Consider the following 57,671-nt stretch of genomic DNA (forward strand, 5'->3'; position numbering starts at 1 on the left):
TCCATGCTGTAACTTTTACGTTCTCTTGCTTTGTTTGACATCTTACACACGTTCTTTTAATTGTTAATTGCGTGTGAAGTAAATCTGTATCATGTCAGGGTATGACAGGGATCGTCTTTGTCCTGAACAGGTCGTTTTTTATATCGTCTATCGTGATATTATAACGGAGTTCCTCGGGCGTTCGGTATTTACCTAGATCGAGGACGGCATAAGGAGTTAGCTTCATGTCGTTGGAAACTTTAAATATCGTATCGCAGAACAACTCCTTAAATGCGGCAATCTTATTTCCGTCGAAAGGACGGAACTCATAGGTAAATGTCATGACGAAAGGAGGTTCTGTATAAGATTTATAGTAAGGTATGCTATCCGATATGACTGTATCTTGGCAAAAATAGAACCGAATGGGTGCGTTGCCAGAGAGGTTGGGTACGTGACCTAGGATAACGTTCGTCTTAGGGAGTGGATAAAATCCCCGGATGTTCTTATCCGGAATTTGAATGGTTTGGTGGAATTTCCCTTGCCAATCGTATACCTTTATTCGGATGGGGCTATCTTTTATATAAATAAGATGATCATGAGGTTCTAGTCCGGATATACGACTAAACTCATCCGGACCTCCTCCTTGTTTGCCGATATCGTATAAATATTTTCCTGCCAAGTCGAAAACAGAAGCTCTGTTATCATGCTGCACCAATAGCTTATCGCCGTGTTTAATAATGCGGGAGATGTATTTGATCAAGATTGAGTCATTCGTTTGCAGAGGGATGAATTGGATGGATTTCGCCCATTTCTTTAAGGCTACTTCTTGAGGTTGATGGTCAAAAACAGTTGCTAGGTCAATTGTTATACATTCCTCTGATTTCTCGCTTGTGCCGGTACAAGCGGTTAGTAATATCGCAAATATAATAAGCCATTTATTCATAAAAATATCTTTGTCCTAAAGTTAATAGGACAAAGATATTTAATTTATTTCGAAATATTCGTAATATTATGAAGATTTTGTACTGTTATTTCCAATCCACTAAGGATGATTTAAAATAGTTCCAATCGGCCTTTTCCCATAAGGGGGCTTGCGCACCAAGTCTTACTTTATATTCGTCCCAATGTGTGTTCTCTACTTTGGACCAACCTTTTTCGGCGACACCAGCCAAACGGGGCATTAACAGGAATTGCAGATCTCTGAAATTGGTGATCGTCTCGCACCAGATAGCGGCTTCTATACCCGCTACATCTTTTTGAGGATTCTCTACAGTTGGGTTGAAGGTCATTGGGTCCCAGTCGTACATTTCTTGGATCGTTTGTTTCTCGTAGGCGGCCATACCCAGACGTTCTTGCTCCGCGTTTTGGGTGGAGTCCGCACTTGGTTCCAGATATTTATGGTCCAGATAAACGTAACCGCTCGGCGAGAGAATCACTTTCGCTTTTTTGGATATACCAAGTCCCGGATCTTTTGGTGCCTCTTTCATGAATTCGGCGAATAAGGCCATGATCTCTTTATATTCGGCAGGTATATTATCTTTTTTCTTAGAAGAGTTCTCGCTTTTTTGCTTCAGATAAATCCAGTGCTGGATGACATCGCCTTCCGAGATATCCGCACGGGCGGTTTCTTGCCAGCCGACCATTTTCTTTCCATTCTTCAGTACGATTTCCCGTGTCTTATTTATAAAACGGACGAACTTATCATGGGGTAAGCCGATCGCCTCGTCGCCTCCGATATGAATGTAGTTTCCGGGTGTTAAAGCGGCTAGCTCCGCGATAACATCCTCCGTAAATTGCATCGCTTTCGGATCGTCTACGTCGAGGGCATTGAAGGCCTGCCCCGGGATGTTAACCTTGGTCTTGAATTTGACAGCGTTCTTGAAGTCCGGATAAGCGGCGAATACGGCAGCTGTATGCCCCGGGATATCTACTTCCGGGATGATCGTGATGAAGCGTTCGTTCGCATAATTCACGAGATCCTTGAATTCCTCTTGCGTATAATAGCCTCCTTTTCTGCCGTTGTTGGGAAGTTGACCTCCTATTTCCGCTAGCTCGGGATATTTCTTGATCTCGATACGCCAACCTTGGTTATCGGAAAGATGCATATGCAGTACGTTCATTTTATATAAGGCGACCATATCGATCACTTGTTTCACTTCCTCGGGATCGAAGAAGCAACGAGATACATCGAAAGAGAGTCCGCGCCAAGCGAAACGAGGTGCGTCCTTCACTTCCAGTAGCGGTAGATAAATCTTCTCGCCTCCGGGCTGTAGGTTACCACCCACGATTTGTTTCAAGGTAGTGATACCTCGATAGATACCTTCTAGGGTAGTGGCCTTGATGTAGATGTTTCTCTTTTGGATGGAGAGGGAGTAAGACTCATCTACGGGGACACTATCTTTCGGACTCAATCCATAAGCTTTTGGCAGGTCGGCGAACTCTTTCGGATCTGTCAACTCGAGGAAGATGATGCAATTCGATTCTTTGTCTGAGGCGGAAGCCAGCTTGATGCCGGACAACTTTTCTATCTCGTTGGATAGCAACTCGCCCATACCCTTTAAGGATTCGTCCGCATAACCGATCTCGATGCCGGGATGGATCGTGAATGTACCTTCGCCTACTGTCATTTGGGCCGGAGCGGGGATAATGCTTACGTTTCTTTCTCCAACATCTGGGGATGAACAGGCGATAAATGTAATAAAACTACAGAGGGTCAATGCCCATGCGAGAGTGATTCTTTTCATTCTTATTTTAAATTTATAGGTTATATCATGGCAAAAGTAAGGATTTGTTTTTACTTTTACGCGAATTTCACAAAAGTGTGCTATGATCAAAGAGAATTTCATTAAGATTTACGAGGAGAGTTTCAAGGAAAACTGGGCCTTGCCGGCATTAACGGATTACGGGAAAAGTAAAACCTTTACTTTCGGTGATGTAGCAACGGAGATCGCACGTATTCATCTTTTATTCCATGAGTGCCAAGTCCGTCGTGGAGACAAGATCGCGTTGATCGGTAAAGACAGCTCCCGTTGGTGCATCGCTTATATGGCGGTTGTTACTTATGGGGCGATTATCGTGCCTATTCTTCAGGACTTTAATCCGAATGATGTACATCATATTATTAACCACTCGGAATCTGTCTTTTTGTTTGTTAGCGACCGGATTTGGGATTCTTTGGAGGAAGATAAGATCGAAGAGGTTCGCGGTGTATTCTCTCTTTCTGATTATCGTTGCTTGCATCAACGGGATGGGGAGAATATCCAGAAGTTGATGAAATCGCTGGATGAGAAGATGACCGAGAAATATCCGGATGGTTTCACCCAAGAGGATATCAAATACGCTGAGCTGGATAATGACAAGGTGGTAGAGATCAACTATACATCGGGTACGACCGGATTTAGCAAAGGGGTTATGTTGACGGGGAATAATTTAGCCGGAAACGTGACGTATGCCCGGACACTGGATCTATTGTTCCGGGGTGAACGTGAGTTATGTTTCCTGCCTCTGGCCCATGCCTATAGTTGCGCTTTCAATTTATTGGTACCCATGGCATTCGGTGTGCATGTCTATTTATTAGGTAAGGTGCCGTCTCCTAAAATCTTATTAAAGGCATTCGAAGAGGTGAAGCCGAACTTGATCTTGATGGTTCCCCTGATTTTGGAGAAGATCTATAAGAAGATGATCCTTCCTCAGTTGAATAAGCGAACCTTGAAGTTGGCCTTGAATATCCCACTGTTGGATTCACGTATCTATGCGCAGATCCGCAAACATTTGGTGGATGCCTTGGGAGGACGTTTCCGTGAAGTGATCGTGGGGGGCGCCGCCATGAATCAAGAAGTAACGGATTTCTTGTATAAGATCAAATTCCCGTTCACGATCGGTTATGGTATGACGGAATGTGGCCCGTTGATCAGTTATGACCATAATAATGAGTATGTGCCCGGTTCTTGCGGACAGATCTTGAAAGGGATCATGAAAGTCCGTATCGATTCGGAAGACCCTTATAATAAGGTAGGCGAGATTCAAGTATCGGGCGAGAACGTAATGAAAGGCTATTATAAGAATGATGAGGCAACCCAAAATGTCTTCACGGAAGATGGCTGGCTAAGGACGGGTGATTTGGGTACGATCGATCATGACAACCGTATTTTTATACGTGGACGTAGCAAGACGATGATCTTGGGCGCTAGCGGACAAAATATTTATCCGGAAGAGATTGAATCCAAATTGAACAATTTGCCATTCGTGATGGAGAGTTTGGTCGTGGAGAAAAACGGGAAATTGATCGGGATGGTGTATCCGGATTACGATACGGTGGATAGTACGGGTATCTCGCATACGGATCTTCCAGTTATCATGGAACAAAATAGGATAGAGTTGAACAAGCTCCTGGCTCCTTACGAAACGATCTCGGAGATACAATTGTATCCGACAGAATTTGAGAAAACACCGAAGAAAAGCATTAAGCGTTACCTATACAGTAATTATTGATAAATAAATAGAAAGCAAACGCAGCTAATATTCAGCATATTGTAAAAGCGGTAGAAAATAATTCAAAAAAAAACGTCTTATGTTGTACAACATATATGATTAATACATACATTTGCATCGTTTTACAACAACAAGATATTATAGACCGTTTAAATTAAGAACAAAATGAAAAAGTTAGTTGCATTTGCTGCTGTTATCGCAGCTGTATCATTCGCATCTTGTGGCAACAAATCTGCTGAAACTACCGAATCTGTTGCTGAAACAGAAGAGGCTACTGTAGTTGAGGAAGCTCCTGTAGTAGAAGAGGATGCTGCCGCTACTGATTCTGTAGCTGTTGAGGTTACTGACTCTGTTGCCGTAGAAGCTGCTCCTGCTGAATAATAATCAGTAAACGAGTTTTGAGGACAGTCTGTATGCGTTGAACATACAGACTTTTTTTGTTTATAAACCATAGATAATGATATGAGACAAATTTTACTTCTTCCATTGGCCGCTCTATTGGCTATGCCGGTATTCTCGCAGACTCCTGCCGATACGACGCTTACGATCCGGAATATAGAGATTCAGGGTACCCGTTTCGCCGGGTTGAGCGAGAGGGGCGGGATGAAAATCTTGCGGGTAGATAATAACTTGAGTAGCGTTACCAATACGGCGGCGGATGCTTTTCGCCAATTGCCTTCTGTCATAACCGATATGGAAGGAGCCGTTACATACAGGGGCTCCGGTAATGTCGGGATGCTTGTCGATGGAGTTCCTTACGGTTTGCTGGAAGAATATAGCGGTGACGTGCTGATCCAACTTCCCGCCCTGTTCTTTAACCAGATCTCATTAGGGGCATTTCCTCCGATTAATGCGGTGCCGGATGGTGATGTGGGCATACTCAATCTGGTGCCTCGTATGTATGGAACGGGAGATTCCCCTCTATATGTTACGCTTGGGGCGGGATGGAATGAGCGATATAACGCAGGAGCGGTATTGAATTTGCATCCCGGAAAATTCCATATCAACGCGAAATACAATTATAGGAGGGAATACCGGGAACGATCTTTCAGCAAATCGACCGCGACCGCTAAAAACCGGACGGAGATGAATAATAATGCCACGGCTCGTCCGGACGTACATGTGGCGGATATGAAAGTAGACTATGATCTTTCCGCGAAAGACCGGATCACCGTGCATGGCCTGTATCATTTGATGGATTATAGCCGGTATGGACGCATTAACAACCGGGTATTCAACCCGAAAGGGGAGCAAATGAAGTACGTGATCCGTAACCGGTATAACGACCAGCGTCAGGAAGCTTATGCCGCCGAAGCGTATTGGAACCATGAGATTTCGGAGAATCAAGGTTTTTATACCGTATTCAACTATAATAATTTCTCGTATGATGAGGATAATGATTTCAAGAATGAGAATCCTCAAAACGGGAATATCGTCTCGGAGGATAACCAATCTATCGACCATACGAAACATAATTATTTCTGGGGATTTGGATATGGGCAGGAGATCGATGGTTGGGATTTCAAGCTTGGTTATATAGGTCGTGCGCGAAACGAGGATTATCTGACGGCTGCTTTTGATAAGGTGGACGGTAGTTTTGAGCTAAGTCCGGCGAAATCGTATAATTACGATTTCAAACGTTATCTGAATTTGATCTATGCGGACGTGGTTAAGAATTGGGGCGCTTTTAACGCGGAGATAGGGATACAGGCGGAATTTAGTCATTTTAAGATGAATGAGTTTAGCCCTTCTTGGATCAACGACCCTTATTGGCAGGGGATAAAAGGCAAAGAGAACAAGAGCTCTCGTTTTCATTTGTATCCTCGTGCCCGTTTTACTTATGAGGTGAATAAGAGCAATCGTTTAAGCTTGAGTTATCAGCAACGGGTGATTCGTCCGAATGGCAGCTATTTGTGCTCTTTCTTGAATAACAGTGATCCTACCCATATCATACAGGGGAATCCGGGCTTGAAGGATGAGTTTATCCATAACGTAGAGCTAGGATATCTGTTTTCGGCTCCCCGTTTTCGTTTGACTCCGGCTATTTATTACCGGAATCGTACGAATCGTATCATGGAAACCGCTAGCCAAGTAAATGACGAGACGGTTTGGAAGAAAGAGAATATCGGACATAGCCAAGCAGTCGGAGCCGACTTGTCCGGTAGCTGGAATCCGGTACGTATCTTGACGGTCGGTTTCTCCGGGGATATCTATCGGGACGAGATCGATGGGCGTACGATAGGCTATGGCGAGAAGAAATCCTTGGTTTGCTGGGATGTGAAGGGGAATGTGAACGTAAGTATTACGCCGACTACGGATTTTCAGGTAGACGGCTTCTACGTTTCCGACCAGCTTACGCCTCAAGGTAAGATCAAAGGCCGTTATAGCGTAAATGCCGGTCTCTCTCAATATTTCCTCAATCGTAAATTATGCGCGAACTTAAGTATCAACAATATATTCGATAGTTTAGAAGAAACAACGATTATTGATGCCCCGAACTTAGAAATGACGCAAAAGCGCAATCGTGATGCCCGGGTAGCTTGGCTTACGTTGACTTATCGTTTATAAAGTAGGTTCCGTGCCCTGTGTTCCATCTTGTTTGTGCTTTTGGATGAACAAGATGAAACGCATGGAACGGTCGTACGTGAAATAATTCCAGATCCAGTCGATCAGTACAATTAGCTTATTCTTGATTCCTAAGATGGAACGTAAATGTACGAGCATCCAAACCAACCATGCCGTAAATCCATGTAATTTCACCTTATTTAAATCGGCAACCGCTTTATTCCTGCCGACAGTAGCTAAAGTTCCCAAATTCTTATAATGGAAAGGTCTCGGTTTTTTTAGAGCCTCGATCCGTTGTAGATTTTCGGCTAATAACTCACCTTGCTGAATCGCTACCTGAGCGACTTGCGGATGTCCGTTTGGGTAATCCGGTTCTGCCATCCAGCAGACATCTCCTATGGCGAATATATTGGATAAGCCTTTTACTTGATTACATTCATTGACGATAATCCGTTCCCCCCGGGTCAAGAGTTCTCCTTCGATATGATCGAAATGCACCGCTTTCACACCACTTACCCAAAGTAAGGTTCTAGTGGGTATGGTTTGTCCGTCATCTAAGAAAACGTTCCCATCCTTATAGTCCACGACACGCTTCTGAAGAATGATGTTAACGCCCATATCCACAAGGAAGCGTTTAGCGTTGGAGGAGGCTTCCGGAGACATGGCCCCTAGTAATTTAGGGGACCCTTCTATCAGATAGATATTCATATGAAAGTTTCCTAGATCCGGATAGTCTTTCGGCAAAACAAACCGTTTCATCTCGGATAAAGCGCCGGATACTTCTACACCTGTAGCCCCTCCACCTACAACTACTATATTTAGCAAAGCTTGCTTCTCGTCTGGGTCCGTACAAGTAGTCGCTTTCTCTAAATTAATTAATAAGGTGTCTCGTAAAGCTAACGCCTCTTCTACCGTTTTCATGGGTAGAGACTGTTCCTCGATCGTTTTGTTTCCAAAGAAGTTGGTGATAGTTCCAGCGGCGATTACAAGATAATCATATTCCAATTCGCCGATGGAGGTTTGAATGGTATGCCCTTTCGGATTGACGCCATATACCTCTGCCAACCGGAAGTAAAAGTTCTTTCTCTTCTGGAATATCTTTCGATATGGAAAGGATATTTCATTATATTCTAAGCCGGAGGACGCTACTTGATAAAGCAAGGGAGGAAACTGGTGATAGTTGTTCTTGTCGATTAAGACTACTTGAAACTTGCTCTTTTTCAATTTCTCAGCTAGTTTTAACCCTCCAAATCCGCCCCCGATAATTACGACCCGCTTTTTGTCTGTGTAAGGAATGTTGAAGCCCATGATCTAAACGCTTTTTTTATATAAACATAGAAAGAAGCGAATTGGTTCTTCCGTTAATTATTAATGAATGTAAGCGGGTAGAGGCTTTATTTACAGGAAGGTTTATCGTGTTTCGGGGAAATACGTTTCTTTACCTTCCGCTTCAATCGCAAAAACTGCAATATGGAAAGTATACGCATCAAGATTATGAATAAGATAACCCCTAGCAAAATATAGCAAATTATCGGCGATGTCATTTTACCCTCTTCTTCACAAATTTTATCCCAGTCTTTAATTTGGAATAGTAAAACATAAAAAAATATGGTGGTCATTATACACTATCTTTTATTAGATCATCCATACGGATAGGTGTCTAAAATCAATGAGGCAAAGATAAATGAGTATAACTTATTAGGAGTTATACAACTTGACAATTTAAATGTATATTCTGATAGGGGGTGTTTTTTACAATGATTTAAGTTTTTTCCTTAGCTCCGTGGGACTATATCCAAAGCGTGCCTTGCAAAATTTGTAGAAATGCGAATGCGAGGAGAAATCGAATTCATCTATTATATTCTTAAAATCATCCTCGCTGTTAGCTATGGCGACCAATAGTCGTTTGGATTTCTCTTGCATCAGCCATTCGTAGGCTGGAATACCGAAAACTTTTTTAAACTTCATCCGAAAGGAATTTACTCCGTAACCTATCATTTGAGCTAGATCTGTTACTGTTTTAGCTTTTATATAATTCTCGGCGATGAGTCTCTCAAACTCTGCTGAATGCGTACTTGATAAATAGAAAAAGTAGTCTAATTCCTCTTTTCTATAAAGCTTTTTCAGTAAGTAGAATAATTCCGTTCTCTTTAATTCATACAAAGGGTAGTTCAGGAAATTATTTTCAAGATATTGTCCGACAAGTTCTAGAAAACCGTATAAAGGTTCCACTATTTTCAGTTCTATCCACTTAGAGATAGGTTGAGGTAATATTCCGTACGGATGTTGGTAATACGGTAACTCATTCATCGTTAAACTGTCAAAAAAGAAAATGATGATTTTTGAACCTAGGGTGATATCATATGTATAATTTTCAAATGATCTTAGAAAGATCATATACTGTTCACCGATTGTTTTCTTTTCTTCTTTAGTGGAATATATAGTTATGGATCCGCTTAAGATAAAAATAATCATATCGCTGGATAAACCAGATAAGGTTTGTGTTATTTCCTCTGACATCAATATGATACTAAAGCCAGCGTGTAAGATTCGGTTTTCAGATGTTTCCGGAGAAATTCTGTTAATAAGCTTGTTCATGAAATTATTGTTATTTAGTTTGTTATACAAATATTTCCCCCTTCAGTAAATCTAGATGCAAAAAAAGCGCAATGTATTAGTATGGTCTGTATACAAACTATCATTTTTTGTATACATTATGATATGAATGAAAAATAAATAGGAATCAGAGGAGGTCTCTGATTCCTTGTAAAATAAGATCTCCCATTTTTTTATGGGAAGAATTAAGTTTACTAATACTTTAGGAGGGTAATTTCTATTATCACAATAGAATGAAATAAAAACTAAATACGTCTTACAAATGAAAATAAGACATTACGTATGAACAAGCTTGAATATTATAACGTATTGTGTTTTATTTTCTAAGTCGTTTTATTTATCCGTGCGGAATGGAAGCACCGGTAATCCTTGTATGTTTTGCAAGTTGCCAATTTGGAAATTCCGGAAACCATAACGAGCGGCTATTGGGGCTTTTACGCCCGGAGCTGAGATAATAACGGTTTTCTTGTTAGCGTCTATAGTTGCGTTTGCCTTGTGGAAACGCATGTCTTTTCCGGCTATCTCGAAGCCTATGATCCCGTTATCTCGATTGAAGCCATCTTCCGCATTCTTGAAAAAAAGAATGATTTTATCTTTATCTATTTCCATATGATCGTATTGGGGGCCCTCACAAGCGATGGTTGTATAACCATAGGTTTTGTTTAGAGCCATATAACAAAGACGCTCACCGATCTTTTGTTTCTCTTTGGGGTGTATTTGCCGTTTCTCGTAATCCTGTACCAGATCGTTCGTGGAAACAATACCGCTATTGGGGATCAACCGGATGGCTTTGTATTGCTCTTCACGAAGGTATGCGGCTTGGTCTCCTTCTCCATATTCGTAAGGGGCGATTTCTACCAGATAGAAAGGTAATTCTCCTTGTCCCCATAATCCTCTCCAATGTTCTACCATTGTCGCTAGGCGTTTAGCGTAGTCCGGGTGTCCGACATTTGACTCTCCTTGATACCATAGGAAACCTCTGACCGTATATTTGCTGGCTGGTTTCAGCATTCCGTTATACATGATCATGGGTTGTAGCATCGGATGGATTTTCTCATCGTTACCCGCTAAGGATAGATCGATATCGCTATAATTTAGCAGGATGTCTTTAGGCAACCAACCTTCCACTGTGGAGCCGCCCCAGCTACAATTGATGATACCTACCGGCACGTTCAACACCTCGGTCAACAGGGTTGCGAAGAAATAGGCGGTAGCTCCGAACTCCGGGGCGTTTCGCGGATCACATACTTTCCATTCGCCACCTACCGGATAATCTTTCGGTTCCAAAGCTCCGACCCGTTGGATCGTAGCGTAACGGATCGAGTTCTTATATTTCCCGGATGTAGCGATAGCGTGGTTACCTCCCTCGATAGGGCAGTGCCAGAAACCTCTTAATGGCATTTCCATATTGGATTGGCCGGAACCGAACCATACCTCGCCGATCAGAAGATCATGCAAGACAATCTTGTCTTGTCCATTCTCTAATGTTAACTGTTGCTTTTCGAAACTGGCCGAGGGCGTCTGAACCCAGATTTCCCATCTGCCTTGATCGTTTACTTGGGCCGTGTATTCCGTATTGTCCCAAGAACTACGGACTTTCAGGCTTGAATTTGGGGTTGCATTTCCCCAGAGCCGTACTTTAGTGGCTTGTTGGAGTACCATGTTGTCACCTACCAAAGCTGGCAGCTTGATCTCGGCCCGGAGGTTCACCAAACCGAGAAGGAGGCCGATCGCCATCCAATAGAATTTGTTCATATCGCTTGTTTTTTTGATGTCGGAAACTTCCGACGGTTGTTAATCTGATAAAAAAGAGCCGGCAGGCGGTCTTTCGGACGGCTATTCGCCGGCAAGTCGTTCGATAATCTCCATACACATCCGTCCGTTGTGATAGGGACATTTCCAGAAACCGGCCTTGTCATCCTCGCGATTGATCTCGTGATCGAGCGATACGCTCCAATGCCATTCCCCTTGTTCCTTGTCGATCAAATAACGCTGAATGAATTTCCAGCATGTATAGGCTGTGCCTAAGGCAGGCTCATCTCCGAAATGTTGATACAAGTTGAAATGACCCACTACATTCTCGGCTTGCACCCACCAATGCAGGTCCGTGTCGGCTTTCTTCTCATCCGGGTGATACTCGTAAATGAGGCTACCGTTCGCTAATAACCCGTCTTCGGCCGCTATCGCTATCTTTTGAACCAAAGGCTCTACTTTCTGAAGGATCTCGTTGTCTCCCAATTCGATAGCGGCCTCATGCAGTAACCAAGATACCTCTATATCATGACCGTAGGAGATGATACGGTATTTGCTTTCCCAATCCTCGTTGAAAAAGAGGTTTAAATGATAGGTACGGTGATCCAAAATCTTGTCGGTGAAAATCAGGATCAAGTTTCGGAGTTGTTTTTTGAGGTGCTCGTCTTTCCATACCCGATACAAGTTAGTATAAGGTTCGAGGATATGCAGATGGGTGTTCATAGTTTTTTTCTCATTCTCATCCTTGTCGCTTAGTCGCATATCCTCTATCAGTTTCCAGTCTTTCGTAAAGGCTTCCATATAACCGTTCTTTTCCGGGTCGAAACTATATTGTTCGATCGCCTTGAAGAGACGGATCGCATAATCCAACGCTTCTTTATCTCCGGTAGCCCGGTTGTACTCGCTTAATCCGTAGATAGCGAATCCTAAGGCGTAGATTTGCTTTTTGGTTTGCACGGGTTGACCGGTATAGTCTAATTCCCAGTAAATACCCTCGAATTCTTGGTCGTAGAATTTATCGATAAGGTAACGTTTGGCACGGGTCGCCGTTTCCAGATATTCCGGCTTTCGTAATAAACGGTATGCGGCGGAGAATGTCCATAGGATACGGGCGTTCAAGATGGCGCCTTTAGGGGCATGTACGACTCGTTGATTGTTTCCCGTGATTTGCCCATGGAAACCGCCATACTCACTATCTATCATTCGGTTCATCCAGAAAGGGAGGATATTGTTCTCTAGCTCCCATTGAACCTCGTTTTGTAAATCTTCGGTGATTTTATTCATTTGTTTCTTTTCTTTTGGTTTCTAACGTAGCGGTGATTTCCTTCATCTTTGTCTCGCTAAGCGGGTAGAAGGCGATAAATACAACGGACAGGATTGTACCTACGGCCGGTAAGAAACTGAGGAACATCTTGATTCCGCTAATCGTTTCCTCGCTTTGTACGGTATTGGCCTGAAACCCGAAGAAAGCGAGTAGCCAGCCTGTGATAGCCGTGCCGATCGCCCATCCGAATTTCTGGCTCATGGACGAAGAACTGAAGATCAATCCTGTGGCACGGTTCCCGGTTTTTAGTTCCGAGTAATCCGTGCAATCAGCGTACATGGACCAAAGTAAGGGGAAAATACTACCGGCGCAAATACTGATGAACACTTGGATCGTGAATATCAGGGCTATATCCGTCTTGTCGAGCCAGAAAAAGAGGATGCTTAAGACCGAGGCGATCAGCATGGAGCCCATATAGGTTCTTTTCTTTCCGATCCGGTTGCTTAATGGGGCGGCCAAGATTACTCCGATAATGTTTGCCGCCTGTCCTACCGCCAGATATAATCCGCTTAAGACGAAGGAGACTCCGAAAAGAGATACATTGGCATAGGCTTCCTCAACGATAAAGTATTTGAAATAATATACGGTAGCCCCGTCGCGGATGGAATTGAAAACCAGAGCGGAGACACCTGCTCCCAATAGTATCCACCAAGGCTTGTTGCGCAATAGGTCTCTCAAGTCATCTTTTAACGAGCCTTGTTGCTCTTTAATCGGTTTTACCCGTTCTTTTGTCCATGCGAAACATCCATAAAAGAGAATGGCGCACAGGATAGCGATAACTACGACCGCTAGGGTCCATCCATGTTGTTGATCCGCCAATTCATCGCTATTTCCGCTAAAGAAACGCACCATCGGCATGAATAGCAACAGGGCTATAAAACTGCCGATATAGGCGAATACCATGCGGTACGTAGAAAGGGTATTACGGTCTTGCGGCAATGGACTCATTACTCCAAGCAAGGATGCGTAAGGCACGTTTATGGCGGAGTACACCATCATCATCAAGGAATAGGTGATATAGGCATAGATCAAATTACCTGTTTGTCCGAAAGAAGGAGTCGTGAAAGTGAGCACTCCGATAGCGGCGAACGGGATCGCCAGCCAAAGCAAATAAGGGCGAAATTTTCCCCAGCGTGTTTGCGTACGATCCGCCGCGACGCCGACAATCGGGTCAAAGACCGAGTCCCATATACGAGTTATCAAGAACATCGTACCTACGGCTGCTGCCGGTAATCCGAATACGTCCGTATAGAAAATCATCAAGTAAGCGCCAAACAGTTTCCAGAACATGGACGATGCCATGTCCCCGAAACCGTAGCCTATCTTCTCTGTTAGTTTAATCATATGAGTGGTTTTTGTAGGTTATTTCAGGAGTGGAAGATTTCGATCGATCAGCTTTTTCAGCGTCTCGACAGATGCGGTCGTAGTCAGCCCGTCGGCCGGAGTGTTCATGCAGTAATCTACCAATTTATCGATTGTGGATACAGCCACGTGCATACGGGTATCGGAGGATGCGTAGTAAATATATACGGTTCCATCCTCATCCGCGATCCATCCGTTAGAGAATAAAACGTTGGATACATCGCCGATCCGTTCCTCATTTTCCGGAGCCATGAAATAGCCGGCGGGTGTGGCGATAGGTCTCGTGGGATCTTCCAACGCGGTCATATACATATAAAGCACGTAACGTAATCCGGCGGCGCATCCCCGTACGCCATGGGCGAGATGTAACCAGCCTCTCGGTGTTTTGATCGGGTGGGGGCCTTCGCCATTTTTCACTTCCTTGATCGTATGGTAGTAACGTTGGTCGATGATGGTTTCTTCCTTGACTTCGGCGTGCGTGATATCATCAATCAAGGCCCATCCGATACCACCGCCACTTCCCGCGTCGATAAATCCGTCTTGGGGGCGGGTGTAAAGGGCATATTTACCATTTACGAATTCTGGGTGTAATACGACGTTACGTTGTTGGCTCTTGGTCTTTAAATCCGGGAGACGTTCCCAGTTTCTCAAGTCTTTTGTCCGGGCGATAGCTGCCGTGGCGGTTGCCGAGGATAGATCTCCGGGAGCTGCGTTCGGGTCATGGCGCTCGGCGCAAAAGATTCCGTAAACCCAGCCGCCTTCATGAGCGGTTAGGCGCATGTCGTAAATATTCGTGGCCGGGACAAGATCGTCCGGCATGGTTACCGGGTAATCCCAAAAACGGAAATTGTCTACTCCGTTCGGGCTTTCGGCTACGGCGAAGAAGGATTTACGGTCGCTTCCTTCTACACGTACCATTAATATATATTTACCATTCCATTTGATCGCGCCGGAGTTCATGGTTGCGTTCATGCCGATGCGTTCCATCAAGTAGGGGTTTGTCTTTTCATTTAAGTCATATCTCCAGAAGATCGGGGTATGCGCGGCTGTCAGTACAGGGTGTTGATAACGGGTGAAGATTCCGTTTCCGTCTTCTAAAGGGATATTTTTCCGGCTTAACAAGGTTTCGTGTTTAGCGAAGAGTTCGTTTACTTTTTCTTGAAATTGTTCCATGATGTTTTTGCTTTAAATGATATTATCAGATGGTGGGAGACGGGGCACGCCCCGTCTCTACAACTGGATATGACGTGATTTATCTGGTTATGTATGATGTTATTTATATAGGTTGATATCGGAGGCGAACAATGTTTTCGGATTTTCAAAGAACTTCTTGAAATCCTCGGCAGAGGCTTGTCCGGGATAAGGGCCAAAGAAGTGAGTGACTTTTTCACGGGCGTTTCTCCATACCAATACATAAGCGACCGGATATTTCTCCATGGCAGGCAGCAGGGTTCCCGTCCACCATGTGGAGTCTGGTATCCCTTCGTAGCCGGTCTCCGTGACCGCTATGATCTTATGGTTGGCTTTGCCTATGCTGTCTATTACGGAAAGACTGGTATCCATGCTTTTCAAGAAGAAATCCTTATCTTCCCGTTGGTAAGCGTCGAAGCCTAGGACGTCGATCAAGTCATGTCCGGGGTAACGTTCCAGATAAGACGCTTGATCCTGCGGCTCTGTACCTGTGGAATAAGCGTATACGATCTGGTCTGTTGCTCCGTGAGCGTTTAGATAATCGGCGGTCATTCGCCATAGCGTCTTGTATTCATCCGTGGTACATAAATTCTGTCCCCACCAGAACCAACTTCCGGTGTGTTCGTGCCAAGGACGGAATAGGACGGGAATCTTGGTGCCATCGCTTGTTTTCAAGGAAAGGATGAAATCATTCACTTTGCCTAGCCAACTTTGGAATTTCTCATAGTTCTCCCCTTCCGGAAGGATCGATTTCACGACAGCATGGTCTGATACGTCCCAAGCGTCCCCTCCGGTTTTAGGGTTACGGGGATGCCAACTTAAAGATACCAAGCCTCCCCGGTTATATTGGTTGATGATTTCCTTGCGTATTTTCTCGAAAGGTACTTTATCAAGGCTTTTATCTCCCCCGAGTTCGATCTCTCCAAGGTCAAAGCTGATAACGGCCGGATAATCGCCGCATACTTTTTGCACGTCTGAGCCTCCTTCGTCAAATTCCCATCCGATCCCATAAACCGTATCATCGTGATGTCCGAACATGATTCCTTTTTGTGGAATCGCACGTAGGTTCTCTATTAAACGTTCTCTCGGCGAAACCTGTTCGCTTGTCGGCTCTAGTCCTTTCTTCGATGGTGAACAGGCGATTAATGCCCCTAGGCATAACATGGTAATTAATTTCGTGTTCTTCATGATAATTGTCTTTCTTTATGAACGCGAATGTAAGAGGTATCGGGCAGACAATCTAGTATTATTTTATCGGATAGTGGTATTATTTTTATTTCTTAGCTTGTACCTGTATACGTTCTTTCGAGGTTATCTTCTTCTCAAATACCCTTGTGTCGATCTTGATAGGCTCGCTCGTGAAATCCGGGACATTATAGGAATAGACAGAGCGATCGTAATAGGTTTCCGGATCTTCTTGGGGAAGGAGAAAGGGCTTGCTTATCTTGCCATTCTCATCCATGCTAGCCAGATAAAGGCGGGTATAAAGGCCGTCACCCCGGCGGCTACTGAAGACAAACCAGCGGGAGTTGCTACTCCAGTTGTGAAAGCTTTCGGTGTCATCGCTATTTACTTCGGATAGCTTGCGGAGGTCTCCGCTTGTCAAGTCCAGTAACCATAGATCCGCCTCTTTATGCCAGATCGAAAAGTTTCCGTAATCGGATAAGGTGAACATAATATATTTGCCGTCATAGGAAGGACGGGGGAAAGATACGCTTTTCCCTAAAGCCTCAGCGTTCACCAATGTATCGATACGGCTCCCGAATGTACCGGCAGAGGGATCAAAATCTATACTACATAAATTATATCTTATCTCTTTATATTCTTCGGGAATCTTTTTAGCCTCGGCGGAACAAAAGTAAAGCGTACGACCATCCGGGGAGAATGCGGGGAAGGTCTCGAACCTGTCTTTCTTTTGCAAAGAATCGCAAAGAAGTAGACGATGATCTGCCGGATGGTAAACGACTACATCAGATTCCAAATCCAAGACTTCTACCCGCTCGTCCTTAACCGTATGGAACGATTGCCGGGTGTTGTTCGTGGAATACGCTATATATTCGCCTCCGGGATGCCAGTAGGGATAGACGCAAGCGGCGATTGTCTGATCTGTTTTCGTGTTGAGGTATTCATCCTTATTGCCGGTTCTCATAAAAGTGGCTCCATGCGTTCCTCGGATGTGAAGACTGAAATGGCTCGGGTCCGTACGATTGAAGGCATGGCAGTTTACGCACATACCTTTGACCAGCGTGTTTTCCACCAAAGGTCTTTCTTTATGAGACGATAGATCACGCTCATAAATACCCATACGGCTATAGACTTCATAACCGGGAGCGATCTTTCGGTATACTAGGCCGTAATCGATCGGGTGGGGGCTGATGTACATGGGGAAAGGTTTGTAAGTACTCCATTTACCCTTTTGCTTGATACTGACAGTAAAGAGTAAACTATCGCCTTGATTGGAGTTGAGCAGTTGCTTCCACTCTTTTTCCGGGAAATTGACATGCTTCGCGTTTATATGTACCTCTTTGCCTTGGTGCCCTTTTACGATAACATCTATCCGCTCATAGGAGGTATCCGTATAAGAGAAATTCATTGGAGCTATCGTGGCGGGAACTGTTACCCCGATATAATCCGGATAGATGGACGGGTATTTCTCTATTTGTTCGGGGGATACCACCGAATCCCCACAAGCGGTAAATAACGCTATACATATACTATATAATAAGATAAGCTTTCTCATGGCCGTTTATTTTCTGAATAATAAGTAATACCAAAATGTCTTCTCGTATTTCGGGCGAAGGATAGGCTCGGAGTCTTTCTGCGTCATATAGACACGGGCGAACTCGCTTACCCCTTCCAATACGTTGCGGGAGATGCTCCAAGGAAGGCCTTGGAAATTAGGATGCTGCTGTGTCCAAATGAAAATCAATGCCTCTTGATAAGAGATGGGTATGTGGTTATAGCCCAGATCTTTTCCCAGCGGATAATATTTCATGAAACGTTCCAGATCCTTCTTTTGCAAGACATAGGCTAACATATACTCGAAAGCCATCCGGTTACTTTTGTTATGTTGCAGCAATAAGCCTAGCATGACATCCATTTCCGTGTCGCTAAACAAGAAATCTTCCGTATATCGGGCTTTTCTCAACCATCCCCATTCGGGATGCTTCTCTATCTTTTCATCGTTATTTAGGTAGCTCATGGCATGGGTCGCCCATTTCTTATAGAACAAGGTATGCTGCAAAGCCCGCAGGTATTTGGCGGCGACAGCGTATTGTCCATTGATCAAGTTGGTCTCGGCCAGACGCATATAGGCACGTCCGCTTTTCTTATAGTCGGGGATAGCCTCCATCGCCTCGAACATATAGCGCTGTGAGGAGTTGATCATTCCCAGATGATAGAATATCTCGCTGGTTGGGAGCGGTGAGGTAAAATCTCTTTGGAAGGTCGGGATCAATCCTTCCGTTCCATTCTGGTAGAAATGGAACATGCGATCCCCTAATTGTCCGGTCTTGGCGAGAGCCAGATTTAAGCAGGTCACGGAGAAGGGGGAATTAGGCTCTTTGTTTTCTGCCGCCTTGATGATCTGGTTCCATTGTTTCATGCGGGTGAGGTAGTCGTATTTCATAGCCTCCTCCTTATCCGAATTGCTGGCGGCGTGAATCCATGTGCCACCACCGATAAGGAGCAGGGTGGAGATAATACCCATCCATGCCTTAGTGCTCTTTACGGGTGGGGGAAGTAAAGCAAGTGCCCCGGGGGTTATGGCAACGGTAGCAATAACAACTAACAGGGTGTTGGGAACGATCATGGGGAAACGATAATAATCGATGCCGGTCATGAGGCTAAGCAATGGATATTGCGTAAGGCTTTGTGCCAATAGGGGGCATAGGATTCCAAGCAAGATGTAGATAGGAATCCAAATATAGGATTTGTTGTATGTGGCTGGCACGGATTTGATGCAATGCCCGATTATTACTCCGATCACGAAGATGAAATAGGCCCCACCACCTACCACCCAGTAGAGCACCGGCATCATTAGGAGCGTATAGATAATTCGTCCCCATGAATGAGCGGTTTTTCGCTGGATGACTAGAGCGAAGAGGGCGAGAGTTATGGAGACGGGGAATGCCAGCAGGGCATTCTCATCACATAAAAATACCCAGAGCAGGATGGAAGGGAGAAAGCTGAGCGGATACCAAAAGTCGGAAGCCCCCATTTGTTTGGCCAGCCAGTTTATTTGCCGTTGGATAAGCACGAGAACGATCGCCAAGATCGTAGCCCCTGCCCAAGCGAAATAATAGAACTGCGTCAGGAACTCCGCTATATATTCAGCGATGCCTCCGGGATGGAGACATTTGTCGATTCCATATTCCGGCGTGAATAGGAATAACTGGAATTGCTCGTGGTAATGTAAATGATGAGGATAATAAAGTCCCCAAAACAGGCAAATCGCACAGCCGAATAATAAGGAGGCGATTCCTCTTATGTATCTATATTTACGTGTATTTTCCATGATTCTATTATTTAAAAGTCTCAGCTTCCTCGTCGTAGTAGATCTCTTGTACATCTTCAGCGTCGAAAGGAAGCTCGCTAGTGGATAATTCAGGTATATTATAAGATTTCAACGTGATATCGTAATGTTCCGGATCCTCTTGCGGGAGTACGAACGGTTTATAGGCTTTTCCCGTACTATCCACGTAAGAGAAATAAGGCTTTCCGTATAGTCCGTCATCCCGCTTACTGGCAAAGACAAACCAATGGCTGTTAGAGGACCAGCTATGGTAGGTATCCGATTTATCGGAGTTGACGGCAGGTAAGGTATCTATCTTCCCGGTCTGGAGGTTCATCATATGCAGGTCTGTTTCTCGGTGCCAGATCGGGAAGGTTCCATAATCGGCTACCGTGAAAAGCAGGTATTTACCGTCGGGCGATATCTTGGGATGGCAGGCGGAGCCATTATGCTTCTGGGCATCCCATACGGTCTCGATCCGTTGTCCCCATTCCTTGGTATCTTTATGGAAAGATATGCGGCATAGGGAATATTTTAGGTTATGGATACTATCGGGCAACGGCTGGAGAGGAGCGGAACAATAATAGATCCAGTTCCCATCGGGCGAGAAAGTTGGGAAAGTCTCTAACTCATCCTTCCGGCTAGTCAATGGGGAGGTGATGAGTTGTTTCTTTCTGAAATCTGCGACCATTAGGTCGGAGGTCGTATCATAGACTTCCAACCGCTTACTTCCTAACGAATGAAAAGCAGGGATGATAATATTCGTGGAAAAAACGGCGAACTGCCCCGATGGATGGAAATCGCCATAGACAGCCCCATTCGGCAGACTGTCGTTGCTCAGTTTCAACTTCCTCAAATGTCCGTTACGGTTCAGCAGGGTGCCTCCTTGCTTTCCCCGTAAATGGAACATGGATAAACTTCCTTTCTTATTTCCGTAAATATGGCAGTTCATGCAAGAACCGTCGGTATCATTGTTGTCGGCGATAATCCGTTCTTCAAAAGAATTAATTTCCCGTTCGCATAATTGGATTTTGTTCCATACCTCGTAGCCGGGTTCTATAAGCCGGTAGCTTATATAACTATCCAGTTTCTCCGGAACTACTTGCCAGTAGAAAGAGGGGTAACGAAACCATTTACCCTTGATACGGGCGACTACGGTTATTTGCAGGCGGTTGCCCACTTCCTGCTCTAAAAGGCTTTCCCATAGGCTTAAAGGGAAAATAGCTTTCTTTCCGAAAGATAATCGTATTTCTTTCGATTCCCCTTTTAAGGTTACTTGCATCGCGTCCGCTTCATTTCTCAACAAGAAGTTGAGAGGGGCGATATTCGTGGGAATCATGATATCCGTATAATCGGGATACATGGGGATCGGGTCTGTGGTATCCTCTATTTGCTTCGGTGTAGGGGTACATCCTGCCAGCAAGCAGATAATCCAAACGAGGTAATAGGTTATGTTTCCTTTCATGATTCTTGTTTCTTTCATGGTTTACTCTCCTTTCCGGGTTCTGTGGTCGCAAAATGGTAATAGAACCAATAGGTCTTGCCGTATTTCTCCTTCAAGCTCGTGTCCTTTGCTTCATAAAGCCGGGTATAATCGGCGAATTCCTTCGCTATCTCTACCGGGATTTGGTATTTTATAAGCTCTTCCGCACGGATATTGCCTTGGCGGGCGAGATTGATCAACATGGCCTCGGCGAAAATGGGACTAGATACCTTGCCCGGCACATAATCTTCCCCAAAAGAACGGAGATCTTTGGAGAGTAAATGATAGCAGAGTAAGTATTCGTAAGCGCGGAGGTTTCCGGCGTTCGAGGCTACTAAGTTCCGTAAGGAAGTCACGGCATCGTCTCCGAGGCGCAGTTGGTCTTGGGTAGGGATGTATCTGCGTTTCTTCTCCAGCCAATCCTTTACTTGCGGGGTTTGCTGACCGGGCATCCTCTTTTCGGCCCAGCTTTTATGAAGGAGTGTCTTGTCTAATATACGCAGATATTTAAGAGCCGCCCCATCATCCCCATTGACCAGATTGATTTCAGCCAGCCGTTTTATCATACGGCTACCTGAATTGCGGGGAGAGAAGATCATACTTAGCATGGCGCAGTGCTCGGCCATGGTCATATCTCCTAACGTGAACCATATCTCGTTGGCGAACAAGATGGAGAGAAAAGAAGAGGATGGGCCCACGGGGAGGATCAGTCCTTTCGTTCCCGGTTGGTTCCACGCTAGGAGGTTCCGGGAGAGAGATACGGGTGAGTTGATCTCGGAGGAATGCGTTGCATTGTACAGGTTCCGGTAATAGGTCGCCCAAAGGATTTTCCGGTCTGTCCCAAGCTGTTTATTCATCTTTTGTACATTTCCGAAATAATGCTCCGCATCGAGGCCGAGTACATACTCCCGGTCGAGATCCGGTTTACTCCACCAAGTGGTAGCTGGATATTGGGTCGCTGGAAGAAGCAATATACCTGCCGCAAGCAGGACACTTAGTTTTTGATGGTGCGCTATGATTCCGGCGGCCAGCATAAGGGCCAGACAGAGCCATGCCCCGTACCCAAAACACCAATAGCAAAGGAGCATGGCGGGAATACAGGTAAGAAGACGTTGCCCCTCGGTTTGGCTCCGGCTATATAAAAGGAAAACACCTTCTGCCCCGACCAAGGAGAGAGTCGCGGATAACGGATACGCAAGTCCGCAAGACCTTCCGGTCTCCCATAATACAAGCAGTATCATAAGAGGAAGGGCGTATCTCTTGCTGACGAATTGCCGGAATGTCCGATAGGTAAGCAGGGCGAATAAAGTTAAGACAGCGCTTAGGATGAACGGGCCTCCCCCGATATAATAAAAGAATTGCGTGAGGAAATCGCCGGCGAGACAAGCCAGCCACGCTTCCTCTTGAAAATATCCACGGAGAAACTCTCCGCTATACAAGAACAGCATCATTTGCTCTTTGTGGAACAAATGATAGGGGTACATCCAGAAGAAGAAAGCAAAGATCGCTATCGCCAATACCGCCAGCGTGATCGATAGATCCTGTTTAATGATTCGCTTCATCCAGTTCCTTTCGTTGTTCTTCGGTTAAGGAGGGTTTTATCATCTTATAGAGGAATTTCCCGACCGTTTGGTTGATATGTTCTCTCATGAACGCATAATTAAAAGCTTGCGTCTCTACCTGCAAGGAATCCCGTGTCTGCTTGATGCGGATGGAATCTTCCGGCGAACAAGTCTTAAGTGCTGTCCATAGGGCATAGGATTCGCCATCGCTCTTTTGCTTCCGGTCTTTCCAATGTTGCAAGGCATCGTTTTGCGGTGTACCGGATGCCGAGCTGATGGAGTCTATCCGTACCGAGGTCACGCCCGGTTCCGTTACGACCAGTAGCTCTTGGAACTTGAGGCGCAAAAGGATGCGCATACGGAGGACTTTCATCTCTTCTCCTGTTCCTTGGAAGGTAAACCGTGCGTTCTCTATTCTCGTGGAATCTATATTCTCTATCGAGGCGTTTTCCATGGGAGCCAGATAAATCCATTCCCCATCCTGCTGCGTGGTGGGTAGGGTGCCTTCTATTATGTATTTGGAATCGTTAGATTGACAGGCAAATAGGCACAACAAAGTGAATACTCCTATAAATAGATATTTCATCGATCGTGTTCATTAGTAATTAGAGACTCAAAGTTTAGACTGCGTAAAGTTAGTGTTTTTTCGGAAAAGGGAATGATGTTTTTTTGACAAAGGGTGATACTTAATTTACTTAGTTGTAGAGGAGGTATGAAAAAAGGAGGATGCTGATTAAGACATCCTCCCTTTTTATGAAATAAAGAACAATTAAGCGTTTAGGACTTTCTTGAAGCGACGGATAAATTCCTTGGCCTCATCCATCGTCAAGCAAAGCGGAGGAAGCAGACGGATCGTATTGGTTCCGGCTACACCCGTGAATACTTTCTCCTCGAAGAGAAGTTTGCTACGCACTTCCTTGATAGATTCCTCGAACTCGATACCGATCATCAAGCCACGACCCCGGATTTCCTTGATACCCGGAAGTTTATGCAACTCCTCCAATAAATAGGCACCCACTTTCGCCGCGTTATCGATCAAACGCTCGTCTTCCATAATATCAAGAACGGCGATAGCGGCCGCACAAGCCAGATGGTTACCGCCGAAAGTAGTGCCGAGCATACCATAAACCGGCTTGAATTTCGGGCTGATCAATAACCCACCCATCGGGAAGCCATTGGCGATACCTTTCGCTACCGCGATTAGATCCGGCTTGATACCGGCGTATTGGTGCGCGAAGAATTTACCGCTTCTTCCATATCCGGATTGAATCTCATCCAAGATCAGACAAGCGTCATAAGTCGTACACAGGTCGCGTAACTCACGCATGAAATCATCTGTTGGCAATTGGATGCCACCTACACCTTGGATACCTTCGATGATCACGGAAGATACATCCCCCTTCTTCAATTCTTCCCGGACGGCGGAAGCGTCGTTCAAAGGAAGATAAGTAACCGCCAGATCCTCGTTTACCGGAGCGATGATTTTCGGGTTATCCGTGACACGGACGGCGGCGGAGGTGCGGCCATGAAAGGCGTGCTTGAAAGCGATCACCCGCTTCTTGCCGTTATGGAAAGAGGCCAGCTTTAACGCATTCTCGTTCGCCTCCGCTCCGGAGTTGATCAAGAACAACGAATAATCATCGTAGCCGGAAGCCTTCCCTAGCTTGTCCGCTAATTTTTGTTGCAAGCTATTGATAACCGAGTTCGAATAAAAGCCTAATTTATTTACCTGCTCGGTAATCGCCTTTACGTAAGTAGGGTGGCTGTGACCCACCGAGATTACGGCATGCCCGCCATATAAGTCGAGGTACTCATTTCCCTCGGTATCCCATACATGACATCCTTTGCCTTGTATGATCTCTATATTAAATAATGGATATACGTCAAATAAATTCATCTTTATAGTATTTTTTAAAACGCGGAGGGTTTTAAGTGCAAGCCAACCGTCTCCTCCAACCCGAACAATAAATTCATGTTGTGGACCGCTTGGCCGCTAGCGCCCTTCAATAAGTTATCGATCATAGAGATGATAAGAAGCTTATCATCTATTCTCTGTAAGTGGATCAAGCATTTATTCGTATTTACCACTTGTTTCAAATCCGGGTTCTTATCGGTGATAAACGTGAAGCTGTGATCATCATAGTATTCCTCATAAATACGTCGGATCTCCACCAAGTCGATCTTGCAATCGATGTATGTCGTGGCGAATATGCCACGGGAGAAATTACCGCGTACGGGGATGAAGTTGATACGGCTCGAATAGCTCTTCTGCAACTGGCTCAAGCTCTGGTTGATCTCGGCCAAGTGCTGATGCGTAAAAGGCTTATAGATCGATATGTTGTCGTTGCGCCAGCTAAAGTGAGAGGTGGAAGAAGGCTTCACGCCCGCTCCCGTCGATCCCGTGATGGCATTGACATGCAAATCGGAATTCAGCATCAAGTGCTTCGCCAACGGCAATACGCCCAATTGGATACAGGTCGCGAAACAACCGGGATTCGCTATATGCCGGGCATTGCAAATCCGGCGGCGGTTCAATTCCGGCAAGCCGTACACGAAATCGTGCTCCGGGCCTTCGAGCCGGTAGTCCATGCTCAGGTCGATAATCTTCACGTTCTCGGGAACCGTGTGGCTCTCCATGAACTTCTTCGTATCGCCATGAGCGGTACAGAAGAACAGAAGGTCGATGCTATCTAATGGCAACTCGCTGGTGAACACCAAATCCGTCTCGCCATAAAGACCGCTATGCACGTCCGTTATCTTATTGCCGGCGTTACTGCTACTGTTTATAAATGTAATCTCGGCATCCGGGTGGTTTAGGAGCAGGCGGATCAATTCACCCGCCGTGTAACCCGCTCCGCCTATAATTCCGCATTTAATCATATCTCCTCGTCTTTATGGTTCGTATAATAAACACGTAGCGGAGTGGAAAGAACCTTGATGAAGCCCTTGGCATCCTCGGCGGTCCAACCTTTCTGCATCTCTCCGTACTCGCCGAATTTCGTCTTCACCAAGTCATCCTCAGACTCTACGCCAACGGTAGAGAAGGACAACGGACGAAGCTCCAGAATAGCCGTACCGTTCACGTTACGCTGAGACTCTTGCAACATCGCCTCGATATCTCGCATCACCGGTTCCAGATATTGGCTCTCGTGCAAGAACATGCCGTACCAGTTCGCTACCTGATCCTTCCAGTATTGTTGCCATTTGCTCAACGTATATTTCTCAAGGAAGCGGTGTGCCCCGATAATCAACATAGGAGCGGCAGCCTCGAAACCGACACGTCCCTTGATGCCGATGATCGTATCGCCCACGTGCATATCACGGCCGATACCGTAAGCGGCCCCGATCTCCTCGATCTTCTGGATAGCGGCGATCTTATCCTCGAACACCTCGCCATTCACGGCGTGAACCTCACCGTTCTTGAACTCGATGCGCAATTGCTCGCTGCCGGTCTTCTCCACTTGTTTCAGATAAGCGCTCTCGGGCAATCCTTGTGCGGAATCAAGAATCTCGCCACCGCAGATAGAGGTTCCCCAAAGACCTACGTTATAGGAATATTTCAACTTCGTGAAATCGGCCTCGAAACCATGCTCCTTCAAGTAGTCGATCTCTGCCTCACGGCTCAAGGCCATATCACGGGTCAAGGTGATAATCTCCACATTCGGAGCCAATACCAAGAAAGTCATATCGAAACGGATCTGGTCGTTGCCGGCTCCGGTAGAACCATGGGCGATAGCGTCGGCACCGATCTCGTTCGCGTAGCGGGCGATCGCCAAGGCTTGGAAGATACGCTCGGAACTTACGGAGATAGGATACGTACCATTACGCAGCACGTTTCCGAAAATCATGTACTTCAAGCTCTTCTCGTAATACTCTTTCGTAACGTCGATCGTCACGTATTTCGTGGCGCCTAGCTTATAGGCGTTCTCCTCGTTTTGTTTCAATTGTTCCTCGCTGAAACCACCTGTGTTAGCGCAAGCGGCGTAAACCTCGTATCCTTTTTCCTTAGCCAGATACATGACCGTGAATGAGGTATCCAAACCTCCGCTGAACGCTACTACTACTTTCTTCTTCATCGTTTCTTTATTTTATGTTGTTTTTCTATCGTATTAATTAGTCTTTTTTAGCTTGATCACGAGCTTCCCGCTCTCGTTGCGCACGATGCGGATCGGCCGGGTCGAACAGCATGGCCGTGCAGATGCAATACTTACGTTCGGTGCGTTCCAAGATATCATGGTTCACGCAACCGTTGCAACCCCTCCAGAAAGCCTCATCGTCCGTCAAGTCGGAGAACGTAACCGGCACGTATCCCAGCTCTGTATTCATCTTCATCACGGCGGCGCCGGAGGTAAGGCTGAATATCTTCGCCTTCGGCCAGCGCATGCGGGCAAGCTGGAAGGTCATGTCCTTGATGCGTTTAGCGATACCCAAACCCCGGAAATCCGGATGCACGATCAAGCCGGAGGTCGTCACGTACTGCTTGTTTCCCCATGACTCGATATAACTAAACCCGGCGAACTTGTCTCCCGCCAAGGCGATCACCGCTTTGCCCTCTTTCATCTTCTGGGCCACATACTCGTGCGTACGCTTGGCGATACCCGTGCCCCGGACTTTAGCGGCAGACTCGATCGTATCTAGGATCGTATCCACATATACCTCGTGAGAGGCATCAGCGATCATAACATCAATTTCTATTTCTTGTTCCATTTTATTGTTTGTTCTTAGTTTTTCCCTTTTATATAAAATGTGATAAAGCGGCAATTACCTTCTCTTGGCTTACACCGTTGCGGGGGATTACCAAGATCGTATCGTCTCCGGCTATGGTAGCCAGTATCTCGCTAGGGGCATGGGAGTCTATGTCCGAGGCGATTCCCATGGCGTAACCCGGTCGTGTTTTCACCACCGCCAAGTTTCCGGAAAACTCGATATTCGGCTTTTTCTTGCCTTCAGGCTGTGCTTGTTTGCTTATACTCTCTTCGGGAAGGCGGTATACATAATCTCCGTTTCCGTCGTGTACCTTGGCTACTTTCAGTTGCTTGATGTCGCGGGAGAGCGTAGCTTGCGTAACCGAGAATCCGCTATCTTCCAATTCTTTAAGCAGCTCTTCTTGGTTACTTATCACCTTCGTCTGTATAATACCGCAAATGGCATCCAATCGTTCCTTCTTTGTACTCATGTTGTATATTTATGCAAAACAGGCTGCAAATATAAAGAGTATTATTGAATAAATATACAATCGAGGGCTTTTTTTTCTATATATAAATAGGAGGTAAGGGATTTTCCTGCTTAGCTTAGGTTTAATCGTTGTAAGTGTTAGGCATTTCGTCTATTTATATTCATCTTCTATCAGCCGTTGGATGATCATGTAACAGCTGTTAGAAGATCATGCAACAGATGGTGGATGATCATGCAACGGATGTTAGATGATGAATGTTGTTAAAAGAAAAGGCTAATGCTTCCTATAGAAAGAACGAAAGGGTGTGGTCGTTTTGAACAAAATGGTAGTATCTTTGCGTTATTAAAAAGAGAGTATCAGATTTAATTTCAAGTAAAAGGATATGAGAAAAATAGCAAGTTTATTCGTGGCCTTGCTTTTATTGGCAGGCTGTTCCAGCGTACCGTTGACAGGACGTAAGCAAGTGCTGTTGGTTTCGGATCAAGAGGTGTTATCGTCCAGCCTTACCCAGTATAACGATTATATAAAGGCGGCGAAGAAATCGACGAATACGAACAAGAGCGCTATGGTAACCCGGGTCGGAAAGAAGATAGCCGCCGCTACGGAGGAATATTTGCGGGCGAACGGGATGGCGGATGAGGTGAAAAACTTCTCTTGGGAGTTTAATTTGGTGAATGACCCGCAGGTGAACGCCTTCTGTATGCCGGGGGGCAAGATCGTGGTGTACGAGGGATTGTTGCCTTTGGTTTCCTCGGACGATGAATTGGCGGTGGTCATCGGGCATGAGGTCGCCCATGCCGTAGCCAAACACAGCAATGAGCGTATGAGCCAGCAGCTAATGGCACAATATGGGGCGGCGATTTTAGGTGCGGCGGTAAGCAATAAGAGCGCGGCGGTACAGCAGGCGGCCAATACGGTATATGGTGTGGGAGCGCAGTATGGCGTAATGCTTCCTTTCTCCCGTAAGCACGAATCGGAAGCGGATTATATGGGATTGGTATTCATGACTATGGCGGGATACAATCCGGACGTGGCGGTCAACTTCTGGAAAAAGATGTCCGCTGGAAAGAGTGGCTCTACGCCGGAATTTATGAGCACGCACCCCAGCGATGCCACCCGTATAGCCGAAATCCAAAAAGTCCTCCCCGCAATCAAAACCAAATACAAAAGGTAGTTGACGGTTGACTATCGGCAGTTTACTTTTCGCTTGCCGCAATTTTCAATTCTCAATTTTCAATTAAACAAGATTCCCATCTTGTTCATCAAGAAACAAGCATTCATATTCTGGGCTATCCCTTCCCTTAGTTGATAAGAGAAGGATAGCTCCTCGTTTTTTATATCCGCCTCGAAGCGGTAATTCTTTATTTGTTCCGGGAACTCTTCCTCCAAAGTACCCAGCACTAAATCGTGGGTGGCGATGATGCCGCAAGCCTTATAAGCGACCAGTTGCTTCATAAGGGCCAGAGAACCCTTCTGCTTGTCGATAGAGTTTGTTCCCTTCAAGATCTCGTCCAAGATGATAAATAACTTCTCCCCGTTTTGCAGCCTGTCGATAATCATTTTCAGTCGTTTCAACTCCGCGAAGAAATAAGACTCGTTGCTGGCCAAGGAATCGGAGGTACGCAAGCTGGTAACCATGTGGGCGGGATAAACCGTCAAGGAGGCGGCACAGACCGGAGCGCCTACGCAAGCCAATAAGTAATTGACACCGACCGTCCGGAGGTACGTACTCTTACCGGCCATATTCGCTCCGGTGATAATCAGGAACCAAGGGCTTTTACGGATATCGATATCATTCTTTACACAGACTTTCCGGTTCAAAAGAGGATGTCCCAAGGCTTTGCCTTCCATCTGGAAATAAGTGTCGGCGATCTCCGGATAAATATATTCCGGATGGTTGAAAGCGAAACCGCCCAACGAGTTAAGCGCGTCGAAACGAGCCAACGCGTCGAACCAAAGCGGAAGCCTATCGGCGTAGGTCTGAATCCAGCGTTCCAAGAGGATGGCGTGGCGTGTATCCCGTAGGTAGAAGAGATTGAAAATGATACCCGCCAAACTGAATCGTTGGTCTAATCCTCCGATATACGACGACAAACGTTTGATGGCATGCGAGGCCAATTCCTTCTCATTCGCTAATTGCCCGCTGATCTCTTTCAGTTCCTCCGATTGGAAACTATCTTCCTCCACGCATCGCATCAGCTTTGAGTATCGATTGAAAATAGACTCCATCTTATTGACGGTCGCGTAAAGCGCGTTGATCTCCTTGGCACGTGCGTAAGCAATCACTAGCGTGATCAAGAAATAAATATTCAATAAACTCCCGCTGATCCAATCCAGAAAGTAAGCGGCGCCCAGCACGACCCACAACGCCGGGACCATCCAGATCAACAGTTTCCACGGTAGGCTATCAACGAATTTATTCTTACGTTGAGTGAGCCTGTCCATAAAGTTGATATCGTTGTCTCTCGTATCTTGCGTGTCCTGCCGGATAATTCCCGTTACATAGAAATGTTGCCGTAAGGCGGATAAAGCCGCTAATTCCTTGGCAGCCTCTTGCCGCTTGACGATCTCCTTCTTATCCGTCAAAGGATTCGAGAACCAATCGGCCAGTCGCTCCCGTCCGAATCCGGTTACGGTGCGATTGAGCGATTGAAACAAGGAGCGGTCTCCAAACACATCCAGATCCAAGCAGAAAGAGTGCTCGCCCGAGATCTTATCGGCCGCCCCGTCGAATGCGCTGAAATCATAGTCCAGTCCTTTCAGCTCATCCTCATTCAGCTTGATCAAGGTCTCGGCGTATACTTTACGTGCGTACATTCTATTATGGTACCACATCAGGAGCGCGAACGGGATGATATAGGCGAAGGTGATCCCCGTCAGCCATTGCCAACTCTCATCCTTGAATATCCACAAGGAGAGGATCGCTCCCACCACTAAAGCCAACCGGATACTCCCCATCAAATGGATCTTCTTTTTCAAATTACCCAAGCGCCGTGTATAAGCGTCGATATTTTCTTTATAATAACTATAGACTTCTTCCATAGGCGCGAATATAGGAAAAATGAACTAACCTCTTGAATTTTGGTTTATATATTATATTCATAGGTGAAATGACCATTATTCATGTAATTTGGGCGATAAAGCCAACTGCCGTTTCCCCTATATTCGCGGACATATTTATAATTTAAGATCATTTATGAAAAAAACGATTATATCCTTTCTCTTCCTTCTTGTTTGTGGTATGGCACACTCGCAGATTTTGGCGAAAGGACCGGGAGAGAGTTATAATGCGGATAGTATTCGTGCGATTTTGGATAAGTCTCCTTATTTTACCTTATTCAAGGACAATTATTTCATCGGCGGTATCCCTATCGGCAACAAGCCTACGGCGAGAAACTCCGACGTTAAATTCCAGCTGAGCATCGCCCAGCGTCTTACGAAAAGTAAGCTCCCGTTCGATACCTATCTTTTCTTGCAATACACGCAGAAGGCTTTTTGGAATGTCTTTCAAGAGTCCTTGCCTATGCGCGACTTGAATTTTAATCCGGGTATCGGTTTGGGGCACCTTATCGTACATAAGAATAAATATATTGGAAAAGGCTATTTGATGGTCGAGCATGAGTCGAACGGGAAAGATAGCATCTTCTCCCGAAGCTGGAACAAGATCACCCTAGCGGCGGCTGTCCTGTTGAATAAGAACTGGGAAGTTCAATTCAAGGGCTGGATACCGATCGTGGACGGCGGGGAAAATAAAGACATCCTTAAATATAACGGTATATTCCAAGTAGCCGCCAATTACCGGACGGACAACAGGCGCTTTAACTGTGGGGTTATCTTGACCAAACGGAAGACTTGGTTCAGCTTTAACACCCAGATCGAGTTGAGTTATAAGTTTAATAATAACGAGAACCAATATTTCTTCCTGCAATATTATAATGGTTACGGTGAGAACCTTTTGGAATACAATCAATACAAAAGCATGTTGCGGATCGGTTTCGTGATCAAGCCGCAAGATTTCAGTATTTACTAAAAAATATCCTTCTTGATAGATCTCATTGATTAGGCGATAGATGTAATATATGATACATTTCGTTTCTTTAGGAAACAATACATTTACAGACTTTGTTTTCTAATATATTGAACGTTTCCCGGATAATTAAAGAGATACGCCATGAAGGAAAAAATTGAACAATTAAAAGCTCTCAACCACAAAGCTGAGTTAGGGGGCGGAGAAGACCGCGTTGCGAAACAGCATGCGGCAGGTAAACTAACCGCTAGAGAAAGAATCGAACTGCTGTTGGAAAAAGGTAGCTTCGTGGAAATCGACAAGTTCGTGACACATACGTGCCATGAGTTCGGTTTAGAAAAACAGCGTCCATTAGGAGATGGCGTGGTCACCGGTTACGGAATGATCGGGCAACGCACGGTGTTTGTTTTCGCTCAGGACTTCACGGTATTCGGTGGGGCCTTGTCTGAGACGTATGCCCGTAAGATCTGTAAGATCATGGACATGGCAACGGAACTAGGCGCTCCTGTGATCGGGTTGAACGATTCGGGGGGCGCACGTATTCAAGAAGGGGTTCGTTCCTTGGCGGGATATGCCGAGATATTCCTCCGGAACTCGTTGGCCTCCGGCGTGATCCCGCAGATTAGCGCCATTATGGGCCCGTGCGCGGGTGGAGCGGTTTACTCGCCGGCGTTGACGGACTTTATCTTTATGGTAAAACAAACGAGCTACATGTTTATCACCGGCCCGGAGGTCGTGAAAAGCGTGACGCAAGAAGAGGTTACGATGGAGAATCTGGGAGGCTCGGAAGTGCATAGCACCCGTTCCGGAGTGGCTCATTGCACGGCGGATAACGATATGGATTGTATCTTGAAGATACGTGAGCTGATGTCGTTCTTGCCGAATAACAATATGGAAGAGCCGCCATTCGTTCCTACCACCGATAGCCCGAACCGTATCGATCCGCAATTGGATCTGCTGGTTCCTACCAATCCCAACCAACCGTACGACATGAAGGAGCTGATCCTTTCCGTGGCTGATGATCAAAACTTCTTCGAGATACAAGAGGAATATGCCAAGAACATCATTATCGGTTATATCCGTTTGAATGGAAAGACGATCGGTGTCGTGGCGAATCAACCCGCCGCATTGGCCGGTACGCTGGATATCAACGCATCCGTAAAGGCCGCCCGTTTTGTCCGTTTCTGCGACGCGTTTAATATACCGTTGTTGACGCTGGTGGATGTACCGGGTTTCTTGCCGGGCGTGAACCAAGAGTACGAGGGAATTATCCGTCATGGCGCTAAGTTACTGTATGCGTATTGCGAGGCTACCGTGCCGAAAGTGACCGTCATTACCCGAAAGGCTTACGGCGGCGCTTACGACGTGATGAGCTCCAAGCATATCCGGGGTGATATCAACTTCGCTTATCCAACCGCCGAGATCGCTGTCATGGGACCGGACGGTGCCGTGAATATCTTGTTCCGTAAGGAGTTGAAGACTGCGGAAGATCCCGAAGGCAAACGGAAGGAATTGCAAGCCGATTACCGGGAAAGGTTCGCTAATCCGTACCGGGCCGCCGAGTTAGGCTATGTAGACGAGATCATCGAGCCGTCTATCACACGCGGTCGTTTGATCCGTAGTTTTGAGTTGTTGGCCAACAAACGGCAATCCAATCCTCCGAAGAAGCATTCCAATATTCCTCTTTAAAAACGAATCCTTATGATAAAGAAAGTATTAGTAGCCAATCGTGGCGAGATAGCGATGCGGATATTCCGCACCTGCCGGGTGATGAACATCCCGACCGTAGCGATCTATACGCATGTGGATCGTGGAGCATTACATGTACGTTATGCGGAGGAGGCTTACTGCATCTCGGAAGATGAGGCGGATACCTCTTACTTGAAGCCGGACTTGATCCTTGAGATCGCCAAGAAGACAGGAGCTGCCATTCATCCGGGTTACGGCTTTTTGTCGGAGAACGCCGACTTCGCCCGCCGTTGCGAGGAGGAGGGCGTGATCTTTATCGGCCCGAGTGCCGACGTGATCGCAAAGATGGGTATCAAGACCGAGGCCCGCAAGATCATGAAAGAAGCCGGTGTACCGGTTGTTCCCGGAACGGAAAAGCCGGTGACGGACATAGAGGATGCGAAGAAGGTAGCCGTAGAGGTGGGTTATCCGATCATGCTAAAGGCGCTTGCCGGAGGCGGTGGAAAGGGTATGCGCTTGGTGCATAGCGAGGATGAGATGGAAGCGGCTTTCCGTATGTCTCGTTCCGAGGCGGCCAATTCGTTCGGGAACGATGCCATCTATATCGAGAAGTATATCGAGAACCCCCATCATATCGAGGTGCAGGTACTCGGGGATAAATATGGGAACGTGATACATCTGTATGAGCGTGAGTGCTCCATCCAGCGCCGTAACCAGAAGGTGATCGAGGAAGCGCCCTCTCCATTCGTGAAGGAGGCCGCCCGCCAGAAGATGTTGGCCGTAGCGGTGGAGGCCTGCAAGAAAATCGGATACTACAGCGCCGGGACGTTGGAGTTCATGATGGATAAGGACCAGAACTTCTATTTCCTCGAGATGAATACCCGCCTTCAAGTGGAGCATCTGGTGACGGAGGAGACAACGGGCGTGGACTTGGTTCGCGATATGATCTTGGTGGCCGCAGGAAATCGTCTGCCTTATAAGCAGGAAGATGTGGCTTGCCGGGGGCATGCCTTGGAATGCCGCATCTATGCGGAGGACCCGGAAAATAACTTTATGCCCTCTCCGGGCGTGATCAAGGTGCGTGAGGCTCCCGAGGGACGTAACGTACGTCTGGATAGCGCCGCTTACGCCGGTTTCGAGGTGTCCTTGCATTACGATCCGATGATCGCCAAGCTTTGCACATGGGGCCGGACCCGTGAGTCCGCCATCTCGAATATGATACGTGCCTTGCGGGAATACAAGATCTTGGGAATCAAGACAACGATTCCGTTCCACCTGCGTGTGTTGCATAACGTGACCTTCTTGAAGGGGAATTACGATACGACCTTTATCGACACCAAGTTCGATAAGGAAGACTTGAAGCGTCGCCAGAACAGCGACCCGACCGTCGCCGTGATCGCCGCCGCCTTGAAGCATTACGAGGAGGAGAAAGAGGCGGCCGCCCGTGCGACGACCGTTCCGCTGGTAGGGGAGTCCCTGTGGAAGCACTACGGGAAGTTACAAATGTTGGCCAATAACTTTTAATGAGAGGAGGAATGATTATGTCAAAGGCTTTAGCGACTTATTTTGCCACGGTTAACGATATTCCCGACACAGAGTTCAAGGTAGAGATTCTGGAAGACGGGCCTATCAAGAAAGTATCCGTAAACGGTACCGTTTATGATGTAGATTACAATCTGGGCGGAGATACGATCCACTCGATCATCATGAACCATAAATCTCATGGCGTACAAATATCCAGTGTTGGAGATTCCACCTATGAGGTAAAGAATAAAGGTGATTATTTCCAAGTACAGGTGATTGACGAGTTGAAGAAATTACGCCTGTCGAGAACCAGTTCCAAGACGGTCGGCCGTCAGGTCATACAGGCCCAGATGCCGGGCGTGATCCAGAAGGTATATGTCAAGGTAGGCGATGAGGTCAAGGCGGGAGACCCGCTTTGCGTATTGGTTGCCATGAAGATGGAGAACGAGATCCGTACGCCTATCGATGGAGTGGTGAAAGAGGTGTATGTCAATGAGACGGACAAGGTCTCCGTGGGTGATAAGATGTTGGTTGTAGAGTGAATTGTCTCGGGGTTATAGTTTTCCCTCGAGAGAATAGGAAAGGAATCGGAGTAGTCCGGTTCCTTTCGCATGTTTGGTAAAATTATCTTAAAAAACATTCTGTTTTTCTATCGTGTTACAGAGTTATTATTTCTACATTTGTAGCGTTTAAACCTAAATCATGAAGTTATGTTGACAGCAATGGTCATTGTGTTCCTTGTCGGTTATTTGATGATCGCATTGGAACATCCTCTAAAGATAAACAAGGCGGGAACGGCTTTGCTTATTGGTACTATCTTATGGGTTATGTACACGTATGCGGCCCCGTTTTTCATCCCGAGGGCCTCAGCAGAGGAATTCAGCTTGTTCTTGGAATCGTTCCCCTCTTTGGGTTCTTTAACGTTTAAGGAACAATGTACCCGGTTCGTCGTGGAGCATCAGGTTCTGGATAGTATCGGAGAGATCGCCGAGACGCTTATATTCCTGATCGGGGCGATGATAACCGTGGAGCTGATCGATGCCCATGGCGGTTTCATGTTTATCACGAATCATATTACCACGAAGAAAAAGAAGAAACTGCTGGCGTTGATCGCCGTGATCACGTTCTTTATGTCGGCCGTGTTGGACAACCTTACGACCTCGATTGTCATGATCATGCTGATCCGTAAGTTGCTCGGGAATTATAAAGAGCGGTGGGTGTTCGGCAGTATCATTATTATAGCGGCGAATAGCGGTGGCGCTTGGTCACCGATCGGCGACGTGACTACGATCATGCTTTGGGTAAGAGGAAATATCTCCACCTCATCCACGATCCCCCATTTGATCCTGCCGAGTATCGTATCGGCGTTGATCCCGGTCTTGATCGCCATGCGTTTCTTGCATGGAAACGTGACGCCCCCTAACGCATTCTCGCAAATGGAGGCGGACAATGAGTTGCTGAAGAAATTGAAGGATAAGGAGAAGTTATCGATCTTGATCATCGGTGTGTTGTGTTTATTGTTCGTGCCTGTATTCAAGACGGTTACTCATCTTCCCCCGTTTATGGGTATCTTGATGGGAGTGGGTATTCTTTGGTTCTATACGGAGATGCTATACGCCCGTAAACCGATCGACGAGGACTTGAAATTGCGTTTGTCCAAGGTGGTTCACCGTATAGACGGGGCGACCTTGTTATTCTTCCTCGGAATCCTTTTGGCGGTGGATGCCTTGCGTTGCAGCGGCGTATTGTCGGATTTCGCTTTCTGGCTGGACGATACGGTAGGCAATGTGTATGCGGTGAACCTGATTATCGGCGCCTTATCGTCTATCGTGGATAATGTTCCGTTGGTAGCAGGGGCTATCGGTATGTACCCGGTGGCTACGGACGCTATGGTGGCTGCGGCGACTGATCCGGCTTATCTGGCGAACTTCATGCAAGACGGCGTGTTCTGGCAGTTCTTGGCTTATTGCGCAGGAGTAGGTGGAAGTATGTTGATCATCGGTTCCGCCGCCGGAGTCGTCGTGATGGGCTTGGAGCGGATCAATTTTATTTGGTACTTGAAGAATATCTCTCTGTTGGCCTTGGCGGGATATTTGTCCGGCGCGGTGGTATATATTCTCCAGAATTTGATATTATAATAAGTATATGATATTAATTGCGGATAGCGGATCTACAAAGACGGAGTGGTGCTTGGCAGATCAAGGCAGACCGGTGCGTACGGTCGTGACAGCGGGTACCAATCCTTATTTCCAGACACGGGAGGAGATCGCCGGAGAAATCCGGGGTGCCTTATTGCCCGCGTTGAGGGGTGAGCGGATCGATGCCATTTACTTCTATGGCGCCGGTTGCGCCTTCCCGGAGAAGAACCGGATCGTGGAAGAGGCGATTACGCCTTATATCCCGGCTCCCATAGAGGTGTATAGTGACTTGATGGCGGCTGCTCGTGCCTTATGCGGGAGCCGTCCGGGAATCGCCTGTATATTGGGGACGGGATCGAATTCTTGTCTGTATGACGGGACGGAGATAACGGAGCATATCTCTCCCTTGGGATTCATTCTGGGGGATGAGGGTAGTGGCGCCGTGCTCGGGAAGTTATTGGTAGGGGATTGCTTGAAGCGTCAGTTGCCGGCGCCTTTGGTTCAGAAGTTTATGGATCAATATGAGTTGACGCCCGCCTTATTGTTGGAGCGGGTATATAAACAACCTTTCCCGAATCGTTTCTTGGCTACCTTATCCCGTTTCTTGTTGGAGAATATCACCGAGCAACCGATTTATAATTTGGTCTATACGAGTTTCCGTAGCTTTTTCCTCCGTAACGTGGCGTTATATCCGGGAGCTGATACGTACCCGATTCATTTCGTAGGCTCTATCGCCTATTATTATCAGGAGGTATTGAAAGCTGCGGCCTTATCCTTAGACTTGAAGGTCGGTACGGTCGTACAGGCTCCCATGAACGGATTGATCCGGTATCATTTTACGAACGAAGAAAAAAATGAATGAGTTATGGCATTTCAAAAGATAACCGAGTCGGAATCGTTGTACGATAATCTGGATCAGATGTCTGTCCGGGAGTTGCTGGAAGGCATCAATAACGAGGACCGGAAAGTGGCGATCGCCGTTGGCAGGGAGATCCCGAAGATCGAGAAGCTGGTAACCCGTATCGTAGAGCGGATGCGGAGAGGCGGCAGGCTCTTCTATATCGGGGCGGGTACGAGTGGTCGCTTGGGTGTCTTGGACGCCTCCGAGATCCCTCCCACGTACGGTATGCCGAATACCTTGGTGATCGGTTTGATCGCCGGCGGTGACCGGGCGCTCCGGAATCCAGTGGAGTCGGCGGAAGACGATCTGGATAAGGCTTGGGAGGAACTTCAACAATATCATATCAATACGAACGATACCTTGGTGGGGATAGCCGCCTCGGGTACGACTCCCTACGTGATTGGCGCCCTGCGTAAGGCACGCTCCGAGGGAATCCTGACGGCCTCTATCTCCTGCAACCCGGACTCCCCGATGGCGGCGGAGGCGGAGATCGCCATCGAGCCGGTAGTAGGTCCGGAGTTCGTCACCGGAAGTACGCGGATGAAGAGCGGTACGGCCCAGAAGATGGTGCTGAATATGATCACGACCTCCACGATGATCAAGCTTGGCCGGGTGAAGGGGAACCGGATGGTGAACATGCAACTGACCAACCAAAAATTGGTGGATCGTGGCACCCGTATGATCATGGAAGAGCTTCGTCTGGATTACGAGCAGAGCAAGAATCTCCTGCTCCTACATGGCTCCGTCCGGGAGGCGATCGATTCTTATCACCGTGAATGGCGGCTGAATCAATAAATAATTCCTATCTTTCGGGGTAAAACCTAAAAGATCGTTGATTATGATGTGGGATTTCATACTAAGACTTTTCGTGGCAGGTATTCTGGGCGCCGTTGTCGGGCTAGACCGTGAGTACCGTGCGAAGGAGGCGGGTTACCGGACTCACTTCCTTGTTTCGTTGGGTAGCGCGTTGATCATGGTTGTCTCCCAATATGGCTTCCAAGATGTCATCCTAGAGAATAGCGTAAGTCTCGATCCGAGCCGTGTGGCCGCCCAAGTGGTGAGTGGCATCGGTTTCATCGGGGCGGGTACGATCATCATCCAGAAACAATTCGTGCGGGGATTGACTACCGCCGCCGGTATCTGGGCGACCGCCGGTATCGGTCTGGCCGTCGGCTCAGGCATGTACGGGCTCGGTATCGCCGCCACTTTGTTGACGCTCGCCGGGCTGGAGCTGTTGAGCGTTATTTTTAAAAGCATCGGGATGCGAAGTTCCTTGGTGGTATTCTCTACCTCCGACAAGGAGGCGATCAACCGGATCGCCCGTGTTATCTACGAGAAAGGTTTCCTGCTGGTAAGCTATGACATGAAAAGACTGGGGCATCAGGAGAAGGACGAGTACGTCGTCAGCATCGTGTTGAAGGCCCGTAAAAACACGGAGGAAAGTCCACTGTTGCTATTGATGGAGCAATTTCCGGAGGTTACGGTGGAGAGAATTGAATAGTTATTCTGCATTGGCGGTAAGTTTTCGTATATTCGCGGCTCGAAACTATTTAATAATCGTACGATGAATTTTATTTCTAAGCTATTCAAGAAGAACGTATCTGAGGCGGAAGAGGCCGGCAAAGGTTCCGTGGAGGAGTTCGTATCTTTAATCCGTGTATATTATCAAGCCGTTATGGCCGTGAACTTGGGTATCACCAACTTGAACATGCTCGCCGATATGGCTTTGTTCAAACGCATGTTGAAGATACCGACCCAGAATAACAAATTGGGTGTCGCCGAGAAATCCCGTGTGCGCAAGGTGTTGATGGAGGATTACGGCCTAAGCGAGGCTTTCTTCAAGGAGATCGACAGCTCGGTGAAGAAGAACTGCAAGAACCAGAACGATATCAAGACGTATTTCTTCATGTTCCAAGGTTTCTGCAATGACTTGTTCAACTTGCTTGGCAATCTGATGCAGTGGAAGTTCCGCTTCTCCATGCTGGTGAAGAAGTTGCTGTATAATATGACGACGAAGACGGTTCACGATATCTTGACCAAGTCCGAGTGGAAGGATATCAGCGTGCAGAAGGCCGCGTGGAGCGTGCGTAAGTATGCCGAGAAACTAGGCTACTCCGAGCAATGGATCACGGACTTCGTGTATAACGTCGTGCTTCTGGCGAAAGAGGATCAGAAGAAGGAACTCAAAAAGAGCAAGGAAGCATGACCACCGAGCTGCATCCGCTAGGTTTCTTCCTCCCGGAGAATACGAGATTGCTGATGCTGGGAAGTTTCCCGCCTCCAAAAGCTCGTTGGAGCATGGATTTTTACTACCCGAATATCCAGAATGATATGTGGCGCATCCTTGGCTTGATTTTCTATGGGAACAAGGATGCGTTCCTGCGAGACAAGAAGGCGTTCAGCGAGGAGAAGGCGAAGGCTTTCTGCCGGGAGAGGGGGATCGGGATCGGTGATACCGCCATGGAGGTGATCCGCTTGAAAGCGAACGCCTCCGATAAGTTCCTTGAGGTGGTACGGCCGATCGATCCGGAGAAGGTCTTGTCCCAGATACCGGAATGCGTGGCGATCGTGGTAACCGGGCAGAAAGCGATGGATACCCTCCTCTCCGTATTGCCCGGCACGGAGGAGCCGAAAGTGGGCTTTTCGTCGGAATTTTCTTGTATGGGAAGGACGATGAGGCTGTTCCGTATGCCTTCATCCTCTAGAGCTTATCCGAGGCCGTTGGAGGAGAAGGCCGCCGTTTACCGGGGGATGTTTGAGACGTTGGGGATGGTGTGAGGCAAGTCTGCCATACAGCATTCCTCGTTTACGCCCCACCTCTTCAAGGAGTGCGGTAAGCTCGGAAACGTCCTATCTGAATGATGTCCAATTATCTCTTTCGTGTATATACATATTTTAAGTACTTGATGCGACATTAGAACAGGAGAAACGCTGCGATATTTGCGACGTTATTCAGTTTAAAACGTCCGATTATGGAGTTTAATGCACGAACTTATTTTCAGTAAGGTACAGTTGTAGCATCTTATCGCCGTAAGATGTATGATCTTACCGTTGTAAGATGTATCATCTTTCACGGATACTTGACATCTCCTTGTCTGGCATCTTTTAGCAAAGTGACAGTTTGTAAATTTAAGTCCCGGAGAATCGATTCTTTCGGGCAAAGGTGCGGTATGCTCCCGAAAACGAAAGAAAAAAGCGACAATCGATTGGTTGATAGGGCAATGCTGGAAAACGGCCTTTTATTCTAGCGGGATTTATTCATCGTATTTCATGTTTTGAGGGCAGGAAGGGAAGAAAAACGGTGCTACAATAGGGTTATAACAGGGTAAGAATGCCCATTTGCGACGACTCATAACCCTATTCTTGACTACTTACGATGCCCAACGGCAGTATTGGCGTAGCCTAACACGACCAGTTGCGTAGGCTTCCGCCACCTATCGTGTGTGAAAAACGCTCTATTTTAACAAAAAGGGGCACTTCTTGCTACCTCTTTCTCGCTAGTTTGCTAGGTTTGGAAAATAGGTGTGTCAAGGTAAATGCTCTATGGAAATCAAAAAGATGGCGAGAGACCGGTTGGGTTGACGGAAGGATATTTGCTGGAGAGTGGACATGATATAAAAAGAGGCGGATACCTTATGTATGGCCCGCCTCCTTTTTATTTTATGCATGAATAACTAGGGAATAGGGGGATCCTTATTCCCTAAATTATTAGTTTATTCCTTCGCCTTGAAGGCCCAGAAAGTAGCCTCACCCCATTGTGCCGTACCGGAGGCGGCGTAGGTTAAAACAAGGTTCTTGTCGTTCAGAAGCATGATATCGAACTCTGTCGGTTTATAACCGTTTCCATTGATCATGTAAGGGAATAAGATTGCTCCCTCGGTGTGTATAGCTTGCCGATTTCCCAAGAATCACTGGCCGTCATATCAAAGGAGAAAGTTCCTTCGTTGATCGTTTGGGATCCCGTGTTCTTCACGATTTTCTTGCCGCTCAGGATGAAGGTCATGTAAGCGTCCGGAGTTTCCTCGCCTGTAGCTGGAACTTTTAGACCCTCTAATTGTCCGGTAAGATCTGCGGGTGCGCAAGTCCACCAGATGCCGTTCTTGTTCGTAATGAAGTCTTCTGCGTTAGAAGCGGCTTTATAACCAAGGTTACCCCAACAGCCTCCTAAAACCTCGGAATCGTATGTCCAAACCTTCTCTCCATCTCCACAGAGATATGCCCATGCCGGGTCTACATCTACGTAAGTCGTGATGCTGAAAGTCTTTTGAAAAGAGGTGATGCTGCCATCTTGATTTATGGTACGAATCGTGAACGTTTGAGACTCCTCTCCACCGGGAGTTAAGTCAAACGATCCACTTGTTCCAGTGGTCAGGATATTTCCTGAGGGATCAAGTATCTGTACGGTCGTGGATGGATTTGTAGCGTATGTAAATTTGTTTTGACCTTCTACCGTTTGCATTAGGGTAGCGGCCTGTTCCAATTGCGCTTCAGTCATACTCGCTGCTATGGAGCCTTCTTCCTCTACCGTAGGATCGCAGGCGGTGAGGAGCATCGCGAAAAGTGAGATAACTATACTATATTTCTTCATGATTTTCTAATTAAAAGTTTGACCTTATTGAAATCGTTTTTACCATCGGTTATATTGGCTGTCTGAACCTTCCCAACCGGCGTTCTGGGTGATGCTGCCGTTCGACATATCCACCTCGCTCTCCGGTATCTTGAAGAATCCGGCGGTAGCGTTATATCGTGTGGCGTAGCCACCTCCGTGGGCTTTGTTAGAGTCCTCTTGGCCATTGGTGTATATCTTCACGTTGGTCTGCTTTTCCAATGCGGCGGCGGCTATGTGCCAGCGACGGATATCATTCCAGCGGATACTCTCAAAAGCGAGTTCCCAACGACGTTCGTTTTGCAGGGCTTGGAGTGAGTAAGACGAGATGGGGCTCAAGCCTGCTCTCTCTCGAACCCGGTTGATTCCGTCCGTGTTCTCTTTCAGCTCGGATTGCATTAGTAATACATCGGCGAAACGGATAAGCACAAGGTCGTGGATATTGTTCAGCTGTAAATTCTCGGAACCCTGTGCCCAGCCGTCAGTCCCGTACATTAGGTTCTCGAAGCATACGGAGTACGTGTCTCCATTTTTAGCGGCAACAGGGAGCCACTTCTTGGAGAGGTATCCGGTCTCTTGGATAAACTCACCACCGCCGCCGAATGCCCATCCTTGCTCGGTCCAAGCGGCGCAATCCGAAATGGAGGCGTCACGGCGTTTGTCGTTAGGCTCGGAACTTTTCCAATCGCTTACGAGGTTCGGGGCGGCGGGTCCTGCTCCCCAGCCTTGCCCGAAGGGGAAGGACTCGGCCACGCCTGCCATGCCGCGTACGCCGAAGTGTAGGGCGAAGTTATTCGCGTAACCAATGCTTGTGCTCCAGTCGGCTAATTTGTTGTATTTGATAGCGAACAAAGTCTCCGGATTCACGGCGTTGTCATCTTCCACCCATTTCAGGCCCTGTCCGGTGGTATAGTCGTAATCTTCTACCGTAAACCGGTTTGTATAGGCCCAAAGGTTGCGGAAGTCCGACGTGACCAGCGAGTAACCAGAATTGTTCACGCAATCGTCGATGTAGCCGATCACTTGGTCTTTCGTCAGTGTGGAACCGTCGGGCAAAGCCACGGAAGTCAACGGTGAGTAAGTGGTGCTGGTAAGCGCGGCCAAATCCTCGCCATTGCAATACATGCCTGTATAGAATAACCAAGCACGGCCCAACATGGCTTCGGCGGTGTATTTATCGACATGTCCGTCCGTCTTGCGAGTGGCGGGCATAATTTCCGCTGCATCACGCAGGTCTTGTAGGATTTGTCCCCATAGCTCAGCGGCGGTCGGTTGGCTTGGCTCAACGGATTGTGAGGTGATAGTGAGAGGAACACGACCGTACATGGAGGCCAGCTCGTAATAATAGAAAGCGCGTAGGAATTTCGCTTCTCCCTCTATCTGGTTCTTGTCGGATTCTGCCAGTTGGATATTTTCAATACCATCCAGCAAGGAGTTCGCACGGTTAATACCTTGGTAACGGTCTTTCCAGAATTGTTGGGTCATGTCTTGCTTGGAGTTCAGCAACATATCCAGAGATTGCATATGCAAGTCGTTTGGACCTCCGCCCCCTAGACAATCGTCGCTGGCCAGCATAGCGGCATAAAGGAAAGAGCACTCAGGTGTGGCGGACACTTGGTTCAAGTTCTGATAGATACCGGCTAACGCTTGTGTGGCATCCTCGGTCGTAGCGGGAAAGTTCTCGCTACTTTTTGTTACGTAATCCTCGGCATCCAGCGTACAAGAGGTGATTCCCCCCATGATCGAGGCCGCGATACCGATTAAATATATTGTTTTTTTCATCTTGATAATCAATTATTAGAATTTGACATTAACTCCTACCATATAGGTTCTCGCTTGGGGGTAGTTACCTACATCCACGCCCGTTACCCAGCTCTCTTTATCGTTGAGAGCGGTTCCGCACTCTGGATCCATTCCTTTATAACCTGTGAAGGTAAAGAGGTTTTGGGCGGAGACATACAAGCGAAGCTGCTGGAATTTGCAACTTTTCCATAGACGTTTGATGTCGTAGCCTAGGGTTACGTTTTGGATACGGAAATAGTCTGCGTCGTCCACGTAAATATCGGAAATGTTGATATGGTTCACGGTGTTACCGGGCAACAGGATCGGGTATCGGTTGGATGTTCCCTCGCCATGCCAGTAATTGTAGACGTTGCTGCTATAGTTATCGAACTGTCCGTTACCAAACTTACGATACGTGTGGGCAACCTGCATGCCGAACGCTCCGTAAGTGGAGATGTTCAAGTCAAAGCCTTTCCAGCTAAAATCTAGATTCAAGCCCATCGTGAGGTCTGGATGAGGATTACCGATCTCCGTCTTATCGCTGTCGTTGATCACACCATCGCCATTGACATCGACAAATTTCAAGTCACCCGGGGCTATCGAGGTGCCTTGCAGGGAGTTAGAGGCATCCCCACCGCAATTCTGGTCAAGATAGGCCTGTATATCCGCTTGATTTTGCATCACGCCATCGGTCTTATAGCCCCAGAAGTAACCGATAGGATGTCCTTCTTCCATACGGGCCATATAGGTGGTTCCCTCGGACAGAAGAGCGTTACCTCCATTTACGTAATGAGTACCGTTATTAACTTCTGTTACCTCATTCTTGTTATGCGCGAGGTTCAAGCCGATGCCATAGCTAAAGTCTGAGCCTACCTCATCCCTCCAATTTAAGGCAAGCTCGATACCCGTGTTCTTAACTGTACCGGCATTTGCGACCATGGAAGAGAAACCGTTGATTGAAGATACGGGTACGTCGATCAGCAAATCTTTTGTTTTCTTACTATACCAATCGAAGTTTGCGTTTAACCGGCCGTTCAAGAAGCGTGCGTCTAAACCTACGTTCGTCTGCTCCGATGTTTCCCATGTAATCTCGTTATTGGGTAACAAAGAGGGGTAAGCGCCTTGGGTTCCTCCGTTTTTATTATTATTGAAGGAATAAAGTCCTAAATCACCGAACGCGTATGTGGAGGCGTATTTGTACGCTCCAATATTCTCGTTACCATTTTGTCCCCAACTGGCGCGAACCTTCAAGAAATCCATCCAGTTTTTCGTGTTTTCCATCCAGCTCTCGTTACTCATCACCCAACCTGCGGAGAATGAGGGGAAGTAACCCCAGCGATGACCGCTGGAGAAATTGGAGGAACCATCGGCACGGACAATCGCGCTAAACATATAAGTTTCCTTGAGGTCGTAGTTGATACGGCCGAAATAGGATAGGATGGAGTGATCATCCACGGGATATCCTCCCACTATACCAGCGGTACGACCGGAGAAGTTGTTGAAGTAAGCATGCGAGAAATCTCCGAAGATGCTGGTCGTGGCGTGTCCTTCGATGGTTTCCGACATATTATTACCTTCTCTGGAATACTCTGTACCGACCAATACGTCGAAATGATTCTCCTTTACGTCGAAAGCATAGCTCAATGTATGTGTCATACCCCAATTCCAACCGATGGTCATATTCTCGTCCAGATAATCATCCGTATTCTGGTCGTTGTTATTATTTTTATAGATGCCGTTGTATGCTTTGTAGAGGCTGGAGTTCTGTTTGTAGTAGACTTGGCCTTTATACTTCAAATCCTTTAACGGCTGTATCTCTATATAACCGATGGCGCTAAGATTGTGGTTCCGGCTTTTATTATTGCCACTGGTGGTATTTAACAAGGTGTTCATCGGGTTATTGATGTATTGGTTGAGCCCGAGTAAACCCATTGATCCGGATCCTTGCACGATCAAGTCGTCGTAGTCGAATAACTCTCCTTGGCTATTGTATAATGGAACCAATGGATTGGCTCCCATCATGCTATAGATGCTGTTGGAGTATTGGTTACCGATTTGGATACCTTGGTTGGATGTGTGTTGGTAATATACGTTCTCACCGAATTTTATGATATCCAGATCCTTGTTTTTCCAAAGGATATGCTCGGAATTTAAACGAATGGTGAAGCGGCTGTAGTCGGATTTAACCGGACCACCGAAAATACCGTCTTGATACTGATAACCTACGCCAGTAGAGAACTTGGAGAGCTCTGAACCTCCGGTCACGTTCACGGAGTGAGATGTGGTTATTGCGTTCTTGTTGCGAAGTAACTCCAGCCAGTTCGTACCCGGGTTGGAACCGTTTTGATAGGATTCCAGTAAATCTGCGTCTAGGTATTGTGACCAATTGAAGGGCGATACGCCGGCGTTGAAGTTGATCTGGTCTTGAACGGCCATGTATTCTTTGGCGGTAAGCATATCCGGCATCTTTACTACATTCTGCCAACCGATGTTGCCGTCATAGGATACTTGCACTTTTCCTTCTTTACCTTGTTTTGTGGTAACCAAGATAACACCATTCGCCGCGCGGGCACCATAGATGGCGGAGGAAGCGGCATCCTTTAATACGTCGATACGCTCGATATCGGCAGGGTTCAAGGAATTGATATCGCCACCGGCCACACCATCAATAACATAGATAGGAGCCGTATCTCCATTCGTACCGGCACCACGGATGTTTACTTTAAATCCGTCACCCGGCTGACCGGAAGAAGCCACGATATTGACACCCGGGCTTTGATTCTGTAATGCGCTTAGTGGGCTGATCGTATTACGTTTAGCGACTTCATCGCCTTTTACCTCTACGGTCGCACCTGTCACCAACTTTTTCTTTTGTACACCATAACCTACTACCACTACCTCGTCCAAACTCTGTGAGTCCTCTTTCAAGGTGATCTGTAAGTCGGATGTTTGGGCGGTTACGGGAATCTCTTGGGTCATATAACCGATGTAGGAGATCTCTATGATAGAGCCGGGGGCGGCCTCTAAGCTGAACTTACCATCCAAATCGGTTATCACTCCGTTTGTCGTTCCCTTTACGATAACATTGGCACCGATGACTTCCATTCCTGTTGCGTCTTTCACGGTACCAGTGATTCTTTTTGTTTGTTGCATGACTTCCATCGAAGTACTAGGGGCGGCTAACATTTGTGGTATGCCACCTAGCTGGAAGGCCATACATGCGCCTAAAAACAGCGTCGTTTTCTTAATTGTTGAATTCATTATTTTTTACATTAAATCATATAAGGCTAAACTAAAATTCATTTACTCAATAGGGTCATTAGCGGTTAACTGCTAAAAACATTAGATTCTCGGTCCTTCCTCATAGGCAATTGTTTTTTGTTGTTAATATGTATTGTTAATTTCTGTCGCAAAATTACGTCGGATCCCAAGTGCGTTCAAATACTATTTTATCCAAGAATAATACTTTTTTGCCGGAGTGTATTTTTAACACATCGATGGGGTAGCCGTAGGCATGAAAGCCTTTGTGACTGGTCGCAAAGATAGATGTGTGAAGGAAAAGAGAAGGGGGGATTTTGTATAGAAATAGGGGGGGATATGTATTTATCCCTGTTAAAAAGGTCTCTTATACAATGATTTTTGTCTTTTTGTAGTTATCCCGGAACTCTTTGGGAGAGCAGTTTTTCTTTTTCTTAAAGATACGGTTGAAGTTCGAGAGGTTATTGAAGCCGCAGTCATAACAAATCTCCGCGATGGATCGTTGCGTGTCCACCAGCATGCGGGCGGCGTAACCGATACGGATATCGGTGGATATAGTCGGAGAGGGTCTTCCCGGTCCTCAACTTGAAGAAACGGCTGAAAGCGGAAGGGGCCATACCTACGAGTTCAGCCAGTAGGTTCAGGCGGATATCCTGTTGGTATCGCTCGTTGATGTAATTTTGTACTTTTTGGATACGACGACTCTCGGAATGTATATCCGTTATTTTAGCGAACGAGGAACTAGCCAATACTTTGTAGTCCTCTTCGATGGAAAGCTCATACAAGATGGTCAAGAAGTTGATGACCGCATAAAAACTTTGCTCCTCGGAAACCAGCTTTTCCAGTAAATGGTAAACCTTCAAGATGGAAGACATCGGGAAACTGATGCCGCATTGAGCTTTCTCCAACATTTTCCGGATACTGTTGAATTGGTTTTTCTCCAATATATTATTCCCGAAGAGATTGGGAGAGAACTGGATCGTGATCTCATGGATCAGAGGCGATTTACATGCGTTCTGCTCCCAGACATGCTCCAGTTCTTTCCCGGTTATCAATACTAACTCGTATTCTCCGATCACTTCCGCGGAATCACCGACCACACGCCTTACCCCCGGAGCGTGCTCAATGAAATTGAGCTCGTACTCCAAGTGGCAATGGATCGGATAGGTAAATTCTGTCTTACGTCGGTCTACGATGTAGAAGCAATCCTTTTCCGATAGTGGGGTTATTTCGTGGATAATGTCCATGTTTAGCTGACTGTTGATAGTTGACAATTGACAGTTAATGAACCTCGGTCAGCTCTATGACCTTGCTACGGGCATGAGCCGTAGAGAACACGTTCATTCCTATTTTCATCAAGAAATCTCCGCTGAAGGTACCTCCGTCGGTAACCAAGGTCGATTTCTGGCCCGGCATGAGGTTTATCTCTTGTACCTTATATTTCTTATTCGGGTCCAATCCTTGTAGCTTTACGGGGAAAGTCTTTTCTCCGAAGCGAGGGTGGATATCATAAGCGAATAGGACGGATTTGCTTTTTGCCTTATCCACGTACATCACGGATGAATGGTTGGTCTCGTAGGGGGAAACAAGACGGTAGAGATCGCCGTCGAGGATCGTGCCCTTTAGACGTTTGTAGTTGGCAACTGCTTCTTGGCAGTATTTCATCTCGTCTTCGTTCATTTCCTTCAAGCTGATATCGAAGCCCATCTTACACATCATGGCCACGTCGGTACGGAACTTGATGGAGGTATTCTTGTTCCAGCTAGTCACGTGGGCACACATTGCCTTTGCCGGGAAAAACTGGGAGAATCCCCATTGGATATACAAACGCTCGATCGGATCGGTGTTGTCGCTGCACCAGAATTCCGTGAAGTATTTCAATGCCTCGTAATCACAGCGGGCTCCACCTCCGGAACAAAGCATGATTGGTAGGTGAGGGTATTTTTCGGCTACCCGTTTGAATACGTTATAGACTCCTCGTACATGATCAATATATAATTGATTCTGTTTCTCCTTGAGGTAAGGAGAATAGACATTGGTAATCGGGCTGTTGCAATCCCATTTGAAGAAAGCCAGATCCGGATTCTCGATCATGATATTATCCACTACGCTGAATACGTAATCCTGTACTTTCGGGTTACTTAAGTCCAAGACAAGTTGATTGCGGTAGTAATAAGTCTCACGATTCGGTAGATGGATCGCCCAATCCGGGTGTTTCTCGAAAAGTTCGCTCTTGGGGTTTACCATCTCCGGCTCGATCCAGATACCGAATTTCACGCCGGCCTCTTTAGCGGTCTGCACCAGATGAGGAATGCCGTTCGGCAACTTATCGTGTGTAACCTCCCAATCGCCCAATCCGGCCTTATCGTTTTGACGAGGGTATTTATTAGCGAACCAACCATCATCCAGCAAAAACATATCTACACCTAGATGCTTGGCTTCTTTCATTAGTTCCTCCAATTTCTTCTCGTTGAAATTGAAACCGGTCGATTCCCAGTTGTTCAGTAGGGTAAGTCGATCGCCTTTACCATCCTTGATCTGGTAATTACGTGCCCAATCATGGATATCACGACTGGCTTTTCCGGTTCCTTGGTTACTCAACGTAAAGATAAACTCGGGGGTGACGAACCATTCGTTCGGCTTCAATTCATAGGCGGACGCATAGGGATTGATGCCGGAGATGACACGAAGGTTACCGGCGTTGTCCACCTCGAACGTAAAGCGGTAGTTTCCAGTCCAACCGATCGTTCCCATTAAAACATCTCCTGTATTCTCGCTGGCCGGGGCACCTAACCCAATCTCAAAAAACGGGTAAGCGTGCATGGCGGCACGGGAGCCTAGTTTCGTATCGATAATCTTTTTCCCGAATTTCAAGTCTTGGCTGCTCATCTGTACTTCCTTGGCCCAGTCACCGCTAAACTCGGTCAATACATAGCGAGGACTCTCGAAATAAAGCATATTGGAAGCGTATTGGGTAATCGTGACCGGTTTTTTCTCCATATGACGAATCTCGGTCCAAGCCTTGATGACGTTTTCTTTAGCGAAAGTTACATAATGCAATTTAGCCTCCACTGGGTATACGTCATCTTTCAGGGAGATGATTGTCTCCGTAACGTTATTGTCTAGTTTCTTGGATTCGCTGGAAACATACTTGAATATACTGGTCATGTTCCCATCGTTGTGCTGGATGGCGAAAGCCGGTTCGAAATAATCCTCCGCTCCTGAACAAGGATACACTTCCCATCCACGGGTTGATACGCTGCCATCCGTTCCGGCTTGGATATTCCATGAGAGGTTCTCAAATTCGGATTCGTTTACTAATTTATTTCCCAGATAAGTTTGGTAGAGCCGTCCGTTGGGGGCTACTTGTAAAATCAAGTCCGTCTCGTTGGTCGAGATTAAGATCATCTTTTGATCGGCGGCTTTTACGAATGGCAAACAAAAACACAAAAGGATAACTGTAAGTAATAGATTTTTCATGGTAAATTATTTGAATGTGTAAATAGTAGAGACGTAGCGTGCCACGCCTCTACTAGAATACATATTGTAATTAATTCTGCTCTTTCAGGATCACGTCGTGAGCGCCACCCTCAACGATACTTGTAGAGGAGACAAGCGTGATCTTGGCATGCTGCTGCAACTCTTGGATAGAGATGGAACCGCAGCTACACATCGTAGCGATCATCTTACCCAATGTTACGTTTAAATTATCTTTCAATTTTCCGGCATACGGTACATAGCTGTCCACGCCTTCCTCGAATTTCAAGGACTCGTTTCCACCCATGTCATAGCGCTGCCAGTTCTTCGCACGGTTAGATCCCTCACCCCAATACTCCTTCACGAAGTTGTTTCCGATTTTCATCTTCTTCGTAGGAGACTCGTCGAAGCGGGCGAAATAACGGCCCATCATCAGGAAGTCGGCACCCATAGCCAACGCTAATACCATATGGTAATCGTGTACCAAGCCACCATCGCTACAGATAGGGATATAAACGCCGTGTCTCTTGAAATACTCGTCACGAGCTTTCGCTACGTCGATCAAGGCGGTAGCCTGTCCGCGACCGATACCTTTCTGCTCACGGGTGATACAGATGGAACCACCACCGATACCTACCTTGATGAAATCCGCTCCGGCGTCAGCCAAGTAGTTGAAACCATCTTGGTCAACCACGTTTCCGGCACCAACCAGTACCTTGTCTCCGTAGGTATCCTTGATCCAGTGCAAGGTCTCGTACTGCCATTCGGAATAGCCGTCGGAAGAGTCGATACACAATACGTCAACGCCAGCCTCTACCAATGCCGGAACACGTTCCTTATAGTCGCGGGTGTTGATACCGGCACCTACTAATAATTTCTTATCTCCGCCGGATAACTCTTTCGGATTCTCACGGTGGCTATCGTAGTCCTTGCGGAATACGAAGTATTGAAGCTTCTGATCCTTGTCGATGATTGGCAATGTATTCAACTTATGATCCCAGATAATCTGGTTCGCCTCTTTCAAGGTCATGCCTAGCTCGCCAACGATTAGTTTAGCGAACGGGGTCATGAAATCTTTCACCTTCATGTCGATCGGGTCTTTGCCTTCACGGTAATCGCGACTGGTTACCATACCTAGCAATTTGCCGTTAGGCGTACCGTCATCTGTCACACCAATCGTAGAATGTTCTGTCCGGCGGACTAGCTCAAGCACGTCGGCCAAGGTATTCTCGGGCGTAAGGTTAGAGTCGCTGATAACGAATCCGGCCTTGAATTTCTTTACTTTGCGAACCATATCCGCTTGGCTCTCGATCGGTTGCGAGCCGAAGATGAAGGAAAGTCCTCCGTTGCGAGCCAACTCGATTGCCAGTTTAGGGCCGGAAACCGATTGCATGATCGCGGAAACGAAAGGAATATTTAATTCAATAGCGGATTTCTCGCCAGACTTGAATTTCACAAGCGGCGTTTTCAATGAAACGTTTGCGGGAATACATTCTTTGGTGGTTAAACCGGGAATAAGTAAATACTCACCAAATGTTCTCGATACATCGTTTAAGTAGATTGCCATAAGATTTTATATTTACAGGATGAGTTTTTTTAATTGCGCAAAAGTAGCGATTTCTGTTCATATATGAATCACATGTTTACATGAAATGTTCGAAATATGCGTCACGCAACATTTATAGTTATGGATTTGTTATTAATGTAGATTTAAAAAGGAGGAAAATATGAGAGTTGTAGTTGATAAGGCTCAATCCAGAGGGTATGCGAATCACGGTTGGTTGAAAACACATCACACGTTTAGTTTTGCTAATTATTACAATCCGGAAAGGGTTCATTTCGGGATGCTACGTGTATTGAATGATGATTCCGTGGCGCCGGGTGAGGGATTCGATATGCATCCACATAAGAATATGGAGGTTATCTCCATCCCGTTAAAGGGATATTTACGCCATGGGGATAGCATAAAGAATAGCGAGGTGATTACGCCGGGAGATATTCAGGTGATGAGCGCCGGTACCGGTATCGTGCATAGTGAGTTCAACGACAGCGGTAATGAACAATTGGAGTTCTTGCAAATATGGGTATTTCCCCGTGAGGAGAATACCAAGCCTCATTATGCCAGTTATGACGTGCGTCCGGTTACTTCGGAAAAGAATAAGTTGTCCTTGATCATCGCTCCGGATGGTAGCGCTCCTGCGTCGATCAACCAAGACGCTTGGTTCTCTTTAGGAAACCTAGATGCCGGTCAAGTAAAGGAGTATAAGCTACATAGTGAAAATAATGGGGTTTATTTATTCGTGATCGACGGAGAGGTGGAGGTAAGTAATACGATCCTGTCTAAGCGTGACGGGGCCGGATTCTGGGAAACCAATAGCATTACGATAGAAGTCTTGAAGCACGCTAAAGTTCTTTTGATAGAAGTTCCGATGATGAAATAAATGTTGATAGGTTAGTGCTGGCGGGTATCTTAATAGTTGATGTAACAAAGCTATTAGGGTACCCGCTCTTTCCTTTTAATGTTTTATCGGTTTATCCGTGAAGTAATCGATCATCTGTAAGATCGCCCGGCTACAAGCTGGACAGAATGGAGCGTAATCACGCATCATACAGTGATCCATCGGGCGATAAATGCCTTTAGCGATGTAACCGCCTCCCTCGAATACGCCTGCCTTATCCTTATGGGCGTCATCTAATGGGGTAGGTATCGGTGTATTAGTCGGTAGAAGATCTTTCCATTTAGCATCGAAGTTAACCAAGGTCGTGATGTTCGGTTCCCAAGGCTCGTACTTCAAATTATAAAAATCTTGATAAGCGACCTCGGAACTGAAGTATTCATCGGCTAGGCCGGCGAAACTATGTCCGAACTCGTGAACGAATACGACCGGGGTACGTGGGTTATCGGCGGTTCCCATGGCATAAAAATTATACATACCGCCACCACCGTAAGCGTCCGTGTTTACCAAGATGAAGATTGCGTCGCAAGGAGCGTTCCATACGGCGTCACGTATAGACTTCATATCCGGGGTGGTTAAATAGCGATCTACCCCAAACGTATAATAACCGGAATTCAATGCGGTATTCTTGAATATACCTTTACCGGATACATCTGTTCCCGATTCTTCCGAAACGGCATCTACCGCCCAGACATTGAAATCTTCCCGGCGAGTGTCATAAGGCGGGGTCTTAAACAATGCCTCCGTAAAACGTTTGGCATCAGCTACAAATTTCTCTTGCTCGTCCGCCGTATAACCTTCCGCTAAGAATACGAGGTCTACTTTCCCGGAGGAATCCCCGTTATATTGGATTTTTGTGATCCGGTTTTCCTTGAGTTTCCCCCGGTCAATAAAAATACTGGCCGGATCAATCTCTTGTTTCAATAAAGGATGGAACTGCATGTCGGCCTTGTCTCTTGCCGTAATCTCAATGATGACAGGAGCTTTCGGATAGGGGATAGAGATGCTATTTGTCCAAGATTGTGTCTCGGTCTTCGCTTGCTCTGTACTTCTCCATTCTTCGAATAACGTATTGAATCCTCGTGAGTAGATCAACTCTTTACCGGCTTTATCATATACATTAATATAATACCCTCCATAACCAAACGGATCGATCAAGTTTTTGACCGGCCTTGCCCAGACAGGTTCTTCCCGGAGTTGTTGTATGGCGGCGGCTTGGAAATCCCAATTTCCACTCAATGCGAAATCAATCCGGAGACTTTTCTTCGTGAAGTGTTTTTCAAAATTAGTTTGCGCCAGACAAGTGAAACTGTAAAGAATGGCGAATAATAATAAGGTTATTCTTGCTCTCATAGATCTATAATATTTATCATGTGTCAACTTTATGACGCAAATGTATATTATTTTTTTTTAGATTTGCCACGATTAGTGTATTATACTCGTTTATAAATAAATTAGACCTATGTTTAGAGAGATCAGACGAAAAGACCGGATTTTGGATAATGAGTTGGCAATTCGTTTATTGGAGGAGGCGGAATATGGTTTTTTGGCCATGTCGGGGATAAATGGGTATGGGTATGGAATCCCGATCAATTATGTAAAGGAAGGGGATTCTATTTATTTCCATTGCGCTCCGGAAGGGTATAAGCTGGAATGTCTACGAGAAAACCCGAAAGTGAGTTTCACGGTAGTTGGCGCTACACAAATCGTTCCGGGAAAATTCACGACAGGTTACGAGAGCACTATCGCTTTTGGAGAGATGCATTTGGATTTGCCGGAAGAAGAGCGTCGGTATGCCTTGCGGCTACTCGTGAATAAATATTCATCGGCGTTTAAGGAGATCGGCGAAAAGTATATTGAGAAATCTTTTTACCGGACTAATATCTTACGTCTAGATATCTCGCATATCTCGGGAAAGTGTAAACGATTGTCTCAATAGTATAAAAAAGGGGGCCTAGCCCCCTTTCTTGCAATATATCAATGATGGCTTAAATAATTAGAGACTCCTGCGTTTGTCGCTTTCATGGCGTCTTTTCCTTTGGACCAATTTGCCGGGCAAACCTCGCCATATTCTTCGAAGTGCTGTAAGGCGTCGACCATACGGAGAGCCTCGTCTACGTTACGGCCTAATGGTAAATCGTTGATTACATAATGACGGATCAAGCCCTCTTTGTCAATCAGGAACAGACCCCGGTAAGCGACCGGATTTCCTCTGGAGATAAGTTCTCCACTTTCGTTCGTAATATAATCAGCGGCCAATACGCCAAAGTTTTCAGAGATGGTTTTGGAAAAATCGGATACGAGTGGATAAGTCACCCCATGGATACCTCCTTTATTCTTATCTTGGTTTAACCATGCGAAATGAGAAAATTGAGAATCGACGGAGCAACCAACCACCGCTACGTTACGTCTTTCGAATTCCTGTAACTTTTGTTGGAAGGCATGTAATTCTGTCGGGCAAACGAATGTAAAGTCCATCGGATAGAAAAACATGACTACATACTTCTTGCCTACATATTGTTCCAAAGAGAAATCCTCGATGATCTCATTGCCATTCACTACTGCCGGAGCGTGGAATTCCGGTGCCTTTTTACCTATTAATGCTTTCATATTATAATTAATTTGTTTGTTAAGTAACAAGCGTAAGTGAAGGTTTGTTGTTGCTTTTTAGTAAAGAGACTGATTTTCTTGTGAAATAGACCTAAAGTTTATGCTTTAAAATTTCTCTGATTTTCAAAGATTTTATTTCTTTGTAACTTATTGATGTTAATAAAGAAAGTATATGGAGGTTTCCGAGGTAAAACAGCGTTTGCTGACAGATTTTTTTACATATTATCCCATGGGAGGTGCTCTGTATGATAAAAACGGTGCGCTAATTGATATAAATAAGTCCTTAAACGAGAAATTTCCTTTTACGAATGAAGCGGACTTCTTATTAAATAATCTTTTTCGTACAGATTTGTTGACCGATCTTCAAAAACAATATCTGCGTGGGGGAAGCGTGGTTTCCGGTTCTTTGCCTGTACCGTATTCTATCATCCCCTCAATGAATGAGAATAGAGAGATTCTTGGATATACCTTATTATTAACGGGTAATCCGGCGGTCGGGCAGGAGGCAGCCGGTTATGACCGGGAATTGAAGGAATTGACGGACATGTCGCAAAAGATGGCGGAAGCGGTTCCAGATACGATCCTTTTGGTAAACAAGCAACTGGTTGTAGAGAGGATTATCGCTTATGCTGTGGAGACTTGTATAACGCCGGAGTCGATCAATCGGCGTATCGATGATCTTCCGGGTTTCATTTATCCGGATGAAACTAAGCGTCGTGTGGCCGCGATCGTGCAAAGTTGCTTGAATAAGTCGGAGATCATGAATTTAGATTTATCGATTCCGGGACATAACGCTCCGATCGTTTATTTTAAACTACGGTTGGTACCGGTACATGACCGGTATGTGATTATTTATATACGGAATGTATCGGAGCTCGTTGAGCAGGAGAAAGCGAATGAGGCGTTAAGCAGTAAGTTGTCCGAAAGCCGGATGATGATGGAGCTTGCTTTGCAGAATAGCAAGATTACGACTTATTCTTTTAATTTCAGCCGGTTTAAGTCTTGCGATAAAGTACATTGTAACCGTTGTTTCCAGTTTTATGGCACGACCAATAGTTTATTGAAACGTAATCAGTTCATCTGTCAGGCTTTGCCGCAACTTCGTCACCCGGACGATTCTGGCGACTTTTTCTATCTATTCAATACGATCCGTACGAATAAATTGGATGAATATAAAATAGATTTTCGT

Annotated in this window: 45 protein-coding genes and 1 pseudogene (1 of these 46 running past the window's edge); 17 read left to right on the plus strand and 29 right to left on the minus strand. The window is 46.3% G+C overall.

Annotation, left to right across the window (positions count from 1 at the left end; genetic code table 11):
- Positions 1 to 94: 94 nt before the first annotated feature.
- Positions 95 to 922: a DUF4934 domain-containing protein gene (locus BHV83_RS01955; protein ID WP_286755827.1), complete on the minus strand. Its 828-nt coding sequence runs from the start codon at positions 920 to 922 to the stop codon at positions 95 to 97.
- An 85-nt stretch (positions 923 to 1,007) separates the two neighbouring features.
- The gene (locus BHV83_RS01960; RefSeq protein ID WP_286755829.1) at positions 1,008 to 2,723 is read right to left on the minus strand and encodes a beta-N-acetylhexosaminidase; all 1,716 of its coding nucleotides are present in this window, start codon (positions 2,721 to 2,723) and stop codon (positions 1,008 to 1,010) included.
- Positions 2,724 to 2,805: 82 nt separating this feature from the next.
- Between BHV83_RS01960 and BHV83_RS01965 the strand changes: the two genes are divergently transcribed.
- From BHV83_RS01965 to BHV83_RS01975, 3 genes are all read left to right on the plus strand, one after another.
- Positions 2,806 to 4,470 (plus strand): AMP-binding protein, encoded by a 1,665-nt coding sequence (locus BHV83_RS01965; protein ID WP_005855185.1) that lies wholly within the window; start codon positions 2,806 to 2,808, stop codon positions 4,468 to 4,470.
- A gap of 165 nt (positions 4,471 to 4,635) precedes the next feature.
- Entirely contained in the window at positions 4,636 to 4,851 is a 216-nt protein-coding gene (locus BHV83_RS01970; protein WP_057319968.1) for a PG1828 family lipoprotein, read from the plus strand.
- Between the two features lie 81 nt (positions 4,852 to 4,932).
- On the plus strand, positions 4,933 to 7,038 hold the full coding sequence (locus BHV83_RS01975; RefSeq protein ID WP_005865572.1) for an outer membrane beta-barrel family protein: 2,106 nt from the start codon (positions 4,933 to 4,935) through the stop codon (positions 7,036 to 7,038).
- On the opposite strand, the gene BHV83_RS01980 is transcribed toward BHV83_RS01975, so the two are convergent.
- From BHV83_RS01980 to BHV83_RS02060, 17 genes are all read right to left on the minus strand, one after another.
- Positions 7,033 to 8,343: an NAD(P)/FAD-dependent oxidoreductase gene (locus BHV83_RS01980; RefSeq protein WP_057326801.1), complete on the minus strand. Its 1,311-nt coding sequence runs from the start codon at positions 8,341 to 8,343 to the stop codon at positions 7,033 to 7,035. The two genes, BHV83_RS01975 and BHV83_RS01980, sit on opposite strands and share 6 nt — an antisense overlap.
- A gap of 444 nt (positions 8,344 to 8,787) precedes the next feature.
- Positions 8,788 to 9,633 carry a helix-turn-helix domain-containing protein gene (locus tag BHV83_RS01985; protein ID WP_005865576.1) on the minus strand — a complete coding sequence of 282 codons (846 nt, stop codon included), beginning with the start codon at positions 9,631 to 9,633 and terminating at the stop codon, positions 8,788 to 8,790.
- Positions 9,634 to 9,984: 351 nt separating this feature from the next.
- Positions 9,985 to 11,406, minus strand: a complete 1,422-nt coding sequence (locus BHV83_RS01990; protein ID WP_286755859.1) for a sialate O-acetylesterase — start codon at positions 11,404 to 11,406, stop codon at positions 9,985 to 9,987.
- An 81-nt stretch (positions 11,407 to 11,487) separates the two neighbouring features.
- Entirely contained in the window at positions 11,488 to 12,687 is a 1,200-nt protein-coding gene (locus BHV83_RS01995; protein ID WP_122370100.1) for an AGE family epimerase/isomerase, read from the minus strand.
- Positions 12,680 to 14,071, minus strand: coding sequence for an MFS transporter (locus BHV83_RS02000; RefSeq protein WP_286755883.1), 1,392 nt, complete (start codon positions 14,069 to 14,071; stop codon positions 12,680 to 12,682). The genes BHV83_RS01995 and BHV83_RS02000 overlap by 8 nt, the downstream gene beginning before the upstream one ends.
- An 18-nt stretch (positions 14,072 to 14,089) precedes the next feature.
- Positions 14,090 to 15,262 carry a glycoside hydrolase family 130 protein gene (locus BHV83_RS02005; protein WP_286755885.1) on the minus strand — a complete coding sequence of 391 codons (1,173 nt, stop codon included), beginning with the start codon at positions 15,260 to 15,262 and terminating at the stop codon, positions 14,090 to 14,092.
- 99 nt (positions 15,263 to 15,361) lie between these two features.
- The gene (locus tag BHV83_RS02010; RefSeq protein ID WP_286755887.1) at positions 15,362 to 16,468 is read right to left on the minus strand and encodes a glycoside hydrolase family 26 protein; all 1,107 of its coding nucleotides are present in this window, start codon (positions 16,466 to 16,468) and stop codon (positions 15,362 to 15,364) included.
- Positions 16,469 to 16,553: 85 nt separating this feature from the next.
- Positions 16,554 to 18,020, minus strand: a complete 1,467-nt coding sequence (locus tag BHV83_RS02015; protein ID WP_005865589.1) for a TolB family protein — start codon at positions 18,018 to 18,020, stop codon at positions 16,554 to 16,556.
- Between the two features lie 6 nt (positions 18,021 to 18,026).
- Complete coding sequence (locus BHV83_RS02020) at positions 18,027 to 19,796, minus strand: DUF6057 family protein (RefSeq protein ID WP_286755891.1); 1,770 nt, start codon at positions 19,794 to 19,796, stop codon at positions 18,027 to 18,029.
- Between the two features lie 7 nt (positions 19,797 to 19,803).
- Positions 19,804 to 21,276 (minus strand): TolB family protein, encoded by a 1,473-nt coding sequence (locus BHV83_RS02025; RefSeq protein WP_286755893.1) that lies wholly within the window; start codon positions 21,274 to 21,276, stop codon positions 19,804 to 19,806.
- On the minus strand, positions 21,273 to 22,838 hold the full coding sequence (locus tag BHV83_RS02030) for a DUF6057 family protein (protein WP_286755895.1): 1,566 nt from the start codon (positions 22,836 to 22,838) through the stop codon (positions 21,273 to 21,275). Before BHV83_RS02030 ends, BHV83_RS02025 begins: the two co-directional genes overlap by 4 nt.
- Positions 22,822 to 23,424, minus strand: a complete 603-nt coding sequence (locus BHV83_RS02035) for a DUF4369 domain-containing protein (RefSeq protein WP_286755897.1) — start codon at positions 23,422 to 23,424, stop codon at positions 22,822 to 22,824. The genes BHV83_RS02030 and BHV83_RS02035 overlap by 17 nt, the downstream gene beginning before the upstream one ends.
- A 183-nt stretch (positions 23,425 to 23,607) precedes the next feature.
- Entirely contained in the window at positions 23,608 to 24,735 is a 1,128-nt protein-coding gene (locus BHV83_RS02040; protein WP_286755899.1) for an aspartate aminotransferase family protein, read from the minus strand.
- A gap of 14 nt (positions 24,736 to 24,749) precedes the next feature.
- Positions 24,750 to 25,718, minus strand: a complete 969-nt coding sequence (gene argC, locus BHV83_RS02045; RefSeq protein ID WP_286755902.1) for an N-acetyl-gamma-glutamyl-phosphate reductase — start codon at positions 25,716 to 25,718, stop codon at positions 24,750 to 24,752.
- Positions 25,715 to 26,914, minus strand: coding sequence for an argininosuccinate synthase (locus BHV83_RS02050; RefSeq protein ID WP_286755904.1), 1,200 nt, complete (start codon positions 26,912 to 26,914; stop codon positions 25,715 to 25,717). The genes argC and BHV83_RS02050 overlap by 4 nt, the downstream gene beginning before the upstream one ends.
- 37 nt (positions 26,915 to 26,951) lie before the next feature.
- Complete coding sequence (locus BHV83_RS02055) at positions 26,952 to 27,545, minus strand: GNAT family N-acetyltransferase (RefSeq protein ID WP_286755907.1); 594 nt, start codon at positions 27,543 to 27,545, stop codon at positions 26,952 to 26,954.
- A gap of 28 nt (positions 27,546 to 27,573) precedes the next feature.
- Positions 27,574 to 28,014: an arginine repressor gene (locus BHV83_RS02060; RefSeq protein WP_005855227.1), complete on the minus strand. Its 441-nt coding sequence runs from the start codon at positions 28,012 to 28,014 to the stop codon at positions 27,574 to 27,576.
- Between the two features lie 382 nt (positions 28,015 to 28,396).
- Here BHV83_RS02060 and BHV83_RS02065 point away from each other — a divergent pair, with 382 nt between their 5' ends.
- On the plus strand, positions 28,397 to 29,188 hold the full coding sequence (locus BHV83_RS02065) for a M48 family metallopeptidase (protein ID WP_286755913.1): 792 nt from the start codon (positions 28,397 to 28,399) through the stop codon (positions 29,186 to 29,188).
- Between the two features lie 59 nt (positions 29,189 to 29,247).
- On the opposite strand, the gene BHV83_RS02070 is transcribed toward BHV83_RS02065, so the two are convergent.
- On the minus strand, positions 29,248 to 31,056 hold the full coding sequence (locus BHV83_RS02070) for a MutS family DNA mismatch repair protein (protein WP_286755915.1): 1,809 nt from the start codon (positions 31,054 to 31,056) through the stop codon (positions 29,248 to 29,250).
- Between the two features lie 154 nt (positions 31,057 to 31,210).
- Between BHV83_RS02070 and BHV83_RS02075 the strand changes: the two genes are divergently transcribed.
- From BHV83_RS02075 to BHV83_RS02120, 10 genes are all read left to right on the plus strand, one after another.
- Positions 31,211 to 32,044 (plus strand): phospholipase A, encoded by an 834-nt coding sequence (locus tag BHV83_RS02075; RefSeq protein ID WP_286755918.1) that lies wholly within the window; start codon positions 31,211 to 31,213, stop codon positions 32,042 to 32,044.
- A 141-nt stretch (positions 32,045 to 32,185) separates the two neighbouring features.
- Entirely contained in the window at positions 32,186 to 33,730 is a 1,545-nt protein-coding gene (locus tag BHV83_RS02080; protein ID WP_286755920.1) for an acyl-CoA carboxylase subunit beta, read from the plus strand.
- A 12-nt stretch (positions 33,731 to 33,742) separates the two neighbouring features.
- Positions 33,743 to 35,254, plus strand: a complete 1,512-nt coding sequence (gene accC / locus BHV83_RS02085; RefSeq protein WP_286755922.1) for an acetyl-CoA carboxylase biotin carboxylase subunit — start codon at positions 33,743 to 33,745, stop codon at positions 35,252 to 35,254.
- A gap of 17 nt (positions 35,255 to 35,271) precedes the next feature.
- Positions 35,272 to 35,796: a biotin/lipoyl-containing protein gene (locus BHV83_RS02090; protein ID WP_029257277.1), complete on the plus strand. Its 525-nt coding sequence runs from the start codon at positions 35,272 to 35,274 to the stop codon at positions 35,794 to 35,796.
- A gap of 168 nt (positions 35,797 to 35,964) precedes the next feature.
- On the plus strand, positions 35,965 to 37,392 hold the full coding sequence (nhaD, locus tag BHV83_RS02095) for a sodium:proton antiporter NhaD (RefSeq protein WP_005865615.1): 1,428 nt from the start codon (positions 35,965 to 35,967) through the stop codon (positions 37,390 to 37,392).
- Positions 37,393 to 37,399: 7 nt separating this feature from the next.
- Positions 37,400 to 38,254 (plus strand): ATPase, encoded by an 855-nt coding sequence (locus BHV83_RS02100; RefSeq protein WP_005865617.1) that lies wholly within the window; start codon positions 37,400 to 37,402, stop codon positions 38,252 to 38,254.
- Positions 38,255 to 38,257: 3 nt separating this feature from the next.
- Positions 38,258 to 39,088, plus strand: a complete 831-nt coding sequence (gene murQ, locus BHV83_RS02105) for an N-acetylmuramic acid 6-phosphate etherase (protein ID WP_005855245.1) — start codon at positions 38,258 to 38,260, stop codon at positions 39,086 to 39,088.
- Between the two features lie 43 nt (positions 39,089 to 39,131).
- Complete coding sequence (locus tag BHV83_RS02110; protein ID WP_005855247.1) at positions 39,132 to 39,794, plus strand: MgtC/SapB family protein; 663 nt, start codon at positions 39,132 to 39,134, stop codon at positions 39,792 to 39,794.
- A gap of 63 nt (positions 39,795 to 39,857) precedes the next feature.
- A complete protein-coding gene (locus BHV83_RS02115; protein WP_008774447.1) occupies positions 39,858 to 40,499 on the plus strand; it encodes a DUF8491 family protein in 642 nt (213 codons plus the stop codon).
- The gene (locus BHV83_RS02120; RefSeq protein ID WP_259009203.1) at positions 40,496 to 41,071 is read left to right on the plus strand and encodes a uracil-DNA glycosylase family protein; all 576 of its coding nucleotides are present in this window, start codon (positions 40,496 to 40,498) and stop codon (positions 41,069 to 41,071) included. The genes BHV83_RS02115 and BHV83_RS02120 overlap by 4 nt, the downstream gene beginning before the upstream one ends.
- A 935-nt stretch (positions 41,072 to 42,006) precedes the next feature.
- On the opposite strand, the gene BHV83_RS02125 is transcribed toward BHV83_RS02120, so the two are convergent.
- From BHV83_RS02125 to BHV83_RS02155, 7 genes and pseudogenes are all read right to left on the minus strand, one after another.
- A complete protein-coding gene (locus tag BHV83_RS02125) occupies positions 42,007 to 42,147 on the minus strand; it encodes a hypothetical protein (RefSeq protein ID WP_286755934.1) in 141 nt (46 codons plus the stop codon).
- The gene (locus BHV83_RS02130) at positions 42,144 to 42,881 is read right to left on the minus strand and encodes a hypothetical protein (RefSeq protein ID WP_286755936.1); all 738 of its coding nucleotides are present in this window, start codon (positions 42,879 to 42,881) and stop codon (positions 42,144 to 42,146) included. The genes BHV83_RS02125 and BHV83_RS02130 overlap by 4 nt, the downstream gene beginning before the upstream one ends.
- Before the next feature lie 39 nt (positions 42,882 to 42,920).
- Positions 42,921 to 44,681 (minus strand): RagB/SusD family nutrient uptake outer membrane protein, encoded by a 1,761-nt coding sequence (locus BHV83_RS02135; RefSeq protein WP_005865626.1) that lies wholly within the window; start codon positions 44,679 to 44,681, stop codon positions 42,921 to 42,923.
- 15 nt (positions 44,682 to 44,696) lie between these two features.
- Positions 44,697 to 47,942, minus strand: coding sequence for a SusC/RagA family TonB-linked outer membrane protein (locus BHV83_RS02140; RefSeq protein WP_286755940.1), 3,246 nt, complete (start codon positions 47,940 to 47,942; stop codon positions 44,697 to 44,699).
- 364 nt (positions 47,943 to 48,306) lie between these two features.
- A pseudogene (locus BHV83_RS02145) lies at positions 48,307 to 49,186 on the minus strand (AraC family transcriptional regulator).
- Between the two features lie 34 nt (positions 49,187 to 49,220).
- Entirely contained in the window at positions 49,221 to 51,419 is a 2,199-nt protein-coding gene (locus tag BHV83_RS02150) for an alpha-galactosidase (RefSeq protein ID WP_286755941.1), read from the minus strand.
- A 70-nt stretch (positions 51,420 to 51,489) separates the two neighbouring features.
- Positions 51,490 to 52,983 carry an IMP dehydrogenase gene (locus tag BHV83_RS02155; protein WP_005855263.1) on the minus strand — a complete coding sequence of 498 codons (1,494 nt, stop codon included), beginning with the start codon at positions 52,981 to 52,983 and terminating at the stop codon, positions 51,490 to 51,492.
- 160 nt (positions 52,984 to 53,143) lie between these two features.
- Here BHV83_RS02155 and BHV83_RS02160 point away from each other — a divergent pair, with 160 nt between their 5' ends.
- The gene (locus BHV83_RS02160) at positions 53,144 to 53,857 is read left to right on the plus strand and encodes a pirin family protein (RefSeq protein ID WP_122370075.1); all 714 of its coding nucleotides are present in this window, start codon (positions 53,144 to 53,146) and stop codon (positions 53,855 to 53,857) included.
- Between the two features lie 75 nt (positions 53,858 to 53,932).
- On the opposite strand, the gene BHV83_RS02165 is transcribed toward BHV83_RS02160, so the two are convergent.
- Complete coding sequence (locus BHV83_RS02165) at positions 53,933 to 55,225, minus strand: M64 family metallopeptidase (protein WP_286755944.1); 1,293 nt, start codon at positions 55,223 to 55,225, stop codon at positions 53,933 to 53,935.
- A gap of 109 nt (positions 55,226 to 55,334) precedes the next feature.
- Here BHV83_RS02165 and BHV83_RS02170 point away from each other — a divergent pair, with 109 nt between their 5' ends.
- On the plus strand, positions 55,335 to 55,811 hold the full coding sequence (locus BHV83_RS02170; protein WP_009018635.1) for a pyridoxamine 5'-phosphate oxidase family protein: 477 nt from the start codon (positions 55,335 to 55,337) through the stop codon (positions 55,809 to 55,811).
- Between the two features lie 38 nt (positions 55,812 to 55,849).
- Here BHV83_RS02170 and BHV83_RS02175 read toward each other — a convergent pair whose 3' ends face one another.
- Positions 55,850 to 56,482: a peroxiredoxin gene (locus BHV83_RS02175; protein WP_008774437.1), complete on the minus strand. Its 633-nt coding sequence runs from the start codon at positions 56,480 to 56,482 to the stop codon at positions 55,850 to 55,852.
- 172 nt (positions 56,483 to 56,654) lie between these two features.
- On the opposite strand from BHV83_RS02175, the gene BHV83_RS02180 reads away from it, so the two are divergent.
- Positions 56,655 to 57,671, plus strand: partial view of a sensor histidine kinase gene (locus tag BHV83_RS02180; RefSeq protein ID WP_286755948.1) — the 5' portion only. The gene runs 852 nt beyond the window's last position; the window shows 1,017 of its 1,869 coding nt (coding positions 1-1,017); it begins with the start codon at positions 56,655 to 56,657; its stop codon lies off the right edge, out of view.

The organism is Parabacteroides sp. merdae-related_45_40 (assembly GCF_001915675.1).

Excerpts from the sequence above, each read along its gene's own strand:
- accC (WP_286755922.1), top strand. The coding sequence starts at position 33,743 with ATGATAAAGAAAGTATTAGTAGCCAATCGTGGCGAGATAGCGATGCGG.
- BHV83_RS02040 (WP_286755899.1), bottom strand. The coding sequence starts at position 24,735 with ATGAATTTATTTGACGTATATCCATTATTTAATATAGAGATCATACAA.
- BHV83_RS02060 (WP_005855227.1), bottom strand. The coding sequence starts at position 28,014 with ATGAGTACAAAGAAGGAACGATTGGATGCCATTTGCGGTATTATACAG.
- BHV83_RS02015 (WP_005865589.1), bottom strand. The coding sequence starts at position 18,020 with ATGAGAAAGCTTATCTTATTATATAGTATATGTATAGCGTTATTTACC.
- BHV83_RS02030 (WP_286755895.1), bottom strand. The coding sequence starts at position 22,838 with ATGAAGCGAATCATTAAACAGGATCTATCGATCACGCTGGCGGTATTG.
- BHV83_RS01955 (WP_286755827.1), bottom strand. The coding sequence starts at position 922 with ATGAATAAATGGCTTATTATATTTGCGATATTACTAACCGCTTGTACC.
- BHV83_RS02070 (WP_286755915.1), bottom strand. The coding sequence starts at position 31,056 with ATGGAAGAAGTCTATAGTTATTATAAAGAAAATATCGACGCTTATACA.
- murQ (WP_005855245.1), top strand. The coding sequence starts at position 38,258 with ATGGCATTTCAAAAGATAACCGAGTCGGAATCGTTGTACGATAATCTG.
- BHV83_RS02140 (WP_286755940.1), bottom strand. The coding sequence starts at position 47,942 with ATGAATTCAACAATTAAGAAAACGACGCTGTTTTTAGGCGCATGTATG.
- BHV83_RS02135 (WP_005865626.1), bottom strand. The coding sequence starts at position 44,681 with ATGAAAAAAACAATATATTTAATCGGTATCGCGGCCTCGATCATGGGG.
- BHV83_RS02170 (WP_009018635.1), top strand. The coding sequence starts at position 55,335 with ATGTTTAGAGAGATCAGACGAAAAGACCGGATTTTGGATAATGAGTTG.
- BHV83_RS02080 (WP_286755920.1), top strand. The coding sequence starts at position 32,186 with ATGAAGGAAAAAATTGAACAATTAAAAGCTCTCAACCACAAAGCTGAG.
- BHV83_RS01985 (WP_005865576.1), bottom strand. The coding sequence starts at position 9,633 with ATGAACAAGCTTATTAACAGAATTTCTCCGGAAACATCTGAAAACCGA.
- BHV83_RS02155 (WP_005855263.1), bottom strand. The coding sequence starts at position 52,983 with ATGGCAATCTACTTAAACGATGTATCGAGAACATTTGGTGAGTATTTA.
- BHV83_RS02090 (WP_029257277.1), top strand. The coding sequence starts at position 35,272 with ATGTCAAAGGCTTTAGCGACTTATTTTGCCACGGTTAACGATATTCCC.
- BHV83_RS02175 (WP_008774437.1), bottom strand. The coding sequence starts at position 56,482 with ATGAAAGCATTAATAGGTAAAAAGGCACCGGAATTCCACGCTCCGGCA.
- BHV83_RS01990 (WP_286755859.1), bottom strand. The coding sequence starts at position 11,406 with ATGAACAAATTCTATTGGATGGCGATCGGCCTCCTTCTCGGTTTGGTG.
- BHV83_RS01965 (WP_005855185.1), top strand. The coding sequence starts at position 2,806 with ATGATCAAAGAGAATTTCATTAAGATTTACGAGGAGAGTTTCAAGGAA.
- BHV83_RS01980 (WP_057326801.1), bottom strand. The coding sequence starts at position 8,343 with ATGGGCTTCAACATTCCTTACACAGACAAAAAGCGGGTCGTAATTATC.
- BHV83_RS02130 (WP_286755936.1), bottom strand. The coding sequence starts at position 42,881 with ATGAAGAAATATAGTATAGTTATCTCACTTTTCGCGATGCTCCTCACC.
- BHV83_RS02165 (WP_286755944.1), bottom strand. The coding sequence starts at position 55,225 with ATGAGAGCAAGAATAACCTTATTATTATTCGCCATTCTTTACAGTTTC.
- BHV83_RS02055 (WP_286755907.1), bottom strand. The coding sequence starts at position 27,545 with ATGGAACAAGAAATAGAAATTGATGTTATGATCGCTGATGCCTCTCAC.
- BHV83_RS02000 (WP_286755883.1), bottom strand. The coding sequence starts at position 14,071 with ATGATTAAACTAACAGAGAAGATAGGCTACGGTTTCGGGGACATGGCA.
- BHV83_RS02075 (WP_286755918.1), top strand. The coding sequence starts at position 31,211 with ATGAAAAAAACGATTATATCCTTTCTCTTCCTTCTTGTTTGTGGTATG.
- BHV83_RS02020 (WP_286755891.1), bottom strand. The coding sequence starts at position 19,796 with ATGGAAAATACACGTAAATATAGATACATAAGAGGAATCGCCTCCTTA.
- BHV83_RS02110 (WP_005855247.1), top strand. The coding sequence starts at position 39,132 with ATGATGTGGGATTTCATACTAAGACTTTTCGTGGCAGGTATTCTGGGC.
- BHV83_RS01960 (WP_286755829.1), bottom strand. The coding sequence starts at position 2,723 with ATGAAAAGAATCACTCTCGCATGGGCATTGACCCTCTGTAGTTTTATT.
- BHV83_RS02150 (WP_286755941.1), bottom strand. The coding sequence starts at position 51,419 with ATGAAAAATCTATTACTTACAGTTATCCTTTTGTGTTTTTGTTTGCCA.
- argC (WP_286755902.1), bottom strand. The coding sequence starts at position 25,718 with ATGATTAAATGCGGAATTATAGGCGGAGCGGGTTACACGGCGGGTGAA.
- BHV83_RS02010 (WP_286755887.1), bottom strand. The coding sequence starts at position 16,468 with ATGAAGAACACGAAATTAATTACCATGTTATGCCTAGGGGCATTAATC.
- BHV83_RS02050 (WP_286755904.1), bottom strand. The coding sequence starts at position 26,914 with ATGAAGAAGAAAGTAGTAGTAGCGTTCAGCGGAGGTTTGGATACCTCA.
- BHV83_RS01995 (WP_122370100.1), bottom strand. The coding sequence starts at position 12,687 with ATGAATAAAATCACCGAAGATTTACAAAACGAGGTTCAATGGGAGCTA.
- BHV83_RS01975 (WP_005865572.1), top strand. The coding sequence starts at position 4,933 with ATGAGACAAATTTTACTTCTTCCATTGGCCGCTCTATTGGCTATGCCG.
- BHV83_RS01970 (WP_057319968.1), top strand. The coding sequence starts at position 4,636 with ATGAAAAAGTTAGTTGCATTTGCTGCTGTTATCGCAGCTGTATCATTC.
- BHV83_RS02160 (WP_122370075.1), top strand. The coding sequence starts at position 53,144 with ATGAGAGTTGTAGTTGATAAGGCTCAATCCAGAGGGTATGCGAATCAC.
- BHV83_RS02115 (WP_008774447.1), top strand. The coding sequence starts at position 39,858 with ATGAATTTTATTTCTAAGCTATTCAAGAAGAACGTATCTGAGGCGGAA.
- BHV83_RS02120 (WP_259009203.1), top strand. The coding sequence starts at position 40,496 with ATGACCACCGAGCTGCATCCGCTAGGTTTCTTCCTCCCGGAGAATACG.
- nhaD (WP_005865615.1), top strand. The coding sequence starts at position 35,965 with ATGTTGACAGCAATGGTCATTGTGTTCCTTGTCGGTTATTTGATGATC.
- BHV83_RS02065 (WP_286755913.1), top strand. The coding sequence starts at position 28,397 with ATGAGAAAAATAGCAAGTTTATTCGTGGCCTTGCTTTTATTGGCAGGC.
- BHV83_RS02025 (WP_286755893.1), bottom strand. The coding sequence starts at position 21,276 with ATGAAAGAAACAAGAATCATGAAAGGAAACATAACCTATTACCTCGTT.
- BHV83_RS02005 (WP_286755885.1), bottom strand. The coding sequence starts at position 15,262 with ATGGAACAATTTCAAGAAAAAGTAAACGAACTCTTCGCTAAACACGAA.
- BHV83_RS02100 (WP_005865617.1), top strand. The coding sequence starts at position 37,400 with ATGATATTAATTGCGGATAGCGGATCTACAAAGACGGAGTGGTGCTTG.
- BHV83_RS02125 (WP_286755934.1), bottom strand. The coding sequence starts at position 42,147 with ATGATCAATGGAAACGGTTATAAACCGACAGAGTTCGATATCATGCTT.
- BHV83_RS02035 (WP_286755897.1), bottom strand. The coding sequence starts at position 23,424 with ATGAAATATCTATTTATAGGAGTATTCACTTTGTTGTGCCTATTTGCC.